Here is a 40,514-nt window from a genome sequence, read left to right on the forward strand (position 1 = left end):
CAAGGCGGACGTGGACGGGTGGGTCACCGGGGTCCGGTTCTACAAGGGCACCGCCAACACCGGCACCCACATCGGGAACCTGTGGTCGGCGTCCGGGACGAAGCTGGCGTCGGCGACGTTCAGCTCCGAGACCGCTTCGGGCTGGCAGCAGGTGACCTTCGCCTCGCCGGTCGCGGTGACGGCTGGAACGGTGTACGTGGCGTCGTACTTCGCCCCGAACGGCGGGTATGCCGCGGACCGGGACTACTTCGCCTCCTCCGGGGTCGACACCGCACCGCTGCACGCGCTTCGTGACGGGGTCAGCGGCGGCAACGGTGTCTACACCTACGGGAACGTGAGCAACTTCCCGTCCAGCACGTACAGCTCCACCAACTACTGGGTCGACGTGCTCTTCTCCACGAAGTAGGCAGTGACCGACCTCTTCTCCACGAAGTAGGCAGTGACCGACGACGGACCGATCGCCAGGGGGACGGTGGATGGTGCTCATGACCAGGACGGCAGCGGTGCTCATCGGCGCCGGCGTCCTCATCACTGTCCTCCTGGCCGGGTTCGTGGTCAGGATGATGGGCGACAGCGAGTCCGTCACTGACTCGTCGCGCAACGCGGTACGCCAGAAGGACGTCGCGCCGCCGGGCGGCAGCTCGGCCGGAGGCGGTGCCGGGCAGACGGCCGGTGCGGACGGGCGGAGGGTGGGTGCCACCTCGGCCGGCCCCAAGGGCCATCCCGTCTGCGGGCAGCCGGTGCTCCGCTCTCCGTGGAGCTACACCGGTCGGGCGGGTCCCTATCGCTCCGGGACCAAAGGGCTGCCGACCTTCGGTGCACCCGGCACGGACTTCCCTGACGCCACCCGAGGACAGGTGCTGCCGCCCGAGGACAAGGACTACGAGAACTGGGAGCTCGACGCCGCCACGGTCTACTACCTCGCTCCCGGGACACACCACGGCAGCTTCAGCGCCAGGAGCGGTGACGTCTTCGTGGGTGGCTGGGCCGACGGTGTGGGTGCCACCCTCGACGGCGAGTACTCCCGCCCAGTCGCGATCGACAGCAACAGCGCAACCGGCGAGCAGGCCGGTGTCACCATCGCCTACCTCACCATCCAAGGGTTCACGCCGCCCGTCGACCAGACGGCCGTCAACCAGGCCGGCAACGCCGACTGGACCCTGCTGCACAGCACCCTCACGCTGAACGTGCCCGGCGGGGGAATGTTCGCCGCGAGTGACAACGTCCTGCGGGAGAACTGCCTGACCCAGAACGGCCAGTACGGTTTCCAGTCCGCGCAGACCATCCGAGGCGACTCCCTGACCGGCGGCCCCTACAACGTGTGGGTCGAGGGCAACGAGATCAGCTACAACGACACCTGCGACCTCTCCGGGTTGCTCAACAACCCCGGCCTCGGTTGGCGCAACCACAACCCCGTGCCCGAGCGGTACCGGAACGAGCACTGCGGCACGGTGAAGGGCAACGGCAACCAGGGCGGCTTCAAGCTGTGGGGCACCAACGGCGTGATGATCAGGAACAACTGGATCCACCACAACTGGGGTGTGGGCGGCTGGGCCGACAGCAACAACGCCAACACCACGTGGACCGGCAACACCATCACCGACAACGAGAACGGCGCCATCTGGGAGGAGACCTCCTACAACTTCTCCATCACCGACAACTGGATCGCCCGCAACAACCTCACCGACGGCCCGGACAACCCGCACTTCCCCATGCCGGCCATCTACGTGTCGGAGTCGGGCAGCGACCAGCGGAACGGGGGAGTGCCGAAGTGCGCCATGGCGACCTGCGCGGCGTCGAAGATGCCGGGCTACCCGAAGCGGTCCGTCATCGCCAACAACACCCTGGTCGACAACGGTGGCGGGATCTTCCTGTGGCAGAACGCCAACCGCTTCTGCGGCGACGGCTTCGACCAGGACTGCACCCTCATGAAGGGCGGATCCAAAGGTCCGTTCAGCACGGAGGGCTGCAAGGCGAACCTGCCGGGTGCCCGGCTGGACCGGACGACGTGGCAGGGGAAGGCCACGGGTTCCCCCACCGAGGACTACTGGGACGGCTGCATGTGGCAGACGCAGAACGTCGATGTCACGCGCAACCAAATCGACTTCGACCCCTCCCACATCGAGGGCTGTACACCCTCGGTGTGGCCGGCGTGCGGCGCGAACGGCCTGTTCAGCCAGTTCGGGGGGCCGAACAGCAGCGCCGGCGGTGGAGACATCCCGACCCAGCTGACCTTCTTCCAGGGCAACAAGTGGTCGGACAACGTCTACAACGGTCCCTCCACCTTCTACGCGTGGAGCCAGGGCAGCCACGACAACCCGGTCACCTGGGCGCAGTGGACCGGTCCGGTGGGCAAGGGGGACCGGTGCACCTCGTCGTCGGCCCGGCAGGGCGGCAGCTGCACAGGGCCGTTCGGGCAGGACTCCGGTAGCACGTTCCGGCCCGGTGGGCGATGACCCGGCCGAACCCGCGAGCCACGGCCGGAGCCGCAGAGCGGGACACGCATGACGCAGGACACGGACACCAGCCGGCGCGACGGTGCGCACGGACGAGGAGAGAGGGCGCTCGATGAGCTCGGTCAGTGTGGTCATTCCCTGCTACAACTACGGCCACTTCCTCGAGCAGGCGGTCAGCAGCGTGCTGGACGACCAGCCGGGTGTGGACGTGCGGGTCCTCATCATCGACGACGCGTCGCCCGACGGTAGCGTCGAGGTCGCTCGGCGGCTCGCCGCCCGTGACCCGCGCATCGAGGTGGTGGCGCACCAGACCAACCAGGGCAACATCGCCACGTTCAACGAGGGCCTGCTGGAGTGGGCCGACGGCGACTACTGCACGCTCCTGTCGGCCGACGACCGGGCCACACCGGGCGCCCTCGGTCGGGCCCGCGACCTGTTGGACGCCCATCCCGAGGTGGGGCTCGTCTACGGACACTCCGTCTGGTACACCGACGGCACCACCCCGCCACCTGCCCGCACGAAGGTGCGGGGCTGGTCGGTCTGGTCCGGGCAGCGCTGGCTCGAGCACCGCTTCCGCCAGGCCGAGAACCCGATCACCACTCCGGAGGTCGTCGTGCGGACGTCGCTGCAGCAGCGCGTGGGTGGCTACGACCCCCAGATGCCGAAGGCCGCCGACATGGAGCTCTTCATGCGCTTCGCGGCCTACGGCGCCGTCGGCTTCCTCCGAGGAGTCGACCAGGCGTACTACCGGCTGCACGGTGCGAACATGAGCAAGGCCGTCAGCCCCCTGATGGACCTGGTGCAACGACGTGAGGTGTTCGAGGCAGTCCTCGACCGCTACGGGCACGCCTTGGCGGATGTCGACCACCTGCGCGACTCCGTGCACCGCCAGCTGGGCCGGGAGGCGCTCTGGGCCGCGGGGCGCGTGCACGACCGCGGTCCCTTCCGGCGAAGTGAGCTGGGGCGTCGCCTGATGGGGGCGGGCAGCAACCCGGAGGAGGGAGACGTCGAGGAGCTGTTGGCGTATGCCGTGGAGTGCTGGCCGGACGTGAAGCGGGCGCGCCTCTACCGGCAGCTCGAGGCGCAGCGTCCACTCGGCCCGCTGGACCTGATGTCCCTCGTCAACTCCAAGCGGGAGTGGTGGCTGCGTCGCCGGGCGTGGAAGTACCGGGGGTACTGACGGACAGCCGGGTCCGCGCGAAGTTCTTCCAGGCCCGCGGTATCAGGCGCAGCTCCCGACGCTCTTCTGACTAGGACGCCCTCTGGAGGGGGCGACGTGGGAACGAGAGATCGGCAGGGGGTCGGGCTCATGGGTGGTCAGCAGCAGGACGAAAGCCAGCGCAGGGCGGCCCGGAAGGCCTTCCTCCTCGCGGCCGGCCTGGGAACTCGCCTCCGCCCGGTCACCGACGCCCTCCCCAAGTGCCTCGTCGAGGTCGGTGGCCGGACGATGCTCGACCGTTGGCTGGACTGCCTCGCGGCGGCAGGTGTCGAGGAGGTCCTCGTCAACACCCACCACTTCGCAGACCTCGTCGAGACGCACGTGGCCGCCCGTGCCACGCCGCCCGTCGTCCACGTCGTCCACGAGCCGGAGCTGCTGGGCAGCGCGGGCACCCTGCTCGCGAACCGTGACTTCGTCGACGACGACGAGATGTTCCTCGTGGTCAACGCGGACAACCTGACCGACTTCGACCTCGGCGAGCTCGTCGACGCCCACCGTGCCAGCCGGGCGGACGCCACGCTGACGGTGTTCCGCGCGCCCCGCCCGTCGGAGTGCGGGGTGGTCGAGGTGGACGACGACGGCTGGGTGGTGGGGTTCGCCGAGAAGCCGGCCGAGCCCAGGAGCGACCTGGCCAACGCCGGCATGTACGCGTTCGGCCCGTCGGTGCTCGACCTCGTCGAGCCCTCCCTGCCGCGGGACATCGGGTTCGACCTCCTGGGGCGGCTGGTCGGGCGTGCCCGAGCGGTGGCGATCGGGGACAGCTACTTCACCGACATCGGCACGCTTTCGGCACTGGAGCAGGCACGGCAGGTCTGGGAGAGCAGGGCGACGGCATGATCATCACGCAGACACCGCTTCGCGTGGGCCTCGTCGGCGGTGGGACCGACCTGCCCGACTTCTACCGCGAGCACGGCGGCCGGGTGCTCAACGCCGCCATCGACAAGTACGTCTACGTCGTCGTCAAGCAGCGCTTCGACGACGAGATCTACGTGAACTACTCCGCCAAGGAGATCGTCTCGCGCGTCGAGGACCTCGAGCACGAGCTGGTGCGGGAGGCCCTGCACATGACCGGGATCCGCGGCGGGCTCGAGATCACCACCCTGGCCGACATCCCTTCAGCAGGGTCCGGACTCGGCTCGTCGTCGGCGGTGACCGTGGGCCTGCTGCACGCGCTCTTCGCCTACCGCGGACGCCAGGTCACCGCGGAGGAGCTGGCGGAACGTGCCTGCACCATCGAGATCGACCGCTGCCGCAAGCCGATCGGCAAGCAGGACCAGTATGCCGCCGCGTTCGGCGGCATCTGTGACCTCCACTTCGGCCCTGGTGACCGTGTGGTCGTCGACCAGCTCGACCTGACACCGACGGTGCGGCGGCAGGTGCAGGACGAGCTCCTGCTCTTCTTCACCGGCACCACCCGCCAGGCGAACAGCATCCTCGGCGAGCAGAAGGCCAACATCGCAGACCGCCTCGCCCAGCTGTTCCAGCTGCGCGACCTCGCGGGTGACGCAGCGGCTGGCCTGCGGGAGGGCGACGTCGACGCGCTGGGTGTCGCCGTCAACAAGAGCTGGGCCGCCAAGCGCGACCTTGCCTCGGGCGTCACCAACAGCCAGATCGACGAGGCGGTGGAGGCGGCGATCGGGGCCGGTGCCACCGGGGCCAAGGTCACCGGCGCCGGCGGCGGTGGCTTCCTGCTGGTCGTGTGCCCGTTGGAGAACCAGCGGGCGGTGCGGCAGCGGCTCGCCCACATGCGCGAGCTGCCCATCAAGATCGAGCCGTTCGGCTCGAGGGTCATCCTGAACGTGCACCGGGACATCTGGAGCTGACATGACGACGACCCCGGTGATCCCGGTGATGAAGCCCTGGCTGGACGAGGCCGAGGCGACGGCGGCCGCAGAGGTGGTCAGCTCCGGCTGGCTCGCCCAGGGCCCGCGCGTGGCGGAGTTCGAGTCGGCCTTCGCGGCGCACGTCGGCGCGGGGCACGGGGTGGCCGTCTCCTCCTGCACCACGGCACTGCACCTGGCCCTGCACCTGCTCGGCATCGGGCCCGGCGACGAGGTCGTCGTGCCGTCCTTCTCCTTCATCGCCACGGCGAACTGCGTCGTCTACGTCGGCGGCACACCGGTCTTCGCGGACGTCGAGGCCGACGACGGCAACCTCAGCGTGCGCACCGTCGAACCGCTGCTGACCGAGCGGACCCGGGCCATCGTCGTCGTCGACCAGGGAGGCATGCCCGCCGACGTCGAGCCCTTGCGGGCGCTCTGCGACAGCCGCGGCATCGCACTCGTCGAGGACTCCGCCTGCGCGGCCGGTTCCCGCTACCGCGGCGCTCCCGTCGGTGCGGGCGCCTTCCTGGCCGCGTGGTCGTTCCACCCGCGCAAGCTGCTCACCACGGGCGAGGGCGGGATGCTCACGACCTCGGACGAGCAGGTGGCGGAGCGGGCGCGGCGGCAGCGCGAGCACGGCATGAGCGTCAGCGCGGCGGCCCGCCACCAGAGCCGCCAGCCCGTCCTCGAGAGCTACCTCGAGGTCGGCTTCAACTTCCGGATGACCGACATCCAGGCCGCGGTCGGGCTCGTGCAGCTGGCCAAGCTCGACGAGATGGTGCGTCGCCGCCGTGTCCTCGCCACCGGCTACCAGGCGATGCTCGCGGACGTACCCGGTCTGCGCACGGTGCAGGACCCGGCTTGGGGCGAGTCGAACTTCCAGTCGTTCTGGGTCGAGCTGGACAGCGGCTTCCCATTGTCGCGCAACGAGATGCTGAAGGCCCTTGCCGCGGAAGGGGTCTCGGCGCGCGCGGGGATCATGGCGGCGCACCGCCAGCCCGCGTATGCCGGCCACCAGCACGGTGACCTGTCGACGACTGAGCGGTTGACGGACCACACCCTCATCCTCCCGGTCTTCCACACCATGACCGAGGCCGAGCAGGAAGTCGTCGTCGACGTGATCCGCCGTGCGGCCGGACTGAAGGCGGCGTGATGTCCCAGCAGCTCTTTCCCACCAGCGCCCAGGAGGCCACGCCCGTGAACGCCATCCCGCTCGTCGACCTGTCCCTGCAGCACCGCGAGGTGGCCGAGGAGGTCGAGGCAGGGTTCGCAGAGGTGCTCTCGGCCGGCGACTTCATCGGGGGCAAGGCGGTCTCCGCCTTCGAGCAGGAGTACGCCGACTTCGCGGATGCACGGTGGTGCGTGGGCGTCGCCAACGGCACCGATGCCATCGAGATGGCTCTGCGGGCGGCGGGGGTCGGCCACGGAGACGAGGTGGTCGTCCCGGCGAACACGTTCATCGCCACGGCCGAGGCGGTCGTGCGGATCGGGGCCCGACCGGTCTTCGTCGACGTCGACGACGACAGCCTGCTCATCGACCCTGCGGCAGTGGAGGCAGCGGTCGGCCACCTCACCCGCGCCGTCATCCCCGTCGACCTCTACGGCCAGGTCGCACCCTTTGAACAGCTTCCCGCCCACCTCGCAGACCATGGGGTCACCGTGGTCGAGGACGGCGCGCAGTCCCAGGGCGCGACGCGACACGGCAGGCGGGCCGGCACCTTCGGCGACATCGCCGCGACCAGCTTCTACCCCGGCAAGAACCTCGGCGCCTACGGCGACGCCGGTGCGGTCGTCACGAACGACGACCTGCTGGCCGAGCGGGTCAGGCTGCTCGGCGCCCACGGCAGCCCTGCGAAGTACCAGCACACCCAGTTCGGCTTCAACTCGCGCCTCGACACCCTCCAGGCGGTCGTCCTGCGGGCCAAGCTGCGCCGGTTGCACGAGTGGAACGAGCAGCGGCGCCTCGCCGCCGCGGCATACGACGAGATGCTGGCCGGCACCCCGGGCCTGCGCACGCCCAGGACGTTGCCCGGCAACGAGCACGTCTGGCACCTCTACGTCGTCCGCGTGGGCCGACGTGACGAGGTGCTGGCCGGACTCCAGGCGGAGGGGATCGGGGCGGGCGTGCACTACCCCGTGCCCGTCCACCTCACCCCGGCGATGGCCGACCTCGGGTACACGCGGGGTGCCTTCCCGGTGAGCGAGCGGGCTGCCGACGAGATCGTCTCCCTCCCCATGTTCCCGGGAATCACCAGGGCCCAGCAGGAGCGCGTCGTCGACGTCCTCCTCTCCACCCTGCGTGCACACGGCTGAGCGGGCGGGGACCAGTCATGGGGGCAGGCGTGGACCAGCAGGTGGCCGAGGAGGGCATCGGCCGCAGTGCTGCGTCCGGCGTGCTCTGGCTCGCCGCGCAGAAGTGGGTGGTCCGCGTCAGCGGCTTCGCGACCCTGGTGGTGCTGACGCGCACGGTCACCCCGCGCGAGTTCGGCGTCGTCGCGGCGGCGATGACGTTCGTGCCGATGATCTACCTCCTGTCCGACCTCGGCTTCTCGACCTACCTGCTGCAGACGCCGCAGGTCGACCGGCGGAGCCTGAGCACCGCGTTCTGGACGTCGGTGGCTGCCGGTGCCCTGCTGTCCGCGGGACTGTGGTTCGTGGCGCCCCTGGTGGCGGAGGCGTTCCGCATCCCCGACCTCGTGCCGGTGCTGCGGGCACTGGTCCTCTCCGTCGTGCCGACGGTGCTGGCCGGCGTGCCGCTCGCGCTGCTCCGGCGGTCGATGCGCTTCCGGGCGGTCGCCGTGCAGGCCCTGGTGGCAGCGGTGCTGGCCCAGACGGTTGCGGTCGTGGTGGCCCTGCGCGGCGGTGGAGTGTGGGCCCTCGTGAGCCAGGTCGTGGTCGCCCAGTGGGTGATCGCGGTGCTCGCCTGGCGCGGTGCGCGCTGGGTTCCCTCGTTCTGGCTGTCGCCCCGGCAGTTCCGCGAGATGGCGTCCTTCGGGCTGCGGGTCTCCAGCGTCGACTTCGTCGCGATGTCGCGCCTGTGGGCCGAGAGCTGGATCATCACGGTGACCCTCGGCCCGTCGGCGCTGGGCCTGCTCAACATCGGCCAGCGCCTCGTGCAGGTGGCCCAGGACCTTGCCGCGGCGTCGCTCGTGCCGGTCTCGACCGTGGTGTTCGCCCGGGTGCGACAGTCCAACGGGCGGCTGCTCGCCACCTACGTCAAGGCACTGGGAGTCGCGTACTCGGTGGTCTCGCCGTTCATGCTGCTCATCGTCGTGACCGCGCCCGCCCTGGTGCCCCTGCTGTTCGGCGAGGAGTGGCGCGCCAGTGTCGCGCCGGCCCAGGCCCTCGCGGTCGCGGGCATCATCACCCTCGGCGCGATGCTCGACCACGGGCTCTTCTACGGGCTCGGCCGGCCCGGGTCGTGGCTGGCGTATGCCGTCGTGGTCGACGCCGCGACCGTCGCCACCACCGCCGTGGCGGTGCAGTTCGGGCTGACCGGCGTGGCGGTCGGCTTCGTGGGTGTCGCCGCTGCGGCGACGATCGCCCGCTGGGTCATCGTCGGCCGGCTGCTGGGGCTGCGGACCCGCGTGGTGGCGCGCCCGTTCCTCACGGTGCTCGTGCCCACCACGGTCACCGCCGCCGCCGGTGCCCTGGTCTTCCGCGCGCTGGAGCACGCGTCGTGGCCCTGGCTCGCCGTGCTCCTGACCGCGGCGGTGACGGTCGTCGTCAACGTGGTCATGCTCCGGCTGCTCGCGGCGTCCATCGTGCGCGACGCGGTGGGCATCGTGCCCGTGCCGGAACGGTACGTGAGCCGGGTGCGGCGCATCCTTCGCCTCGAACCAGTGGGCGCGGCATGAGACCGCCACTCCCACAGCAGGGTTCGCAGCCCATCACCAACTCCGTCAGGGCGCCGCGGGCGCACCGGACGACAGCAAGGCACGGCACGTCGAGCAGGAGGTCGTCATGAAGGTAGCCGTTTTCGGACTGGGGTACGTCGGGGCGGTCACCGCTGCGGGGCTGGCCTCGCGCGGGCACGAGGTCGTCGGTGTCGACGTCGACCCCCTGAAGGTCGACATGATCGCCGCGGGCCAGAGCCCCGTCGTCGAGCCCGGGATCGAGACCCTCGTGCGCGAGGCAGTCGCCGCCGGGCGGCTGCAGGCCACGACCGACCCACGCCTCGCCCTCGAGAACGCCGATGTCTCCCTCGTGTGCGTCGGAACCCCCTCCTCGCCCCGCGGGGACACCGACCTCACCTACATCCAGCGGGCGCTGGTCGACCTGCGTGACGCGATGGAGGTCGCGCAGCCGCCGGCCTCGGGCCACCACTCCGTCGTCATCCGCTCCACGGTGCCCCCCGGCACCGGCGCCGAGGTGGTGGCACCGGTGTTCGCGGAGGAGTCACTCCCGGAGGGGTGGTCGGTCGGCACCGCGATGTGTCCCGAGTTCCTGCGGGAGGGGTGCGGCGTCGCCGACTTCTTCGCACCGCCCTTCGTCGTCGTCGGCACCGGCGACCCGACCACGCGGGCCGCCCTGACGGAGCTCTTCGCCTTCCTCGGCCAGGAGGTCCACCACGTCGACGTGGCGTCGGCCGAGGCGCTGAAGTACGCCTGCAACGCCTTCCACGCGGTCAAGGTCACCTTCGCCAACGAGATGGGCCGGGTGTTCTCGCCCTACGGCGTCGACGCACGCCAGGTCATGGAGATCTTCTGCGAGGACCACAAGCTCAACATCGCGCCGACCTACCTGCGGCCCGGGTTCGCCTTCGGCGGCTCGTGCCTTCCCAAGGACCTCCGCGCCCTGCAGAGCATGGCCCGGCACATCGGCGTCGAGATCCCCATGGTGGGTTCGGCGATGGTGAGCAACGAGATCGCCGTCCGCTCCCTCGTCGACCGGGTGATCGCGACCGGCCACCACAGCGTGTGCCTGCTCGGGCTGAGCTTCAAGATGGACACCGACGACCTGCGCGAGAGCCCGAACCTCGAGGTCGCCGAGCGCCTCTTCGGCAAGGGGCTCGACGTGCGGATCTACGACCCGATCGTCAACCCCGACCTGTTGTTCGGCGCGAACCTGCGGCACCTCCAGAGCAAGCTGGCGCACGTCAACCGCCTGCTGGCGGCCACGCCCGATCAGGCGCTCGAGGGTGCCGAGGTGGTGCTCGTGTCGTCGAGCGACCCGGCCGGCCTCGCGGCCCTGAAGGCCTCGTCGCCGAAGGTGGTCATCGACCTCAACGGCCGCCTCGGCCCCGACGTCGAGCAGCTGGCGCCCTACGAGGGAGTGAGCTGGTGAGCCGATACCGCCGACCCGGGTCCCGTTCGCGGGTGCTGGTCATCGTGCAGAACCTCCCGGTGCCGTTCGACCGGCGGGTCTGGCTCGAGTGCCAGAGCCTGCTGCGGGCCGGCTACGACGTGACCGTCGTCTGCCCGCGCGGCCAGGGCACCGGCCCGGAGCAGGTGGTCGAGGGGGTGCGCATCCTGGCCTACCAGCCCTATGCGCCGGGCGGGCGTGCCGTCGGCTTCTTCGTGGAGTACGCGTACTCCTTCCTGGCGACGGCCAGGCTGGCCCTGAAGGCGCGCCGACAGGGTGCCTTCGACGTGGTGCAGGCCTGCAACCCGCCGGACATCTTCTGGCCGCTCGCCTGGGCCCTTCGGGTGCGCGACGGCTCCCGCTTCGTCTTCGACCACCACGACCTCTGCCCCGAGCTGTTCGAGTCGCGGTTCCCGAACGGCCCGTCGGTGTTCCACCGCGGCCTGCTCCTGCTCGAGCGCGCGACCTTCCGCACCGCCGACCGGGTCACCTCCACCAACGAGTCGTATGCCGCGATCGCGCGGTCGCGCGGGGGCAAGGCTCCCGAGCACGTCACCGTCGTGCGCACCGGGCCGGACCCGCAGCGGCTGAAGCGGCAGGCGCCGGCGCCGGAGCTGCGTCGTGGCCGGGCGCACCTCGTCGCCTACATCGGGGTGATGGGCCCCCAGGACGGTGTCGACATCGTGGTGCAGGCTGCCGACCTGATCGTCAACACGTGGGGCCGCGACGACATCTCGTTCGTCCTCATGGGTGGCGGTGACTGCTGGGGAGACCTGGTCGCCGAGCGCGACAGGCTCGGTCTGCAGGACCACGTCGACCTGCCGGGCCGGGTGCCGGACGAGTTCGTGACGGAGGTCTTCTCCACCGCTGACGTGGGGCTCTCGCCCGACCCGCTCAACGCGCTCAACGACGTGTCGACCATGAACAAGACGATGGAGTACATGGCGTTCGCGATGCCCGTCGTCGCGTTCGACCTCAAGGAGACCCGCGTGTCGGCGCAGGACGCAGCCGTCTACGTCGAGCCGGGGGATGTCGAGGCCTACGCCCGCGCCATCGTCGAGCTCGTCGACGACCCCGCCGCCCGCGAGGAGATGGGCCGGCGCGGGCGGGAGCGGGTCGAGCAGCAGCTCGCGTGGGAGCACCAGAGCGTCGGCTACGTCGCGGTGTTCGACGAGCTGACCGGCCGTCCGCGCCGCGCAGCCCGCACCACTCGCGGCGTCGCCTCCACGTCCACCCCCGCCGCACCGCCTTCGCCTGCCGCTGCGGGAGCGCCCGCAGAGCCGGCGACGCCTCCTCTCGCGCGGACGGAGGCCTAGCCGTGTGTGGGGTGGCCGGGGCCTACCAGCAGCCCGACGGGAAGGTGCTCGTCGGGACGATGGTCGACCGCCTCGAGCACCGGGGACCCGACGCGGGTGGCGTCGTGGAGCTCGTCGACCCCGACACGTCCGTCGTGCTCGGGCACCGCCGGCTGTCGATCATCGACCTGTCCACCGCCGCCGACCAGCCGTTCGCCAAGGACGGGCTGACGCTCAGCTACAACGGCGAGATCTACAACTTCCTCCAGATCCGCCGCGAGCTCGAGGCGCTGGGAGTGCGCTTCGCGACCCGCTCGGACACCGAGGTGGTGCTGGAGGCCTGGCGGGTCTGGGGTACCGCGTCGCTGCGCCGGTTCCGGGGCATGTTCGCGTTCGCCGTCCACGACGCCCGCACCGGCAGCCTGACGCTGGTCCGTGACCCGTTGGGCATCAAGCCGCTCTACGTCATGCCGCGGGGGTCGGGCGTCGTCTTCGCCTCGGAGCTCAAGGCGATCCTCACCGTGGTGGGGCCGGAGCTGAAGGTCGACCCCGCCGCGATGGTCGCCTCGACGCTCTACTACTGGCTGCCGCAGGAGTTCAACGCCGTGCAGGGCGTGCACAAGCTGGCTCCCGGCTCGTGGCGCACCTACCACCGCGACGGCTCGGTGTCCGAGGGCCGGTACTGGGACACCGCCGAGGAGGCGGCCCGTGCCGCGGCGGGCCCGCGAGCCGACCTGCGCGAGGTGCTCGAGGCATCGGTGCAGGCGCACCTCGTCTCCGACGCACCGGTGGCGTCGTTCCTCAGCGGCGGCCTGGACTCGAGCATCGTCACCGCCCTGGCGCACCGCGCCGACGCGGCCATCGAGGCCTACACCATCGCCTTCCGCGCGCAGGACCAGCGGCTCGAGGCCATGCCGGACGACGCCCGCTACGCGCGGATGATGGCCTCCCACCTGGGAATCCGGCTGCACGAGATCGAGATCAGCCCCAACGTGGTCGACCTGCTGCCGCGCATGGTCGACATCCTCGACGAGCCCATCGGCGACCCGGCCGCGATCAACACGCTGCTCATGTGCGACGCCGCCCGGGAGGCGGGCGTCAAGGTCCTGCTGTCCGGGATGGGCGCCGACGAGCTGTTCGGCGGCTACCGCAAGCACCTGGCCACCCTCATCACCGCCCGCTACCGCCGGCTGCCCCGAGCGGTTCGCACCGGTGTGGTGGCGCCCGCGGTGCGGGCGATGCCGGTCGCGGTGGGCCAGCGCGGCATACGCACCGTCCGCTGGGCCCAGCGCTTCCTCACCTTCGCCGAGCTCCCGGAGGAGGAGGCGTTCCGGCGCAGCTACACGCTCTACGACCGCGACGAGCTGGTCGACCTGCTCGACCCCGCACTGACCGGCGACGTGGACCACGTCATCGACAGCCACCGCGCGGTCTACGAGGACACGACGCTCACCGACCAGGTCGACCGGATGTGCCTGGCCGACACGCGGATGTTCATGGTGGGCCTCAACCTCACCTACACCGACCGCGCCAGCATGGCGGCCTCCACCGAGGTGCGCGTGCCGTTCGTCGACCCGGTGGTCTTCGCGGCCGCGTTCTCGCTGCCCGGTTCGGAGAAGATCCGCGGGCGGGTGCAGAAGGCCGCGCTCAAGGACGCGGCCCGGGCGTGGCTCCCCGACGAGGTGATCGACCGCCCCAAGGCCAGCTTCGGTGTGCCGCTGCGGGCCTGGGTCACCAACGACCTGCGCGAGCTCGTCGACGACACGCTGCTGCGGGGCGAGCTCGTCGGCACCGGCTTCCTGCAACGGGAGCCGTTGGAGCGGCTGGTCGCCGACCAGCGCAGCGGACGCCGCGACGAGTCCAAGCAGATCTGGCAGCTCCTCTGCCTCGAGCAGTGGTACCGCACCGTGCAGGCCGCAGGGGTGGGCACGGCATGAACAGGGGGAGGACCTCGTGAAGCAGGTGGCGCAGAACTACCGATCGGGAGAGCTCGTCGTGCTCGACGTTCCGGCACCGGCGTGCACGCCAGGCGGTGTGCTGGTGCGGAGCCTCTACTCGCTCATCTCCACCGGCACGGAGATGATGAAGGTCACCGAGGCACGGATGTCGTTGGTGGGCAAGGCGAAGGCGCGTCCCGACCAGGTGCGCAAGGTGCTCGACTCGGTGGCCCAGCAGGGTGCCGTCGCCACCTACAAGAAGGTCACCAACACCCTGGACAGCTACACGCCACTCGGCTACTCGCTCTGTGGCGTGGTGGTCGAGGTCGGCCGCGGAGCCGAGGAGTTCGCGGTCGGCGACGTCGTCGCCGCGGCCGGCAACGAGTTCGCCCTGCACGCCGAGCTCAACTGGGTGCCGACCAACCTGTGCGTCCGGGTGCCGGAGGGCGTCGCGCCCGAGCACGCCGCCTTCGCCACCGTCGGTGCGATCGCCATGCAGGGTGTGCGCCGCGGCGAGCCGCAGCTGGGCGAGCTGGCCTGCGTCATCGGGCTCGGGCTCATCGGGCAGCTGGTGGTGCGGCTGCTCGTCGCGTCCGGCGTCCGCGTGGTCGGCATCGACACCGTGCCCGAGCGGTGCCGGATGGCGGAGGCCGCGGGCGCGATGGCGTGCGCCGCCCCCGACGCGGACGGCACGGCATACGTCGAGCAGGTCGTGCAGGCCGCCACCGGCGGCATCGGCGCCGACACCGTCTACCTGGCGGCCGGCGGCACCAGCAACGGACCCGTGGAGCTCGCCGCCCGCCTCGCCCGCGACCGCGCCAGGGTCGTCGACATCGGCAAGACCAAGCTCGACCTGCCGTGGAACGCCTACTACGAGAAGGAGCTCGACGTCCGCTTCTCGCGCTCCTACGGGCCGGGCCGGTACGACGACCGCTACGAGCTCGAGGGTGTCGACTACCCGGCGGGCTACGTGCGCTGGACCGAGCGGCGCAACCTGCAGTGCTTCCTCGACCTGCTGGCCGACGGCTCGGTCGAGGTGGGTTCGCTGGTGTCGGGCACGCGCGCCATCGCCGACGCGGCGACGGTCTACGGCGAGCTGCGCGAGGGCACGCTGAAGGGCATCGGTTTCCTCTTCGCCTACCCGCAGCAGGCGGAGGGCGAGGGACAGGACGGGTATGCCGCGGTCGCACCGCTCGTGCGCACCACGCCGTCGCCGCCCGTCCCCTCAGCGAGCCGGCCTGCTGGCGCCGTGGCAGGAACGGTGCGCATCGGGTTCATCGGGGCGGGCAGCTACGCCAGCTCCATGCTGCTGCCGCACCTGGCCAAGCACCCGTCGGCGCAGCTGGCCACCGTGGCGACGACGCGCTCGCTCTCGGCGGTCAACGCCCAGCGCAAGTTCGGCTTCGCCGCCATGACGACCGACGCGGACAGCGTGCTCGAGGACCCGCGCATCGATGCCGTCTTCGTCGTCACCCGGCACCACTCGCACGCCGACTTCGTGTGCCGGGCGCTCGAGCAGGGCAAGGCCGTCTTCGTCGAGAAGCCACTGGCCCTCACCCACGAGCAGCTCGACCGGGTGCTGGAGACCGTGGCGCGGACCGGGAACGACCGGGTGATGGTCGGGTTCAACCGGCGGTTCGCACCGCTGTTCGCCGACCTGCGCCACCGCTTCGGCCACCCGGGCGGACCCGTGAGCGCGCGGTACCTCGTCAACGCGGGGCGGCTGTCGTCCGGCAGCTGGTACCTCAACGAGGAGCTCGAGGGCTCGCGGTGGCTCGGTGAGGGCGGCCACTTCATCGACACGCTGAGCGCCTGGGTCGGCCACCCGCCGGTCGAGGTCTCGGCCTTCCAGACCGAGAACGGCGCGGACCTGCACGCCGTGCTGCGCCACGCCGACGGCTCCCTGTCGACGGTCACGTACGCCACCGACGGCGACAGCCGGTTCCCCAAGGAGACGCTCGACGTGTCCGGCGGCGGCAGCAACGCGCGGCTCGACAACTTCACCCGGGCGACGCTGTGGAGCCGCTCGGGCAAGGACGTCAAGCGGTCCTACAGCGGCCAGGACAAGGGCCAGCGTGCTGAGGTGGCCGCGTTCGTCGAGGCCGTCCGGCGGGGGACCCCCATGCCGATCTCGCTCACCTCGGTCACCGCCACCACGCGGGCGACGATCGTCGTCGGCGAGAGCCTCACGTCCGGACGGCCGGTGGTGCTGTGAGCCGTTCCGCCACCTGGTACCTCCGGCGACTGCGCGGCATGTCGCCCGGTGAGGTGCTGCAGCGTGTCGGCGACCGGGGGCGCCAGGCGCTCTGGGCGCGGCGTCGCGTCGCCGTGGGTGCGGACGCGGGGCCGGTGCGCGGGGTGCTGGCGCAGCGGTCGTTCACGGGGACGCTGCCGGTCGGTGTGGCGGACCACGTGTCGCCCGCGGCTCGAGCAGCACTGGTGGCCGCTGCCGACCGGATGCTGGCCGGTGGTGCCACGGTGCTCGGCTTCCCGCGTCCCGACGTCGCCGACCCCGACTGGTTCCTCGACCCCGTGTCGGGCCGCCGGGCGCCGCAGGACGTCTACGCCTTCGCCGTCGACCACCGTGACGAGGCCGTCACCGGCAACGTCAAGGCCGTGTGGGAGCTCTCGCGCCACCACCACCTGACCGTGCTGGCCGCGGCCTGGTGGCTGACCGGCGAGGACCGCTACGCCGATGCGGTTGCAGCGCAGCTGCGCTCGTGGTGGGCGGCGAACCCGTTCCTCTCTGGGGTGCACTGGACCAGTGGCATCGAGCTCGGCGTGCGGGTCACCAGCTGGGTGTGGGTGCGCCGGCTGCTCGACGGCTGGCCGGGTGTGCGGGACCTCTTCGAGGACAACGACGACGCGCTGCGCCAGATCCGTTGGCACCAGGAGTACCTCGCCGCCTTCCGCAGCCGTGGGTCCTCGGCCAACAACCACGTCGTGGCCGAGGCGGTCGGACGGCTCGTGGCCGCGTGCGGCTTCCCCTGGTTCGAGGAGAGCGAGGGATGGCGGGCCGACGCCGCACAGCAGCTCGAGCGCGAGCTCGCGGCCAACACGTTCCCCAGCGGCCTCAACCGCGAGCAGGCGACCGACTACCACCGGTTCGTCACCGAGCTCGGCCTCGTCGCCCTCGCCGAGGCAGACCGGGCCGGACACCCGCTCGGCCGGCGCACTCGTGCGCTGCTGACCGCGTCGCTGGACGCGGCGGCATCGGTGCTGGACGTGGCCGGCCGGCCGCCCCGGCAGGGCGACGGTGACGAGGGGCGGGCCCTCGTGCTCGACGACCCCGAGACCGACCCGTGGGCGGTTCTCCTGTCGGAGGGCGCCGCCGTCCTCGGGCCGGCGCAGTGGTGGCCGTCGACCGAGCCGTCCGTCGCCGGAGCTGCGTTCGGTTCGCTCGTGCCGTCCGCGCCGGTGGCCGCCCGCCCCGCGAGCGCGCCCGACGGGTTCGCCGACGGCGGCCTGTACCTCCTGCGCACCCCTCGTGGGGAGGAGCCGGAGCTCTGGTGCCGCTGCGACGGCGGCCCGCACGGGTTCCTCTCCATCGCGGCCCACGGCCACGCCGACGCCCTGGCCCTCGAGGTCAGGTGCGAGGGGGTCGACCTGCTCGTCGACCCGGGCACCTACTGCTACCACGGCGAGGCGCAGTGGCGGAGCTACTTCCGTTCGACGCTGGCGCACAACACGATCGAGGTCGACGGGGAGAACCAGTCCGTCGAGGGTGGGCCGTTCCTGTGGAGCAGCCGCACCGACGCGACGACCGACGAGGCCGGGCTCGACGGGCCGGTCCAGACGTGGGCCGGCCACCACACCGGCTACGCACGGCTCGACCCGGCCCTGCGGCACGAGCGCAAGGTCACTCTCGACACGGTGCACCACACGCTGGGCGTGACCGACACCCTCACGGCGTCCGCCCCCCACACGCTGCGCCTGGCCTGGCACCTCGGTCCCGAGGTCGAGGTCCTCCTGCGGGACGGTGCCGCGGACCTCACGTGGGGTACCGGCAGCGAGCAGCGGAGTGCGCGGCTGCGCCTGCCCGCGCCGCTGGCCTGGTCGGCCCACCGCGGTGAGAGCGACCCGGTGCTCGGTTGGTACTCGCCCCGGTTCGGGGTCCGGGTGCCGACCACGACCCTGGTCGGGGCGGGGAGCTGGACCGGCGAGCTCACGCTGCAGACGGTGCTCGAGCTCGTCGACGTCGGGGGAGCGGAAGCGCGGGAGGGGAGCCCGACGGTGGACGTCGTCGAGCGCGTCAGCACGAGGGGACGGACATGACCGAGCAGATCATCGACCTGAGGTCGACGTGGGCGATCCTGCGGCGCAGGGCCGGGGTGCTGGTGCTGGCCGGAGCCGTGGGTGCGGCTGCCGGTGGCGCCGCGGTCTACCTGCACCCGCCGGCCTACAGCAGCACCAGTCTCGTCCTGCTGCCGCCCCCGCCGCAGGGAGCCGTCAGCGCAGGAGCCCACACCATCGACACCCAGGTGCAGATCGCCTCCAGTGAGTCCGTGCTGAAACCGGCCGGCCGCGCGGTGACTCCGCGCCTGGACACCTCCCAGGTGGCCAAACGGGTCGACGTCGAGGCCCGCACCACGGACGTCCTCCAGATCACGGCGACCGGCGACACGCCGGCGCAGGCGCAGGCACTGGCCGAGGCCGTCGCGGAGGCGGAGGTCGACTACCTCAAGGCGGCCGCCAGCACGCTGGGCGTGGACGCGCAGAAGGCCCTGGCAGACCGGAAGACGAAGCTGAAGACGAGCATGGACGACGTCACGGCCGAGATCGAGAAGGCCAAGGCGCGCATGAGCGGCAAGAACCCCACGTCGACCGCGTACCAGGCCGATGCGTCAGCACTCGGCGAGCTCACCGCCCAGCAGGGCAAGCTCTCCCTCGCGATCGACGCCATCCAGAAGCAGGAGGCCGACGCGACCGAACCCGCGTCAGGGGCGGCGGCGAGCTTCAGCGTCATCCAGCACGCCTCCCCGGCCGAGCGGATGTCGCTGGCGCTCACCACCACGATCTTCGCCCTGGTGGGCGCGGCAGCGGCCCTGCTGATCGTGGGCTTCGTGCTCGTGCTGCGGGGCCGGCGGGAGGCCACCCTGCGCTCCAGGGACCAGGTCGCCGACGCCGTCGGCATCCCGGTGGTGGCGTCCATCCAGAGCGGGACGCCCCGGTCCGTCGCGGGCTGGACCGACCTCTTGCGCGACTACACCCCCCACAACGTCGAGATGTGGACCCTGCGCCAGCTCGTGCGCCTCGTGACGCCGGGACACCCGGGGAGCCTCGCCCAGGAGCCCAAGGATCCCAAGGAGGCGCAGTCGGCCCCGGCGGTCGTCGTCATCACGCTCTCCGGTGACGGAAGGGCCCTCGCGGTCGGCCCGCAGCTCGCCTCCTTCGCGGCGTCCACGGGCCTGACCACGACCCTCGTGACCGCCCAGTCGCACGAGTCGGCCAACGCCCTGTGGGCGGCCTGCTCCGGGCTGGCCCCCGAGGCGCACCCGCGGCCGGGTCTGTCGGTCGACAGCCGCCAGCGCGCCGAGGACGCGGACGACCTGGTCGTGCACGTCGCAGTGGTGGACCGGCAGCGGCCGGAGCTGCGAATGCGGGCGGCGGAGCACGCGGTGACGCTGCTCGCGGTCAGCGCCGGCGCCGCCACGGCCGACGACCTGGCGCGCGTGGCCCTCGCCGCGGACGACGCCCAGCACCCGATCGCGCGCATCGTCGTGGTCGACCCCGACCCGCTCGACCGCACGACGGGCCGGCTGCTGCCGTCGGAGCGGGCCCAGCACACCCCGCTCCCGTCCCTGATGACCGGGTCGCCCATCGCCGGTGAGGCGACCGCACTGGACACCCGTCGGAGGCACCGATGATCGACCTGTCCTGGAACATCGACGCGGACGACCGGGAAGAGGAGATCACCGGCACCCCACGACCGCTCCTCGGCACGTGGCACTACCTGCGCACCTCGCTGCGACGCGAGCGGAAGACGTGGATCGGCCTGGGGGTGTGCGGGGCCCTGCTCGGGCTGGCCGTGCTGCTGCTCCTGCCGCCCAGCAGCAAGGCGACGGTGACCCTGCTCATGGCCCACCCGGCATCCCTCGACGGGCCGTCCGCCATGGGCACCGACGTGAGCCTGCTCAACACACGTGAGGTCGCCGACCGCACCGTGCGGCAGCTCCGGCTCCCGCTGACGCCGGAGCAGTTCCAGGCGACGATCAGCTCCGAGCCGGTGACCACCGAGATCCTCATGATCACGGTCGACGCGCCGAATGACGCCGCAGCCCTGAGCCGCGCGGGCGCGCTCACGCGGCAGTACCTCGACTTCCGGGCCGCCCAGCTGAGCTCGCTCAGCAGTGGCCTGATCGACGGGTACCAGAAGCGGATCACCGGCCTGAACGACGAGGTCAACAAACGGACCACGCAGTACAACCGTCTCGTCAAGGAGGGCGCCGCCACCTCGAGCCAGGCGCAGGAGCTCATCGCCCAACGCGCGGGCTTCGAGAACCAGATCTACGACCTCCAGCAGTTGAAGGAGAACGCCTCGCTGTCCACGGATGCGGCCGTCTCCTCGACCCATGTCGTCGACCAGCCGCGGCTCATCAGGCACTCGATGAAGCGGACGGTCGTGCTCGGTGTCGGGTCGGGCCTGGTCCTCGGCACCGCCCTGGGCGTGGGCTTCGTGCTCTTCCGGGCGCTGACCTCCGACCGCGTCCGTCGCCGCCATGACGTGGCGCTCGCACTCGCTGCGCCGGTGCGCTTCAGCGTCGCCTCCCTCGGTCCCGTCAAGGGCGTCGCGGCGTCGCTCCTCCCCTGGCGTCGGCGCCGACGGGGCTGGCGCGGAAACGACCTGGAGACCCTGGTGCACGGACTCACGGCTGCGGTGCTCACGCCCGGTGGCGGTGCGGGGACCACGTGGCAGGGCCCGGCCCCCACGGGCGGCCGGGGCCCGAGCCAGGGCCTTGCGCTCGCAGCCGTCGGCAACGCACGAGCCGCCGCTGCCGTGCTGGTCGCACTCGCCGCCCACCTCGAGTCGATGGGACTGGCGGTGTTCCTCGTCGACCTCAGCCCGTCCGGTGCGCTGGCGTCGGACGGCGGACGGCGTGGCGCCTCGTTCGACGTCTTGCGTCCCGACGGTGTCCCAGGGCTGGCCCGCGGACCGCGTGGAGGCGAAGCCACGATGGCGCTGCCCCTGCGGCCGACCGACCCCTGGCACGAGCGCTGGGCGGCCGCTGACGTCGTCCTCGTGCTGGCCCAGGTGGATCCCGGGATCGACGCCGAGAACCTGGCGACCTGGGTCCCGCAGGTGGTGCCCTTGGTGACGGCCGGGCTGTCCACCCCCGAGCTGCTGGAGACCACGGGCGAGCTGGTCCGGGCGGCGGGCCTGTCGCTGCCCTTCGCCCTGATGGTCGGCTCCGACTCCACCGACCAGAGCGTCGGGCACACCGGCGCCACCCATGCGCCCCCGACGGAGACCGAGGTCGAGCGGACCGCCTCGATGGGCCAGCGGTGACGGCGACAGCCGGGCTGAGGCGGACCCTGCGGCAGGACGCGCCGGCAGGGCACCCCTCGCTGCGCACCACTGCCGCACAGGTCCCCACGCTGCTGCTGCTCGCCTGGGGCGCGCTCTTCGTCAACGTGCTGACCCCGTCGGGCAACCCGACCATCATCCCCGTGCCGCACGCCCTGAACCAGCTGGTGGCCCAGGGCTCGCTCCTGGCGGCCCTCGTCCTCGCCCTGCTGGTGAACCCCCGGGTCGTGGTGCGGCCCACACTCTTCCTGGTGCTCGTCTCCGTGATGGCGGTCGTGGCCCTCGCGGTCAGCATCCACAGCGACTTCCTGTTCGGCTCCACCTACCGGGCGTTCCGCCTCATCGGCTTCGTGACCTGCCTGTGGCTGCTCAGCCCGTGGTGGGGCAGGCGCGACCTGGTCCTCCTACGGGTGCACCGCATCTGCCTGTGGGTCGCGGTCGGGTCGGTGGTCGTGGGGGCGGCACTGGCTCCGGGCAAGGCGTTCTCGTCGGCCGGTCGGCTGTCCGGTGCCATCTGGCCGATGCCGCCACCGCAGGTGGCGCACTACGCCGCCGTGCTGCTCGGCACGTCGGCGATCCTCTGGATGTGCCGGGTCATCGGTGGCCGGCACGCGCTGCTCGGGATCGTGCCCAGCGTGGGGGTGCTGCTCGGCACCCACACGCGAACGGCCCTCATCGGCACCATCGCGGGAGTGGCGTTCGCCGCCGCCAGCCTCTTCCTCGGTCACGCCAGGGTCCGGCGCGCCTCCCTGTGGACCCTCGTCGTCGGTGGGGCCGCCGGTGCTCTGTTCGCGCCCTACATCGTCACCTGGGCGGCTCGCGGCCAGACGGTCGAGGAGGCCTCGCAGTTCACCGGGCGGACCAAGGTGTGGCAGGCCTCCATGCATGCGGAACAGCCGCTGGCCACCAAAATGTTCGGCAATGGCCTGTCCAACAAGTCGTTCGACGGGCTCCCGGTCGACAGCAACTGGGTGGCGAGCTACCTCGACATCGGCTGGTTCGGGATCGCCGTGCAGGTCACGTTCCTGCTCCTGCTCGTGGTGATGGCAGTGACGCATGTCAGGGGCGTCCGGAGGGCGATCGCCCTCTTCCTCATCGTCTACTGCATCGTCGCGTCCGTCACCGAGACCGGGACCGGCGACGCGTCGACGTACCTGCTCGACCTCGTCGTCGCGGCCGCCCTGCTCGTGCCCGAGCCCGGAAACCGCGTGAGGTGAGGAAGGCCATGGGACAGCACATTTCGTCGTCACACAGGATCTCGGACAATGATGGGGAGGCGCCAGCATGACTGGTGACAAGGTGCAGGTGCAGGAGCCGGCCATGAGCCGGCGCGGGGTCCTGCTGGACCGTGACGGGACGATCATCGCCGACAGCGGCTACGTGGGGGCGGTCCAGGACGTCGTCTTCCTCGAGGGCGCGGTCGAGGCCATCGCACGGCTCAACGCGGCCGGGATCCCGGTGGCCGTCGTGACCAACCAGGCGGGCGTGGCCCGCGGCTACTACGAGCTCGAGGACGTCGAGCTGGTGCACAAACACATGGCCGCCGAGATGTCGCGGGGCGGCGCCCATGTGGACGCCTGGTTCTACTGTCCGTACCACCCGGACGGCATCGTGGCGCCGTTCGCCAGGACCAGCGCGGACCGCAAGCCGGGGCCGGGCATGGCCTTCGCCGCGGCCACCAGCCTGCACCTGGACCTGGCCCGCTCATGGGTCGTGGGAGACACCGACGCCGACCTCGGGATGGCGCGCGCCGTGGGCGCTCGCGCGTTCCTCGTCACCGAGGAGCTCGACGGGGCGGCGCCCGGCGTCACCGCGGTGAGCGGCCTGGCCGACGCCGTCGACGCCATCCTGGCCGAGTATGCCGCGACACCCGGCGCCCCCGCGTCCGTCAGCACCGCGCCCGTCACCAGCGCGGCCGTCCCGGTGACGTTCCCGAGGCACCGCTACGAGGAAGCCTGCTCGTTCGCCACCGACTACGCGGGCGAGCTGTCGGCCGCTCTCGCGACGGTCGACACCGCACGGTTCGAGGCGGCGGCCCGGGTCCTCGACGCGGCCTACGACCGCGGTGCCACGGTCTTCTCCTGCGGCAACGGCGGCTCCGCCTCCATCGCCAACCACTTCCAGTGCGACCACGTCAAGGGCGTGCGGGGCGGCACGGACCTGCGGACCAGGGTGCAGAGCCTGAGCACCAACGTCGAGATCCTCAGCGCCATCGCCAACGACATCGGGTACGACGAGGTGTTCGACTACCAGCTGCAGTCGCTGGCTCGACCGGGCGACGTGCTCGTGGCCGTGTCGTCCTCCGGCCGCTCGCCCAACATCGTGCGCGCCCTGCAGTGGTGCGCCGACAACGGCGTGGAGAGCATCGCCCTGACCGGGTTCACCGGCGGGCCGTCGAAGGAGCTCGCGACCGTCTCGATCCATGTCGACTCCACCAACTACGGGGTCGTGGAGGACGCGCACCAGGCCTGCATGCACCTGCTCGCGCAGTACGTCCGCCAGTCGCGGATGTCCGGCGAGGCCGTCACGAGCGGGGTGTTCTGAGCGATGCGCGTCGCGATCAACCTCCTCACCGACGACCCGGACCACCCGTCGGGGGCGCACTGGTTCTGGACCCGCGTCATCCCAGAGATGGCAGCCCACCTCACCGAGGACGAGGAGCTCCACCTCCTCGTGAGCCGGCGGTCCCGGGCCATGCACCAGGGCTACGGGCCGGGCGTGCACTACGTGACCTTCCCGTGGTCGAACGAGCGGCGGAACCTGCGCACGCTGAGTGAGCACCTCTACGCGCCGGTCCGGTTGCCGCTGAAGGGAATCGACGTCTTCAACACCCTGATCGCGCCGATGGTGAAGCCTGCACCCGCGCTGGTGGCGCACTTCAAGACGATGCACGCGTTCACCGCTCCCGAGGCGATCAGCCCCGCGGCCCGGCTGTACCGACGGATCGGCTACCCGCGGACGGCCGCGGTCGCCGACGCCATCATCATCAACTCCGAGAGCCTGCGGTCGGAGGTCGAGAAGCACCTCGACGTCGACCCCGCCAAGCTGAGGCTCATCCCGGAGGCCGTCGACCACGAGCTCTTCCGCCCCGGCGACCCGGCCCGGGCACGGCAGCGCCTGGCGGAGCGGTACGGCGTGGACGGGCCGTTCGTCCTCTTCGTCTCCTCGCTCTGGCCGTACAAGAACTGCGACGGCCTGCTTCGTGCCTTCGCGATCGCGAAGCCGGACCTGGCCGGGCACCGGCTGGTGGTGGTCGGGCCCGGGCGCGACACGGCATACGTCTCGTCGCTGCACGCCCTGGCGGAGGAGCTCGGCATCGCCGACGACGTGGTCTGGGTCGGGGGCGTGCCCCTCGAGGAGACCGTGCACTTCTACCGGGCCGCAGACGTGTTCGTGTACCCCTCGCACAACGAGACGTTCGGCCTCACCATCCTGGAGGCCATGGCCTGCGGCTGCCCGGTCGTGACGTCCGACTGCAGCGCCATGCCGGAGACCGCAGGGGGAGCGGCGTTCCTCGCCGACCCCGACGACCCACGGGCCATCGGCGCCGCCATCCTGCGGGCCTGCGAGGGCGGGGAGGACCTGCGCACCCGTGGCATGGCGCGGGCGGCGCAGTTCACCTGGGCGCAGACGGCGAAGTCCACCTTGGAGGTGTACCGCGAGGTGCACTCGAACCGAAAGGCGCAGCGATGAGGATCCTGGTCACCGGAGGAGCCGGCTTCATCGGCTCGCACACGAGCGACCGGCTCGTCGAGCTCGGCCACGAGGTCGTGGTGCTCGACGCCCTGACAGCGCCGGTCCACCGCGACGGCCGGCCCAACTACCTGACGCCCGGGGCGGAGCTGTGGGTCGGCGACGTGCGCAACCGCGAGCTGCTGGCCAACCTGCTCCGCCGGGTCGACGCGGTCTACCACTTCGCGGCCTACCAGGACTACCTCACGGACTTCTCCCGGTTCAGCTCGGTCAACGTCGTCTCGACGGCATTCCTCTACGAGGTCGCGGTCGAGGAGGGGCTGGACCTCCAGCGCATCGTGGTCGCCTCGTCGCAGTCCGCCATGGGCGAGGGGCTCTACTGGTGCCCGGCCGACGGCGACCAGGCGCCCGACATGCGACCGGAGTCGGCGCTCGCGCGAGGGGAGTGGGACCACCGCTGCCCGGTCTGCGGCGGACCGCTCCAGCTGCGGACGACCCCGGAGACCTTCGCGAACCCGCAGAACGCGTACGGGATGTCGAAGTACGGCGAGGAGATGGTCGCCATCAACCTCGGTCGCCGCTACGACATCCCGACCGTGGCCCTGCGCTACAGCATCGTCCAGGGGCCTCGGCAGTCGATCTACAACGCCTACTCGGGAGCCTGCCGCATCTTCTGCCTGCACCACCTGCTCGGGTCGGCTCCCACCCTCTACGAGGACGGCGGGATGATCCGCGACTACGTCAACATCCACGACGTGGTGGCCGCCAACGAGCTGGTGCTCACGGATGACCGGGCGGTGGGCCGGGTCTTCAACGTCGGAGGCGGGACCCCTTACACGACAGCGGAGTTCGCGGAGGTGGTGCGCGAGCACTACGGCTCGGACCAGCAGGCACGGGTGTCGGGGGAGTACCGCTTCGGCGACACGAGGCACATCCACTCCGACATCGAGGCGCTGCGCGGACTCGGTTGGGCGCCGAAGCACACGCCCGCGGACTCGGTCGCGGAGTATGCCGCGTGGCTGGAGGGGATGCCGGGCCTCGAGGACGTGCTGGCCGACGCCGACGCGAAGATGCGTCGCCTGGGCGTGGTGCGGCAGGCGAACCGATGAGCCGACCCCTGGTCATCGCGACGATCGCGCGCGAACGCGGGATCACCGGGGTCCACACGCACGTGCGCCAGCTGCGGGCCCACCTCGCCCGGACCGGCGGGACGGCCGAGCTGGTGACACCGCACACCTGGGCCGTCGGCTCACCGCCGCGCGCCCTGGTCCTCGCGCCGCTGTTCGGGGCGCGGGTCCTGCTCGAGCGGGTCTGGGGACCGGGGAACGTCTGGTGGTACCGGACCTCGCACGAGCTCTTCCTCCGAAGAGCCCTGCGACGCAGGCTCGCCCAGGAGGAGGCCTGCACCGTCTACGCGCAGTGCCCGGTCTCCGCCCGGGCCGCGCTCGCGGCGCGCCAGGGCCCCCACCAGCGGGTGGTGCTGGCGGTGCACTTCCGCATCTCGCAGGCGGACGAGTGGGCCGACAAGGGGCAGATCCGACGGGGTGGACGGGTCTACCGGTGGATCCGCGACACCGAACGGGACGTCGTCCCACGCGTCGACGGCCTCGTCTACGTCTCGTCGTGGGCCCGTTCGGCGGTGCACGAGTGGATGCCCGAGGCAGCCGGGGTGCCGGACACCGTGGTGCACAACTTTGTCAGCGCGCCCGTCGCCAAGGCCCAGGCCCAGGCGCACGAGGCGCCCGAGGTGCGCGAGACCGCGCGGCCCGCCGGCGCGCTCGTCTCCGTGGGGAACCTCGAGGCGGTCAAGAACCACCGCTACCTCGTGCAGGTGCTCGCCGCGGCGCGGGACAAGGGCTACACCTACACCCTCGACGTGTTCGGCGAGGGAGTGGAACACGGCCGGCTGACGTCGCTGGCCGACCAGCTCGGGGTGCGGGAGCAGGTGCACCTGCACGGTTTCCGCACCGATGTCCAGCAGCGGCTGCCCTCCTACTCCGCCTACGTCCACGCGTCCTACTCGGAGTCGTCGTCGCTGGCCATCATGGAGGCGATGGCAGCCGGGCTGCCGGTGGTCTCCAGCACGGCGGGTGCCCTGCCCGAGCTGTTCGACGACCCGGAAGAGGGCCGGTTCTGGCCGATCGACGACCCGGAGGAGGCCGCGCGCATCCTCATCGGGCTGATGGAGTCCCCGGAGGAGCTGCGCCGGGTAGCCCGGGCCGGGAGGGACCGGTTCGCCCGGGACTACGACGCCGAGGTCGTGGCACCGCGACTGCTCGCGTTCCTCGGGGCCGGCACCACGGCGCGCTGACGCAGCGACAGGGAGCTGAGCCCGCCCACCACCGCCACCGCGAGCAGCGCCCCACCGAGCACGTCGCTCGGCCAGTGGGCCGCCGACACCAGCAGGCTCACGGAGAGCAGCGTGGCCGCGACCACCACCGGTGCCCACAGCCACCACCGCACCCGTGGCCCCACCAGCAGCAGGCAGCCGGAGAGGCAGACGAGCAGCGCCACCACGTGCCCGGAGGGGTAGCTGCCACCGGAGGTGGCCACCCAGCCGTGTGGGTCGGGTCGGTCGAGGGCCACCTTGGCCAGGACGGTCAACGCCGCGGAGGAGCCCGCGAGCACCGCGCCGAAGACGAGCGGCCACCAGCTCCGTCGCCAGGCCGCCGCGGCCGCGGACGTCGCCGCCAGCAGCAGGTACATCCGGCCCGGCTGGAGCCGCGACATCCACGGGCTCCACTCGACCTGCGCCGGACCCCAGGCGTCGCGGGGTCGCAGGTGGCTGACCACCTCGACGTCGAGGGCCTGGGTCGTGCCGGTCGCCACGAGCACGGCGAGCACGAGGAAGCAGGTCACCGCTCCCACAGCCAGCCGCAGCGGCCGGCTCCACGCCGTCCCCATCGTGCCTCCCGGCCGGTCCCGATCCACGAGGGCCCGACGCTACGCGCTCGCGGTCCTCCGGCCGTCGGGCCGAAGACGTAGGCCGAGGACGTGGTCCGTCGCGACGGCGCCGCGTGCCCGCTCCCTTCGGAAATGCCCTGTCACCTCCCGCGGTTAGTCTTGAGGTCCCCCCACGTCCCGTCGGCCGTGGGCGTTCGTGCTGTCCCCAGGAGTCCCCCCATGGCCCTCACCCCGCTGCTCGACGCGCTCACCGATGCGCCCGGCGTCTCCGCCGCGCTCGACGTCGCGCGCCGCCGGGAGCTCACCGCCGAGGTCACGACCGCGGCCGGCGCCAGGCCCGCACTCATCGCGAGCCTGGTGCGCGAGACGAAGCAGCCCGCGCTGGTGGTCACGGCCACCACCCGCGAGGCCGACGACCTCGTCGACGCCCTGCGCTGCTTCCTCGCCCCCGACAAGGTGGCCGACTTCCCCGCCTGGGAGACGCTGCCGCACGAACGGCTGAGCCCCCGCAGCGACACCGTCGGCAAGCGTCTCGCCGTGCTCCGGCGACTGGCCCACCCCGACCCCGCCGACGCGGCATACGGGCCCCTCGACGTCGTCGTCGCACCGGTGCGCGCGGTGCTGCAGCCGGTGGTCAAGGGCCTCGGCGAGCTGAAGCCGGTGGCGCTCAGGGCAGGCGACGAGGCTCCCCTCGAGCAGGTCGTGGAGGACCTCGCGGCGGCCGCCTACAGCCGCACCGACCTCGTCGAGCGACGCGGTGAGTTCGCCGTGCGCGGCGGCATCCTCGACGTCTTCCCGCCCACCGAGGACCACCCGGTGCGTGTGGAGTTCTGGGGCGACACCGTCGAGGAGATCCGCTGGTTCAAGGTCGCCGACCAGCGCAGCCTCGAGGTCGCAGAGCACGGGCTGTGGGCGCCACCCTGCCGTGAGGTCCTGCTGAGCGAGTCGGTGCGGCAGCGCGCCGCCGCGCTCGTCGAGCAGCTGCCCGGCGCGGCAGACCTGCTCGGCAAGCTCGCCGAGGGGATCGCCGTCGAGGGCATGGAGTCGCTCGCCCCGGTGCTCGTCGACGGGATGGAGAGCGTCCTCGACACCCTGCGCGAGGGCACCACGGTCCTGCTCTGCGACCCCGAGAGGGTGCGCACCCGCGCCCACGACCTCGTCGCCACCAGCCAGGAGTTCCTCGATGCAGGCTGGGCCAACGCCGCCGCCGGCAACGCCGTGCCGATCGACCTGCAGGGCGTGCTCGGCACCGCCTCGTTCTGGTCCCTGGCCGACCTGCGCACCCACGCCCGCGAGCGGGACCTCCCGTGGTGGGACCTCAACCCGTTCACCGCCGACGAGGAGCTCGCCGACGAGGTGGCGGCCGACGCGGCCGTCGTCAACACCGGTCTGGGCGAGGCGCCGCGCTACCGCGGCAGCACGCCCGACGCCCTCAAGGACCTGCGCCAGTGGACCAGTGACGGGTGGCGCGTGGTCGTCGTCACCGAGGGCCACGGCCTCGCCCGCCGCGTCCACGAGGTGCTCGCCGGCGAGGAGGTGCCCGCCCGGCTCGACGCCGACCTCGGCGACCTCGCCCCGGGCATCGTGCACCTGACGACCGGCTCGCTCGGCAGCGGCTTCCTCGTCCCGGCCAGCCGGCTCGCCGTGGTCACCGAGACCGACCTCACCGGCACACCGGGCCAGGGCGGGTCCACCAAGGACATGCGTCGTATGCCGTCGCGGCGCCGCAACCAGGTCGACCCCCTCCAGCTCAAGCCGGGCGACTTCGTCGTCCACGAGCAGCACGGGGTCGGCAAGTTCGTCGAGATGGTGCAGCGCACCATCGGCGGCGCCACCCGCGAGTACCTCGTGCTGGAGTACGCGCCGTCCAAGCGCGGCCAGCCCGGCGACCGCCTCTACGTGCCGACCGACCAGCTCGACCAGGTCACCCGCTACGTCGGCGGCGAGCAGCCCACCCTCAACAAGATGGGCGGTTCCGACTGGCACAAGACCAAGACCAAGGCCCGTCGCTACGTCAGGCAGATCGCCAACGAGCTGATCCAGCTCTACAGCGCCCGCATGGCGACCCCCGGCCACGCCTTCGGCCCCGACACCCCCTGGCAGCGCGAGCTCGAGGACGCCTTCGCCTACGTCGAGACCCCCGACCAGCTCAGCTCCATCGACGAGGTCAAGGCCGACATGGAGCGCTCGGTGCCGATGGACCGGCTCATCTGCGGCGACGTCGGCTACGGCAAGACCGAGATCGCCGTCCGGGCCGCCTTCAAGGCCATCCAGGACGGCAAGCAGGTCGCCGTGCTCGTGCCGACGACGCTGCTGGTGCAGCAGCACCTGCAGACCTTCACCGAGCGCTACGCCCAGTTCCCCGTCGTCGTGAAGGCCCTGTCGCGGTTCCAGAGCGACAAGGAGGCGCGCGAGGTCATCGCGGGTCTCGCCGACGGCAGCGTCGACCTCGTCATCGGCACGCACCGCCTGCTGTCCAAGGACATCCGGTACAAGGACCTCGGCCTGGTCATCGTCGACGAGGAGCAGCGCTTCGGGGTCGAGCACAAGGAGCAGCTCAAGACGCTGCGCACCGCGGTCGACGTCCTGGCCATGTCGGCGACCCCGATCCCGCGCACGCTCGAGATGGCCGTCACCGGCATCCGTGAGATGTCGACCCTGGCCACGCCGCCGGAGGAGCGCCACCCCGTCCTCACCTACGTCGGCGCCTACGACGAGAAGCAGATCACCGCCGCCATCCGCCGCGAGCTGCTCCGCGAGGGCCAGGTGTTCATGGTCCACAACAAGGTCAGCACGATCGAGCGGGCGGCGGCGCGCATCCGCGAGCTCGTCCCCGAGGCCCGGGTCGCCACGGCCCACGGGCAGATGGGCGAGCACAAGCTCGAGCAGGTCGTCCTCGACTTCTGGGACAAGAAGTTCGACGTCCTCGTCTGCACGACGATCGTCGAGACCGGCCTGGACATCTCCAACGCCAACACCCTGATCGTCGAACGGGCCGACGTGCTCGGCCTCAGCCAGCTGCACCAGCTCCGTGGCCGCGTCGGCCGAGGCCGGGAGCGGGCCTACTGCTACTTCCTGTACCCGCCCGAGAAGCCGATGACCGAGACGGCCCACGACCGGCTCCAGACCATGGCCAGCCACACCGACCTCGGCTCGGGCATCCAGATCGCCATGAAGGACCTCGAGATCCGCGGCGCCGGCAACCTGCTCGGCGGCGAGCAGTCGGGCCACATCGCCGGAGTCGGCTTCGACCTCTACGTCCGCCTCGTGGGCGAGGCCGTCGCCGACTTCCGGGGCGACGGCGAGACGGCACCGGCCGAGATCAAGATCGAGCTGCCCGTCGACGCCCACCTGCCCCACGACTACGTGCCCGGTGAGCGGCTGCGCCTCGAGGCCTACAAGAAGCTCGCCAGCGTCGTCGACGAGGCCCAGCTCGCCGAGATCGAGGCCGAGCTCGTCGACCGCTACGGCACGCCGCCGGAGCCGGTGCGCAACCTCATCCAGGTGGCCCGGCTGCGCACCGTCGCCCGCCAGGCGGGCATCGCCGACATCAGCGTGCAGGGCAACCACGTGCGGTTCGGACCGGTGGAGCTGCCCGAGTCGGCGCAGCTGCGGCTCCAGAGGCTGTACCCGAAGTCGCTCGTCAAGGAGGCGGTCCGTACGATTCTGGTGCCCAAGCCGATGACGGCGCGGGTGGGCGGCCGGCCCCTGCGGGACACCGAGGTGCTCCAGTGGGCCAGCGACCTGATCCGTGCTGTCATGCTCGACGGTGTGGCGACCGCGGCGAAGGTCGCCACCGGGCCGGCGACAGCGCGCTGAGCACGGGCAGCAGAGCAACGAGAGGATTGTCAGTGAAGGCACTTCGGACCCTGCGTGGGCCGCTCGTGGGGGCGGCGCTCGTCGCAGCCCTTTCCCTGTCCGCCTGCGGCACCGCGGACACCGCCGCGGTGGTCAACGGCGAGAAGATCAGCGAGAACGAGGCCCAGACCGCCGCGCAGCAGATCAACGAGGCCTTCAAGCCGCAGACCCCGCTCACCACGCGCGACGCGGTCAGCTCGCTCATCGCGGCTCCAGCCATCAACGACGTCGCGACCCGGCTGGGCAAGGGCGAGTCCGACTCGTCGGCGCGCTCCGCCATCCCGCAGATCCAGGACCCGTCGCAGGCCACCCTCGACCTGGTCAAGGCCAACTTCGCCCTGCAGAAGCTGACCGACCCGGAAAAGCAGCAGGTGCTCGACGAGCTGAAGAAGGCGGAGGTCTCGGTCAACCCGCGCTACGGCGTCTACGACAAGAACGGCTTCCAGCTCGAGGCGCCGCACACCAACTGGCTCAAGGCACCGTCGACCCAGGGCTGACCTTCGTGCCGGGCCGCCTCGCGCTCCTGAGCAGCAGCCCCCGCATCGCCCCGGGGCTGCTCACCCGCGCCGCCTGGCAGTGCCTCGAGGCCGCCGACGCGGTGCTCGCCCGCGACGCAGACGAGCCGCTGGCCGCCGCCGTCGAGGACGCCGGGGTGCGGGTGCGCCACGTCGGCGACGTGCACGCCCCGGAGCTGGCCCGCGCCCTCGTCTCCGAGGCCACCTCGGCAGCCGCCGCCACGCCGGACCGGGGCGGCGTGGTCTGGGTGGTGTCCGCGGACGGCGACCCGGGCCTGACCGACGCCATCGCCTCGGAGGTCTCCCGCCTGCCCGACCCGCCGGACGTCGAGGTCGTCGTCGGCTCGTGGGACGTCCCGGGCGCCCGGCTGCTCGACCTCGTCGCGGTCATGGACCGCCTCCGGTCACCGGGCGGCTGCCCCTGGGACGCCGAGCAGACGCACGAGTCACTGGTGAAGTACCTCATCGAGGAGTCGCACGAGGCCGCCGAGGCGATCCGCTCCGGCGACCGCGACCACATGGTCGAGGAGCTCGGCGACGTGCTGCTGCAGGTCGCCTTCCAGGCGCGGGTGGGGGAGGAGGACCCCGACCGCCCCTTCGACATCGACGAGGTGGCGGGAGCCATCGTCGAGAAGCTGCTCCGCCGCCACCCCCACGTCTTCGCCGAGGGCGAGGCGAGCACGCCAGAGGAGGTCGAGCGCGCCTGGGAGGTCATCAAGGCCGAGGAGCGGGCGGAGAAGGCCGAGCACACCGGGGGCGAGGCCGGGCACACCGGCCTGCTGCACGGCATACCGGTCTCGCTGCCCACGATGCTCGCGGCCGAGAAGGCGCTGTCGCGCTGGCAGCGCACCGGCGGCGACCTGTCGTCGCTCCGCGACGACGGCGACCTCGGCGACCGGATGCTCGCGCTGGTGGCCCGGGCACGGGAGCAGGGGCAGTCGGCCGACGACCTGCTGCGCGAGGCGCTGCACCGGTTCGCGGCCGAGCGTCGCTAGGCCGCCCTCGCGGGCACCGAGCCCAAGCCGCCCTTGCGGGCGTCAGAGCCCTGGCCGCCCTGGCGGGCGGTCATGGTATGCCGTCGAGCGGCCACTGCTCGCCGGTGCTGCTGTCGATGAGCGCGGCCCGGTCGGCCACGGCCTCCAGGGGCAGGGTGCCGTAGACCTCGACGGCGAGGGTGGCGAGGGCCTCACGCCGCACGCGCGGTGCGACGGTGCAGTGGGGCACCCACCAGCCGGGCCGGTAGTGCAGGTGCAGGTCCGCCCCGGTGCCCTCGGCCGCGGCCACCACCCGCTCCTGCCGGACGTGCACGTCTGCCCCGACGCCGGGGATCAGCCACGCACGGCCGCGCCGGAAGAGGCCGAGCCCGTCGAAGTGCAGGCGCACCTGGCCGCCGTCGGGGAGGGCCGCCACGGCGGCGGTGACGGCGGCGACGTCGTAGGTGCGCAGCACGGCATACGAGAGATGGGGCACGTGCCGGCCATGGGTGTGGCTCTGCAGCGAGGAGATCCCGGCCCCTTCCACGCGCTGCCACAGCTGCCGGAGCGCCCGCTCGGAGCGCTCGTCGAACAGCAGGCAGACCGCCAGTGCCACCACCTCACGATGGCAGACGCCCAGTGCCTCGGCAGCGGGAAGCCGCTCTTTTGCTTTTCTTAAGGTCCTTTATCCTTCCAACGTGACCCTCACCCAGCGCGAGCGCGAGATCGTGGACCTGCTGCGGGTCGACCCGCTGCTCGACGCCGCCGCCCTGGCCGAACGGCTCGGCACCACGAAGGCCTCGGTCGCCGTGCACCTCTCGCACCTGGCCAAGAAGGGCGTCATCCTCGGGCGGGGCTACGTGCTGCGGGCGGACCGCCAGTCGGTCGTCGTGGTCGGCGGCGCCAACATGGACATCAAGGCGCACTCCCGCGACCCGGCCGTGCTGCGGACCTCCAACCCCGGAGCAGCCGTGACCAGCCCGGGCGGCGTGGGCCGCAACATCGCCGAGAACCTCGCCCGCCTCGGCTCGCCGACCCACCTCGTGGCCCCCGTGGGCCGCGACGCCTTCGGGGAGGAGCTGGTCGCGGCCACCCGTGAGGCCGGCGTGGTCGTCGACCACGTGGTCACCACCGATGACCCGACGGGCACCTACCTCGCGGTGATGGACGCCGACGGCGAGCTGCTCGTGGCCGTGTCGAACATGGCCTCCACCGACAACCTCACGGTCCGCCAGCTGGCCGGGGCGCGCGACCTCATCGCGCACTGCGACCTGCTCGTCGTCGAGGGCAACATCCCGCCCGCCCCGGCGGTCTGGCTGCTCGACTACGCGACGGCCTGTGGCGTCGAGGTCGTCATCGACCCGGTCAGCGTCGCCAAGGCCGCGGCGCTGGCGCCGGCGCTCACCCCGGAGCGCCCCGTGCTCGCGCTCACCCCCAACCAGGACGAGCTCGCCGCCATCGTCGGCCGCCGCGTGCCCCACACCAGCGCGAGCGTCGCCAAGGCGGCTCGCGAGGTGCACGACCTGGGCGTCCACCACGTGTGGGTGCGCCGCGGGCTCGCCGGCAGCACGCTCAGCTCGCTCGACGACGGCGGCCGCGTCACCGTCACCCACTTCCCGGCGCCGAGCGCCCAGGTCGTCGACGTCACCGGGGCAGGTGACGCGATGACCGCTGCCTTCGTCCACGGCCTGCTGCGCCGCGACAGCCCTGCCACCGCCGCCGCGTTCGGCCAGATGGCGGCCGCCCTCACCGTGGCCAGCCCCGAGACCGTCCGCCCCGACATGAGCGCGCGCCTCGTCGACGCCGAGCTGCGCGCCGCGAAGGAGAACGCATGACCACCACCGCCACCCCGCACTCGATGCTCGCGCTCTCCGACGAGGTCGCCGCGGCGCTACGCGACGGTGCGCCCGTCGTCGCGCTGGAGTCGACCATCATCAGCCACGGCATGCCCTACCCCCGCAACGTCGAGATGGCCGTCGAGGTGGAGGGCATCGTGCGTGACGGCGGAGCCGTGCCGGCCACCATCGCCGTGCTCGACGGCGTGCCCCGCATCGGGCTGTCCCGCGACGAGCTCGAGGTGCTGGCAAGCCACGGTGACGTCGCCAAGGTCAGCCTGCGCGACCTGCCCTACATCATCGCCACCCGCGCCCACGGGGCGACCACGGTGGCCGCCACCATGCGCCTGGCCGCGCTCGCCGGCATACGGGTCTTCGTCACCGGCGGCCTCGGCGGGGTGCACCGCGGGGCCGAGACGACCTTCGACATCTCCGCCGACCTCACCGAGCTCGGCCAGACCGACGTCGCGGTGGTCAGCGCCGGGGTGAAGTCCATCCTCGACATCGGCCTGACCCTGGAGTCGCTGGAGACGCTCGGCGTGCCCGTCGTGGGGTTCGGCACCAACGAGTTCCCCTCGTTCTACTCGCGCACCTCCGGCCACCGCGCACCCATGCGGGTCGACTCGGTCGAGCAGCTCGCGGCGATGATGCGCGCGAAGTGGGACCTCGGCCTCGCCGGCGGCATCTCCATCGCGAACCCGGTGCCGGTCGACGACGAGATCCCGGCCGACGTGATCGGGGCGCTCATCGAGCAGGCGCTGGGGGAGTGCGGGCAGCGCGGCATCCACGGCAAGGACATCACGCCGTTCCTGCTCGGTCGCATCGTCGAGCTCTCCGGCGGTCGCAGCCTGGAGACCAACATCGCGCTCGTGCGCAGCAACGCCCGCCTCGGCGCCGCCCTCGCCGTGGCGTGGGGTCAGGTCTCCTGACCCACGAGCGGCTAGGCTCGTGTCCGTACGCCTTCCCGTTGAAGACCCGGACACCCGTCCGGCACGTGCAGGAGATGTTGTGGCCACGATTGAGGCAGTAGGCGCCCGCGAGATCCTCGACTCCCGAGGCAACCCGACCGTGGAGGTCGAGGTGGCCCTCGACGACGGCACGATCGCCCGCGCGGCCGTGCCCTCCGGCGCCTCCACCGGCGCCTTCGAGGCGGTCGAGCGCCGCGACGGCGACAAGGACCGCTACCTCGGCAAGGGCGTGGAGAACGCCGTCGACGCCGTGCTCGACGAGATCGGACCCAAGCTCCTCGGCTTCGAGGCCAGCGAGCAGCGGCTCGTCGACGCCGAGATGCTGGGCCTCGACGGCACCCCCAACAAGGGCAAGCTCGGCGCCAACGCCATCCTCGGCGTCTCCCTCGCCGTGGCCCGGGCCGCCGCCGAGTCGGCCGGCCTGCCGCTCTTCCGCTACGTCGGCGGCCCCAACGCCCACGTCCTGCCGGTGCCGATGATGAACATCCTCAACGGTGGCAGCCACGCCGACTCCAACGTCGACATCCAGGAGTTCATGATCGCGCCGATCGGCGCCGAGTCCTTCCGCGAGGCGCTGCGCTGGGGCGCGGAGGTCTACCACTCGCTCAAGGCCGTGCTGAAGGAGAAGGGCCTGGCCACCGGCCTCGGCGACGAGGGCGGCTTCGCGCCGAACCTCGGCTCCAACCGCGAGGCCCTCGACCTCATCCTCGAGGCCATCACCCGCGCCGGCTACGAGCCGGGCACCCAGATCGCCCTCGCGCTCGACGTCGCGGCCAGCGAGTTCTTCAACGAGGACGGCACCTACCAGTTCGAGGGCGTCGGCAAGACCGCTGAGCAGCTGGTCGACTACTACGCCGACCTCGTCGACTCCTACCCGCTGGTCTCCATCGAGGACCCGCTCAACGAGGACGACTGGGACGGATGGAAGACCCTCACCGACCGCCTCGGCGACCGGGTCCAGATCGTCGGCGACGACCTGTTCGTCACCAACCCGGAGCGGCTCCAGCGCGGCATCGACTCCCGCACCGCCAACGCGCTGCTGGTGAAGGTCAACCAGATCGGCTCGCTCACCGAGACGATGGACGCCGTCGAGCTGGCGCACCGCAACGGCTACCGCTGCATGATGAGCCACCGCTCCGGCGAGACCGAGGACACCACCATCGCCGACCTCGCCGTCGCGACGAACTGCGGCCAGATCAAGACCGGCGCCCCGGCCCGGTCCGAGCGGGTCGCGAAGTACAACCAGCTGCTGCGCATCGAGGAGGAGCTCGACGAGGCCGCGGTGTATGCCGGTGCCGCCGCCTTCCCGCGCTTCTCGACTGCCGCTCGCGGCTGACGCCTGACGGCGACACCGAGCAGGGGCCAACGAGGTTTCGATGCCGACCACCAGCGGGGGACAGGGAGCCACGCCACGCCGACCGGCGCGGCGTGGCTCCGGGGCGCGCCCGGGCGCGAAGTCGGCAGCCTCGCGGCCCAGCACCCGCTCGACCGCGGCACGACCCTCCGCCCGGGGCGGCAACGCCCTCCGGCAGGCGGCTGCCGCCGCCCGCTCGGCACGTGACCGAAAGGCCACCCGGTCGCTGCGGCGCATCCTCGTGCTGGCCTCGATCTTCGTGCTGCTCGCCATCACGCTGGTGCCCACGCTGCGCTCGTACCTGCGCCAGCAGGGCGACATCGACGCCATGCGCGAGCAGGTGGCGACGCAGCAGCGACAGGTCGAGGAGCTCCAGAAGGAGCAGGCCCGCTGGAACGACAACGCCTACGTCGAGCAGCAGGCCCGCGAGCGGCTGAAGTTCGTCATGGTCGGCGACCGCTCCTACACCGTTATCGACGGCGACCCCGAGCAGCCCGAGACCCCTGGTGTGGCGGCGGCGCCGACGTCGAAGCAGCACTCACCGTGGTACGGCCGCGTCTGGGAGTCCGCCAAGGTCGCCGACCACGGCGCCGGCACCCCGTCCGGCTCGTCCGGCACGCCGGATCCCTCCTCCACCCCGACCCCGACGAAGCAGTAGGTCCCGCATGACCCCCACCCGCCCGGAGGCCCCCACCCAGGCGGACCTCGACGCCGTCCACGTCCAGCTCGGGCGCGTGCCCCGCGGTGTCGCCGCCGTCGCGCACCGGTGTCCCTGCGGCCGGCCCGACGTCCTCACCACGGAACCGCGGCTGCCGGACGGCACGCCGTTCCCCACGACGTTCTACGCGACCTGCCCCAAGCTGACCGGCGCGATCAGCACGCTCGAGAACGGCGGGCTGATGCGGGAGATGACCGAGCGGCTGGCCGAGGACGCCGACCTCGCGGCTCGCTACGCCGCCGCGCACGACGACTACCTGCGCCGGCGCGCCGAGCTCGGCGAGGTGCCCGAGATCGATGGCATCTCGGCGGGCGGCATGCCGAACCGCGTCAAGTGCCTGCACGTCCTCGTGGCCCACTCGCTCGCCGCCGGCCCCGGCGTCAACCCGCTCGGCGACGAGGCCCTCGAGCTGCTCGGCGAGTGGTGGGCGGCCGGCTCGTGCGTGCCGGACGACGCGGTCCCGGGCGCGACGGAGGGAGAGCAGTGACCCGCGTCGGCGCCATCGACTGCGGCACCAACTCGATCCGCCTCCTCGTCGCCGACGTCGACGCGGCCGCCGGCAAGCTGACCGACGTCGTGCGCCGCATGGAGGTCGTGCGCCTCGGCTACGGCGTCGACCGCACCGGGATGATCGACCCCGAGGCGATGCGACGCACGGTCGCGATGGCCCGCGAGTATGCCGCCCAGTGCGAGCAGGCGGGCGTCGAGGCCGTGCGCTTCGTGGCGACCTCTGCCTCGCGGGACGCCGGCAACGCCCACGAGTTCGTCGCCGGGGTGCGCGAGGCGTTCTCCCACTTCGGCGTCGCGCCCGAGGTCGTCTCGGGCGCCGAGGAGGCAGCCCTGTCGTTCCGGGGCGCCACCGGCGAGCTGCGGCCGCTCGGCATCGACGGCCCGCGCCTCGTCGTCGACCTCGGCGGCGGCTCGACCGAGTTCGTCCGCGGCATCGACAGCGTCGAGGCGGCGCGCTCGGTCGACATCGGCTGCGTGCGGATGACCGAGCGCCACCTGCGCAGCGACCCGCCCACGGAGGCGGAGATCGCGGCCGCGGCCCGCGACATCGACGAGGCCATCGACCTCGCGGCCGGGGAGGTCGACTTCCGCGGCGTCGCCGCCCTCGTGGGCCTGGCCGGCACCGTCACCACCATCACCGCCCATGCCCTCGGTCTGCCGACCTACGACGCGAGCCGCATCCACCTCACGACCCTGCCGCCCGACGCCGTGCTGACGGCCTGCCAGTCGCTGCTCCACATGACCCGCGCCGACCGGGCCGCCCTGCCGTTCATGCATCCCGGCCGCGTCGACGTCATCGGGGCCGGCGCGCTGGTGTGGCACCAGGTCGTGCAGCGAGTGGCCAGCGTGTCCGGCACCTCCACGGTCATCACGTCCGAGCACGACATCCTCGACGGCATCGCCTTCTCCTGCGCCGACTGACCGGGCCCGGACGGCTACCCCGCCCGCACGCCGTAACCGGCCGCCGGGTCGCTCGTTGCCACGGTGACGCAGACGACGGGCGCGCTGGGGAGGCGACATCCCGGAACAGTGGACGGCAGCCGGCGACGAGGCCGGGCAGCAGGCAGGACCTGTGCCGACCTCGCCACCTCCGTCATGGCTCAGCGGCCTCGTCAACCGGCGTGACAGCTGGGTCGGGCGCGCGGCCAACCCCCTGTCCGGCGTCGCCTTCCTGCTCGTCATCGCCCTGCTCATGGGCCTGTCGGTCGCGTCGTTCAGACACGTCTTCACCGATGTGGTGATGGTGTCGCTGCGCACCGACCGCATCGGGTCCCAGCTGCAGACCTCCAGTGACGTCAAGCTGCGCGGGCTGGTCGTGGGGGAGGTTCGTGACATCCGCACCACGGGGAAGGGTGCGGTGCTGTCGCTGGCGCTGAAGCCGGGGATGGTGCCGCAGATCCCGGCCGACGTCTCCGCGCGGCTGCTGCCGAAGACGCTGTTCGGTGAGCGCTACGTCGACCTCGTCGTCGCGCCCGGCAGCCGCACTCGACCCATCGCCGACGGCGACGTCATCCCCCAGGACCGCACAGCGGTGGCCATCGAGCTCGAGCGGGTCTTCGACGACCTGCTGCCGCTGCTGCGCACGGTGCAGCCGGAGAAGCTGTCGGCCACCTTGAACGCGCTCGC

The 40,514-nt window shown here is 72.0% G+C and carries 32 protein-coding genes; 30 read left to right on the forward strand and 2 right to left on the reverse strand.

Annotation, left to right across the window (positions count from 1 at the left end):
* From BMW78_RS19885 to BMW78_RS19980, 20 genes are all read left to right on the forward strand, one after another.
* A partial coding sequence (locus tag BMW78_RS19885; RefSeq protein WP_143056358.1) for a DUF4082 domain-containing protein occupies positions 1–406 on the forward strand: 406 nt, incomplete at its 5' end.
* 79 nt (positions 407–485) lie between these two features.
* Positions 486–2,456 carry a right-handed parallel beta-helix repeat-containing protein gene (locus BMW78_RS19890; protein WP_177180486.1) on the forward strand — a complete coding sequence of 657 codons (1,971 nt, stop codon included), beginning with the start codon at positions 486–488 and terminating at the stop codon, positions 2,454–2,456.
* 112 nt (positions 2,457–2,568) lie between these two features.
* Positions 2,569–3,636, forward strand: a complete 1,068-nt coding sequence (locus BMW78_RS19895; RefSeq protein WP_091763264.1) for a glycosyltransferase — start codon at positions 2,569–2,571, stop codon at positions 3,634–3,636.
* Positions 3,637–3,765: 129 nt separating this feature from the next.
* Positions 3,766–4,512 (forward strand): nucleotidyltransferase family protein, encoded by a 747-nt coding sequence (locus BMW78_RS19900; RefSeq protein ID WP_091763265.1) that lies wholly within the window; start codon positions 3,766–3,768, stop codon positions 4,510–4,512.
* Entirely contained in the window at positions 4,509–5,498 is a 990-nt protein-coding gene (locus BMW78_RS19905) for a GHMP family kinase ATP-binding protein (RefSeq protein WP_091763267.1), read from the forward strand. The genes BMW78_RS19900 and BMW78_RS19905 overlap by 4 nt, the downstream gene beginning before the upstream one ends.
* 1 nt (position 5,499) lies before the next feature.
* The gene (locus BMW78_RS19910) at positions 5,500–6,651 is read left to right on the forward strand and encodes a DegT/DnrJ/EryC1/StrS family aminotransferase (RefSeq protein ID WP_091763268.1); all 1,152 of its coding nucleotides are present in this window, start codon (positions 5,500–5,502) and stop codon (positions 6,649–6,651) included.
* On the forward strand, positions 6,651–7,811 hold the full coding sequence (locus BMW78_RS19915; RefSeq protein ID WP_091763270.1) for a DegT/DnrJ/EryC1/StrS family aminotransferase: 1,161 nt from the start codon (positions 6,651–6,653) through the stop codon (positions 7,809–7,811). Before BMW78_RS19910 ends, BMW78_RS19915 begins: the two co-directional genes overlap by 1 nt.
* Positions 7,812–7,840: 29 nt before the next feature.
* Positions 7,841–9,355 (forward strand): lipopolysaccharide biosynthesis protein, encoded by a 1,515-nt coding sequence (locus BMW78_RS19920; RefSeq protein WP_218144436.1) that lies wholly within the window; start codon positions 7,841–7,843, stop codon positions 9,353–9,355.
* Between the two features lie 106 nt (positions 9,356–9,461).
* Positions 9,462–10,784 carry a UDP-glucose dehydrogenase family protein gene (locus BMW78_RS19925; RefSeq protein WP_091763274.1) on the forward strand — a complete coding sequence of 441 codons (1,323 nt, stop codon included), beginning with the start codon at positions 9,462–9,464 and terminating at the stop codon, positions 10,782–10,784.
* Positions 10,781–12,118, forward strand: a complete 1,338-nt coding sequence (locus BMW78_RS19930; protein ID WP_218144437.1) for a glycosyltransferase family 4 protein — start codon at positions 10,781–10,783, stop codon at positions 12,116–12,118. Before BMW78_RS19925 ends, BMW78_RS19930 begins: the two co-directional genes overlap by 4 nt.
* A gap of 2 nt (positions 12,119–12,120) precedes the next feature.
* On the forward strand, positions 12,121–14,034 hold the full coding sequence (asnB, locus tag BMW78_RS19935) for an asparagine synthase (glutamine-hydrolyzing) (protein ID WP_091763276.1): 1,914 nt from the start codon (positions 12,121–12,123) through the stop codon (positions 14,032–14,034).
* A gap of 16 nt (positions 14,035–14,050) precedes the next feature.
* Positions 14,051–16,249 (forward strand): bi-domain-containing oxidoreductase, encoded by a 2,199-nt coding sequence (locus BMW78_RS19940; RefSeq protein ID WP_091763278.1) that lies wholly within the window; start codon positions 14,051–14,053, stop codon positions 16,247–16,249.
* Positions 16,246–18,309, forward strand: a complete 2,064-nt coding sequence (locus BMW78_RS19945) for a heparinase II/III family protein (RefSeq protein WP_218144438.1) — start codon at positions 16,246–16,248, stop codon at positions 18,307–18,309. The genes BMW78_RS19940 and BMW78_RS19945 overlap by 4 nt, the downstream gene beginning before the upstream one ends.
* A complete protein-coding gene (locus tag BMW78_RS19950) occupies positions 18,306–19,901 on the forward strand; it encodes a Wzz/FepE/Etk N-terminal domain-containing protein (RefSeq protein WP_091763280.1) in 1,596 nt (531 codons plus the stop codon). Before BMW78_RS19945 ends, BMW78_RS19950 begins: the two co-directional genes overlap by 4 nt.
* Positions 19,898–21,541, forward strand: coding sequence for a GumC domain-containing protein (locus BMW78_RS19955; protein ID WP_091763282.1), 1,644 nt, complete (start codon positions 19,898–19,900; stop codon positions 21,539–21,541). Before BMW78_RS19950 ends, BMW78_RS19955 begins: the two co-directional genes overlap by 4 nt.
* Positions 21,538–22,776 carry an O-antigen ligase family protein gene (locus tag BMW78_RS19960; protein WP_091763284.1) on the forward strand — a complete coding sequence of 413 codons (1,239 nt, stop codon included), beginning with the start codon at positions 21,538–21,540 and terminating at the stop codon, positions 22,774–22,776. Before BMW78_RS19955 ends, BMW78_RS19960 begins: the two co-directional genes overlap by 4 nt.
* Before the next feature lie 67 nt (positions 22,777–22,843).
* Complete coding sequence (locus tag BMW78_RS19965; RefSeq protein WP_218144439.1) at positions 22,844–24,103, forward strand: HAD-IIIA family hydrolase; 1,260 nt, start codon at positions 22,844–22,846, stop codon at positions 24,101–24,103.
* Positions 24,104–24,106: 3 nt separating this feature from the next.
* Positions 24,107–25,252, forward strand: coding sequence for a glycosyltransferase family 4 protein (locus tag BMW78_RS19970; protein WP_091763286.1), 1,146 nt, complete (start codon positions 24,107–24,109; stop codon positions 25,250–25,252).
* Complete coding sequence (locus tag BMW78_RS19975) at positions 25,249–26,361, forward strand: NAD-dependent epimerase/dehydratase family protein (protein ID WP_091763288.1); 1,113 nt, start codon at positions 25,249–25,251, stop codon at positions 26,359–26,361. Before BMW78_RS19970 ends, BMW78_RS19975 begins: the two co-directional genes overlap by 4 nt.
* Positions 26,358–27,563 carry a glycosyltransferase family 4 protein gene (locus BMW78_RS19980; protein ID WP_091763290.1) on the forward strand — a complete coding sequence of 402 codons (1,206 nt, stop codon included), beginning with the start codon at positions 26,358–26,360 and terminating at the stop codon, positions 27,561–27,563. Before BMW78_RS19975 ends, BMW78_RS19980 begins: the two co-directional genes overlap by 4 nt.
* Here BMW78_RS19980 and BMW78_RS19985 read toward each other — a convergent pair.
* Complete coding sequence (locus BMW78_RS19985) at positions 27,497–28,183, reverse strand: phosphatase PAP2 family protein (protein ID WP_218144440.1); 687 nt, start codon at positions 28,181–28,183, stop codon at positions 27,497–27,499. The genes BMW78_RS19980 and BMW78_RS19985 overlap by 67 nt on opposite strands.
* A 192-nt stretch (positions 28,184–28,375) precedes the next feature.
* Between BMW78_RS19985 and mfd the strand changes: the two genes are divergently transcribed.
* Genes mfd through BMW78_RS20000 form a run of 3 tightly spaced genes read left to right on the forward strand, consistent with a single transcriptional unit; the run spans position 28,376 to position 33,524 of the window.
* Positions 28,376–31,975, forward strand: a complete 3,600-nt coding sequence (gene mfd / locus BMW78_RS19990; RefSeq protein ID WP_091763294.1) for a transcription-repair coupling factor — start codon at positions 28,376–28,378, stop codon at positions 31,973–31,975.
* A 32-nt stretch (positions 31,976–32,007) separates the two neighbouring features.
* Positions 32,008–32,511 (forward strand): SurA N-terminal domain-containing protein, encoded by a 504-nt coding sequence (locus BMW78_RS19995; RefSeq protein WP_091763296.1) that lies wholly within the window; start codon positions 32,008–32,010, stop codon positions 32,509–32,511.
* A 5-nt stretch (positions 32,512–32,516) separates the two neighbouring features.
* Entirely contained in the window at positions 32,517–33,524 is a 1,008-nt protein-coding gene (locus tag BMW78_RS20000; RefSeq protein WP_091763298.1) for a nucleoside triphosphate pyrophosphohydrolase, read from the forward strand.
* 70 nt (positions 33,525–33,594) lie between these two features.
* Here the strand turns inward: BMW78_RS20000 and BMW78_RS20005 are convergent, their stop codons facing one another.
* Complete coding sequence (locus BMW78_RS20005; protein ID WP_091763300.1) at positions 33,595–34,119, reverse strand: 2'-5' RNA ligase family protein; 525 nt, start codon at positions 34,117–34,119, stop codon at positions 33,595–33,597.
* A gap of 82 nt (positions 34,120–34,201) precedes the next feature.
* Between BMW78_RS20005 and BMW78_RS20010 the strand changes: the two genes are divergently transcribed.
* The 7 genes from BMW78_RS20010 to BMW78_RS20040 form a co-directional block, all read left to right on the forward strand.
* Positions 34,202–35,338 (forward strand): carbohydrate kinase, encoded by a 1,137-nt coding sequence (locus BMW78_RS20010; protein WP_091763302.1) that lies wholly within the window; start codon positions 34,202–34,204, stop codon positions 35,336–35,338.
* The gene (locus tag BMW78_RS20015) at positions 35,335–36,267 is read left to right on the forward strand and encodes a pseudouridine-5'-phosphate glycosidase (RefSeq protein WP_091763304.1); all 933 of its coding nucleotides are present in this window, start codon (positions 35,335–35,337) and stop codon (positions 36,265–36,267) included. Before BMW78_RS20010 ends, BMW78_RS20015 begins: the two co-directional genes overlap by 4 nt.
* Positions 36,268–36,346: 79 nt before the next feature.
* The gene (gene eno, locus BMW78_RS20020) at positions 36,347–37,642 is read left to right on the forward strand and encodes a phosphopyruvate hydratase (protein ID WP_091763305.1); all 1,296 of its coding nucleotides are present in this window, start codon (positions 36,347–36,349) and stop codon (positions 37,640–37,642) included.
* A 40-nt stretch (positions 37,643–37,682) separates the two neighbouring features.
* Positions 37,683–38,318: an FtsB family cell division protein gene (locus BMW78_RS20025; protein ID WP_091763307.1), complete on the forward strand. Its 636-nt coding sequence runs from the start codon at positions 37,683–37,685 to the stop codon at positions 38,316–38,318.
* A gap of 7 nt (positions 38,319–38,325) precedes the next feature.
* Complete coding sequence (locus BMW78_RS20030; protein WP_091763309.1) at positions 38,326–38,865, forward strand: DUF501 domain-containing protein; 540 nt, start codon at positions 38,326–38,328, stop codon at positions 38,863–38,865.
* A complete protein-coding gene (locus BMW78_RS20035; protein ID WP_091763311.1) occupies positions 38,862–39,809 on the forward strand; it encodes a Ppx/GppA phosphatase family protein in 948 nt (315 codons plus the stop codon). Before BMW78_RS20030 ends, BMW78_RS20035 begins: the two co-directional genes overlap by 4 nt.
* 151 nt (positions 39,810–39,960) lie before the next feature.
* Positions 39,961–40,514 (forward strand): MlaD family protein (locus BMW78_RS20040; protein ID WP_245736037.1); only part of this gene is annotated, 554 nt, incomplete at its 3' end.

The organism is Pedococcus cremeus (assembly GCF_900111375.1).
Classification (GTDB): domain Bacteria; phylum Actinomycetota; class Actinomycetes; order Actinomycetales; family Dermatophilaceae; genus Pedococcus_A; species Pedococcus_A cremeus.

What these genes read in the sequence shown, in the direction of transcription:
- BMW78_RS19970 (WP_091763286.1), top strand. Translation starts at nt 24,107, where the DNA reads ATGCGCGTCGCGATCAACCTCCTCACCGACGACCCGGACCACCCGTCG.
- BMW78_RS19950 (WP_091763280.1), top strand. Translation starts at nt 18,306, where the DNA reads ATGACCGAGCAGATCATCGACCTGAGGTCGACGTGGGCGATCCTGCGG.
- BMW78_RS19910 (WP_091763268.1), top strand. Translation starts at nt 5,500, where the DNA reads ATGACGACGACCCCGGTGATCCCGGTGATGAAGCCCTGGCTGGACGAG.
- BMW78_RS20030 (WP_091763309.1), top strand. Translation starts at nt 38,326, where the DNA reads ATGACCCCCACCCGCCCGGAGGCCCCCACCCAGGCGGACCTCGACGCC.
- BMW78_RS19915 (WP_091763270.1), top strand. Translation starts at nt 6,651, where the DNA reads ATGTCCCAGCAGCTCTTTCCCACCAGCGCCCAGGAGGCCACGCCCGTG.
- BMW78_RS19890 (WP_177180486.1), top strand. Translation starts at nt 486, where the DNA reads ATGACCAGGACGGCAGCGGTGCTCATCGGCGCCGGCGTCCTCATCACT.
- BMW78_RS19955 (WP_091763282.1), top strand. Translation starts at nt 19,898, where the DNA reads ATGATCGACCTGTCCTGGAACATCGACGCGGACGACCGGGAAGAGGAG.
- BMW78_RS19895 (WP_091763264.1), top strand. Translation starts at nt 2,569, where the DNA reads ATGAGCTCGGTCAGTGTGGTCATTCCCTGCTACAACTACGGCCACTTC.
- BMW78_RS20015 (WP_091763304.1), top strand. Translation starts at nt 35,335, where the DNA reads ATGACCACCACCGCCACCCCGCACTCGATGCTCGCGCTCTCCGACGAG.
- BMW78_RS19980 (WP_091763290.1), top strand. Translation starts at nt 26,358, where the DNA reads ATGAGCCGACCCCTGGTCATCGCGACGATCGCGCGCGAACGCGGGATC.
- BMW78_RS19925 (WP_091763274.1), top strand. Translation starts at nt 9,462, where the DNA reads ATGAAGGTAGCCGTTTTCGGACTGGGGTACGTCGGGGCGGTCACCGCT.
- BMW78_RS19975 (WP_091763288.1), top strand. Translation starts at nt 25,249, where the DNA reads ATGAGGATCCTGGTCACCGGAGGAGCCGGCTTCATCGGCTCGCACACG.
- BMW78_RS19965 (WP_218144439.1), top strand. Translation starts at nt 22,844, where the DNA reads ATGACTGGTGACAAGGTGCAGGTGCAGGAGCCGGCCATGAGCCGGCGC.
- BMW78_RS20025 (WP_091763307.1), top strand. Translation starts at nt 37,683, where the DNA reads ATGCCGACCACCAGCGGGGGACAGGGAGCCACGCCACGCCGACCGGCG.
- mfd (WP_091763294.1), top strand. Translation starts at nt 28,376, where the DNA reads ATGGCCCTCACCCCGCTGCTCGACGCGCTCACCGATGCGCCCGGCGTC.
- BMW78_RS19900 (WP_091763265.1), top strand. Translation starts at nt 3,766, where the DNA reads ATGGGTGGTCAGCAGCAGGACGAAAGCCAGCGCAGGGCGGCCCGGAAG.
- BMW78_RS19905 (WP_091763267.1), top strand. Translation starts at nt 4,509, where the DNA reads ATGATCATCACGCAGACACCGCTTCGCGTGGGCCTCGTCGGCGGTGGG.